At 59.8% G+C, this 57,671-nt stretch carries 45 protein-coding genes, 3 tRNA genes, 2 pseudogenes and 1 other annotated feature (2 of these 51 cut by a window edge); of the genes and pseudogenes, 27 read left to right on the forward strand and 23 right to left on the reverse strand.

What is annotated here, in order from left to right:
* Both acnD and prpF read left to right on the forward strand, forming a co-directional pair.
* On the forward strand, positions 1–750 hold the 3' end of the coding sequence (gene acnD, locus M2366_RS02990) for a Fe/S-dependent 2-methylisocitrate dehydratase AcnD (RefSeq protein WP_259268920.1). The gene continues 1,881 nt to the left of window position 1, outside the view; 750 of the gene's 2,631 nt are visible here — the last part of the coding sequence; the start codon falls outside the window, past its left edge; the stop codon is at positions 748–750.
* Between the two features lie 152 nt (positions 751–902).
* Positions 903–2,105 (forward strand): 2-methylaconitate cis-trans isomerase PrpF, encoded by a 1,203-nt coding sequence (gene prpF / locus M2366_RS02995; protein WP_259268921.1) that lies wholly within the window; start codon positions 903–905, stop codon positions 2,103–2,105.
* Positions 2,106–2,245: 140 nt separating this feature from the next.
* Here prpF and M2366_RS03000 read toward each other — a convergent pair whose 3' ends face one another.
* The gene (locus M2366_RS03000; RefSeq protein WP_224432480.1) at positions 2,246–2,488 is read right to left on the reverse strand and encodes a DUF6719 family protein; all 243 of its coding nucleotides are present in this window, start codon (positions 2,486–2,488) and stop codon (positions 2,246–2,248) included.
* A gap of 464 nt (positions 2,489–2,952) precedes the next feature.
* Positions 2,953–3,042, reverse strand: a tRNA-Ser gene (locus tag M2366_RS03005).
* Positions 3,043–3,319: 277 nt separating this feature from the next.
* Between M2366_RS03005 and M2366_RS03010 the strand changes: the two genes are divergently transcribed.
* Both M2366_RS03010 and M2366_RS03015 read left to right on the forward strand, forming a co-directional pair.
* Positions 3,320–4,231, forward strand: a complete 912-nt coding sequence (locus M2366_RS03010) for a L,D-transpeptidase family protein (RefSeq protein WP_259236371.1) — start codon at positions 3,320–3,322, stop codon at positions 4,229–4,231.
* A 20-nt stretch (positions 4,232–4,251) separates the two neighbouring features.
* Complete coding sequence (locus M2366_RS03015; RefSeq protein WP_259236372.1) at positions 4,252–5,259, forward strand: DUF481 domain-containing protein; 1,008 nt, start codon at positions 4,252–4,254, stop codon at positions 5,257–5,259.
* A gap of 250 nt (positions 5,260–5,509) precedes the next feature.
* On the opposite strand, the pseudogene M2366_RS03020 reads toward M2366_RS03015, so the two are convergent.
* Both M2366_RS03020 and M2366_RS03025 read right to left on the reverse strand, forming a co-directional pair.
* A pseudogene (locus M2366_RS03020) lies at positions 5,510–5,884 on the reverse strand (hypothetical protein); the annotation flags it as partial.
* Positions 5,885–6,194: 310 nt separating this feature from the next.
* Positions 6,195–7,175, reverse strand: a complete 981-nt coding sequence (locus M2366_RS03025) for a TDT family transporter (RefSeq protein ID WP_259268923.1) — start codon at positions 7,173–7,175, stop codon at positions 6,195–6,197.
* 103 nt (positions 7,176–7,278) lie between these two features.
* Between M2366_RS03025 and M2366_RS03030 the strand changes: the two genes are divergently transcribed.
* Together M2366_RS03030 and M2366_RS03035 are read left to right on the forward strand one after the other, a co-directional pair.
* Positions 7,279–8,169, forward strand: coding sequence for a LysR substrate-binding domain-containing protein (locus tag M2366_RS03030; RefSeq protein ID WP_259268924.1), 891 nt, complete (start codon positions 7,279–7,281; stop codon positions 8,167–8,169).
* Positions 8,170–8,409: 240 nt separating this feature from the next.
* Positions 8,410–10,434, forward strand: coding sequence for a BCCT family transporter (locus tag M2366_RS03035; RefSeq protein WP_259236375.1), 2,025 nt, complete (start codon positions 8,410–8,412; stop codon positions 10,432–10,434).
* A gap of 661 nt (positions 10,435–11,095) precedes the next feature.
* On the opposite strand, the gene M2366_RS03040 is transcribed toward M2366_RS03035, so the two are convergent.
* Positions 11,096–11,527 carry a hypothetical protein gene (locus M2366_RS03040; RefSeq protein WP_259236376.1) on the reverse strand — a complete coding sequence of 144 codons (432 nt, stop codon included), beginning with the start codon at positions 11,525–11,527 and terminating at the stop codon, positions 11,096–11,098.
* A 97-nt stretch (positions 11,528–11,624) separates the two neighbouring features.
* Positions 11,625–13,190 carry an ATP-binding cassette domain-containing protein gene (locus M2366_RS03045; protein ID WP_259268925.1) on the reverse strand — a complete coding sequence of 522 codons (1,566 nt, stop codon included), beginning with the start codon at positions 13,188–13,190 and terminating at the stop codon, positions 11,625–11,627.
* 617 nt (positions 13,191–13,807) lie between these two features.
* Between M2366_RS03045 and M2366_RS03050 the strand changes: the two genes are divergently transcribed.
* A complete protein-coding gene (locus M2366_RS03050; RefSeq protein WP_259268926.1) occupies positions 13,808–14,275 on the forward strand; it encodes a GNAT family N-acetyltransferase in 468 nt (155 codons plus the stop codon).
* A gap of 167 nt (positions 14,276–14,442) precedes the next feature.
* Here the strand turns inward: M2366_RS03050 and thrC are convergent, their stop codons facing one another.
* From thrC to M2366_RS03070, 4 genes are all read right to left on the reverse strand, one after another.
* Positions 14,443–15,717, reverse strand: coding sequence for a threonine synthase (gene thrC, locus M2366_RS03055; RefSeq protein WP_259268927.1), 1,275 nt, complete (start codon positions 15,715–15,717; stop codon positions 14,443–14,445).
* Positions 15,714–16,682, reverse strand: a complete 969-nt coding sequence (gene thrB / locus M2366_RS03060; RefSeq protein ID WP_111910064.1) for a homoserine kinase — start codon at positions 16,680–16,682, stop codon at positions 15,714–15,716. The genes thrC and thrB overlap by 4 nt, the downstream gene beginning before the upstream one ends.
* A gap of 40 nt (positions 16,683–16,722) precedes the next feature.
* On the reverse strand, positions 16,723–19,182 hold the full coding sequence (thrA, locus tag M2366_RS03065; protein ID WP_259268928.1) for a bifunctional aspartate kinase/homoserine dehydrogenase I: 2,460 nt from the start codon (positions 19,180–19,182) through the stop codon (positions 16,723–16,725).
* A gap of 25 nt (positions 19,183–19,207) precedes the next feature.
* Positions 19,208–19,342: a sequence feature (Thr leader region), on the reverse strand.
* A 67-nt stretch (positions 19,343–19,409) separates the two neighbouring features.
* On the reverse strand, positions 19,410–20,102 hold the full coding sequence (locus tag M2366_RS03070; protein WP_259236381.1) for a tRNA/rRNA methyltransferase: 693 nt from the start codon (positions 20,100–20,102) through the stop codon (positions 19,410–19,412).
* Positions 20,103–20,258: 156 nt separating this feature from the next.
* Between M2366_RS03070 and aceK the strand changes: the two genes are divergently transcribed.
* Complete coding sequence (gene aceK, locus M2366_RS03075; protein ID WP_259268929.1) at positions 20,259–22,034, forward strand: bifunctional isocitrate dehydrogenase kinase/phosphatase; 1,776 nt, start codon at positions 20,259–20,261, stop codon at positions 22,032–22,034.
* 137 nt (positions 22,035–22,171) lie between these two features.
* On the opposite strand, the gene M2366_RS03080 is transcribed toward aceK, so the two are convergent.
* Positions 22,172–22,567 carry an META domain-containing protein gene (locus M2366_RS03080; RefSeq protein ID WP_259268930.1) on the reverse strand — a complete coding sequence of 132 codons (396 nt, stop codon included), beginning with the start codon at positions 22,565–22,567 and terminating at the stop codon, positions 22,172–22,174.
* 156 nt (positions 22,568–22,723) lie between these two features.
* On the opposite strand from M2366_RS03080, the gene M2366_RS03085 reads away from it, so the two are divergent.
* Positions 22,724–23,206, forward strand: a complete 483-nt coding sequence (locus M2366_RS03085) for a hypothetical protein (protein ID WP_259268931.1) — start codon at positions 22,724–22,726, stop codon at positions 23,204–23,206.
* A 3-nt stretch (positions 23,207–23,209) separates the two neighbouring features.
* Here the strand turns inward: M2366_RS03085 and M2366_RS03090 are convergent, their stop codons facing one another.
* Complete coding sequence (locus M2366_RS03090; protein WP_224432462.1) at positions 23,210–23,689, reverse strand: putative 4-hydroxy-4-methyl-2-oxoglutarate aldolase; 480 nt, start codon at positions 23,687–23,689, stop codon at positions 23,210–23,212.
* A gap of 776 nt (positions 23,690–24,465) precedes the next feature.
* On the opposite strand from M2366_RS03090, the gene arcA reads away from it, so the two are divergent.
* Positions 24,466–25,185, forward strand: a complete 720-nt coding sequence (arcA, locus tag M2366_RS03095) for a two-component system response regulator ArcA (protein WP_042040388.1) — start codon at positions 24,466–24,468, stop codon at positions 25,183–25,185.
* A gap of 182 nt (positions 25,186–25,367) precedes the next feature.
* Here arcA and M2366_RS03100 read toward each other — a convergent pair.
* Together M2366_RS03100 and M2366_RS03105 are read right to left on the reverse strand one after the other, a co-directional pair.
* Positions 25,368–25,442 (reverse strand) — tRNA-Gly (locus M2366_RS03100).
* 94 nt (positions 25,443–25,536) lie between these two features.
* Positions 25,537–25,610: transfer RNA gene (locus M2366_RS03105), tRNA-Gly, on the reverse strand.
* Between the two features lie 201 nt (positions 25,611–25,811).
* On the opposite strand from M2366_RS03105, the gene M2366_RS03110 reads away from it, so the two are divergent.
* The 3 genes from M2366_RS03110 (at position 25,812) to rcsF (ending at position 29,800) form a co-directional block, all read left to right on the forward strand.
* Positions 25,812–27,581, forward strand: coding sequence for a heme ABC transporter permease/ATP-binding protein CydD (locus tag M2366_RS03110; RefSeq protein WP_224432461.1), 1,770 nt, complete (start codon positions 25,812–25,814; stop codon positions 27,579–27,581).
* Positions 27,574–29,304, forward strand: coding sequence for a heme ABC transporter ATP-binding protein/permease CydC (locus tag M2366_RS03115; RefSeq protein WP_259268932.1), 1,731 nt, complete (start codon positions 27,574–27,576; stop codon positions 29,302–29,304). Before M2366_RS03110 ends, M2366_RS03115 begins: the two co-directional genes overlap by 8 nt.
* 124 nt (positions 29,305–29,428) lie before the next feature.
* Positions 29,429–29,800, forward strand: a complete 372-nt coding sequence (gene rcsF, locus M2366_RS03120; protein WP_042040384.1) for an Rcs stress response system protein RcsF — start codon at positions 29,429–29,431, stop codon at positions 29,798–29,800.
* Between the two features lie 60 nt (positions 29,801–29,860).
* Here rcsF and M2366_RS03125 read toward each other — a convergent pair whose 3' ends face one another.
* Positions 29,861–30,250, reverse strand: coding sequence for an MAPEG family protein (locus M2366_RS03125; RefSeq protein WP_042040382.1), 390 nt, complete (start codon positions 30,248–30,250; stop codon positions 29,861–29,863).
* A gap of 170 nt (positions 30,251–30,420) precedes the next feature.
* Here M2366_RS03125 and tsaA point away from each other — a divergent pair, with 170 nt between their 5' ends.
* The gene (gene tsaA, locus M2366_RS03130; protein WP_259268933.1) at positions 30,421–31,125 is read left to right on the forward strand and encodes a tRNA (N6-threonylcarbamoyladenosine(37)-N6)-methyltransferase TrmO; all 705 of its coding nucleotides are present in this window, start codon (positions 30,421–30,423) and stop codon (positions 31,123–31,125) included.
* An 83-nt stretch (positions 31,126–31,208) separates the two neighbouring features.
* On the opposite strand, the gene M2366_RS03135 is transcribed toward tsaA, so the two are convergent.
* Positions 31,209–32,330 carry a beta-ketoacyl-ACP synthase III gene (locus M2366_RS03135; RefSeq protein WP_224432458.1) on the reverse strand — a complete coding sequence of 374 codons (1,122 nt, stop codon included), beginning with the start codon at positions 32,328–32,330 and terminating at the stop codon, positions 31,209–31,211.
* 276 nt (positions 32,331–32,606) lie between these two features.
* Between M2366_RS03135 and cysK the strand changes: the two genes are divergently transcribed.
* The 4 genes from cysK to crr all read left to right on the forward strand — a co-directional run bounded on the left by cysK (position 32,607) and on the right by crr (position 36,600).
* Positions 32,607–33,575 carry a cysteine synthase A gene (gene cysK, locus M2366_RS03140; RefSeq protein WP_042040379.1) on the forward strand — a complete coding sequence of 323 codons (969 nt, stop codon included), beginning with the start codon at positions 32,607–32,609 and terminating at the stop codon, positions 33,573–33,575.
* A 441-nt stretch (positions 33,576–34,016) separates the two neighbouring features.
* On the forward strand, positions 34,017–34,274 hold the full coding sequence (locus M2366_RS03145; RefSeq protein ID WP_005303128.1) for an HPr family phosphocarrier protein: 258 nt from the start codon (positions 34,017–34,019) through the stop codon (positions 34,272–34,274).
* 45 nt (positions 34,275–34,319) lie between these two features.
* Positions 34,320–36,047, forward strand: a complete 1,728-nt coding sequence (ptsI, locus tag M2366_RS03150) for a phosphoenolpyruvate-protein phosphotransferase PtsI (protein ID WP_042040377.1) — start codon at positions 34,320–34,322, stop codon at positions 36,045–36,047.
* Positions 36,048–36,090: 43 nt separating this feature from the next.
* Positions 36,091–36,600 (forward strand): PTS glucose transporter subunit IIA, encoded by a 510-nt coding sequence (gene crr / locus M2366_RS03155; RefSeq protein WP_005906805.1) that lies wholly within the window; start codon positions 36,091–36,093, stop codon positions 36,598–36,600.
* Between the two features lie 244 nt (positions 36,601–36,844).
* On the opposite strand, the gene M2366_RS03160 is transcribed toward crr, so the two are convergent.
* The 3 genes from M2366_RS03160 to M2366_RS03170 all read right to left on the reverse strand — a co-directional run bounded on the left by M2366_RS03160 (position 36,845) and on the right by M2366_RS03170 (position 42,369).
* Positions 36,845–40,603: an AAA family ATPase gene (locus M2366_RS03160; protein WP_259268934.1), complete on the reverse strand. Its 3,759-nt coding sequence runs from the start codon at positions 40,601–40,603 to the stop codon at positions 36,845–36,847.
* The gene (locus M2366_RS03165) at positions 40,600–41,826 is read right to left on the reverse strand and encodes an exonuclease SbcCD subunit D C-terminal domain-containing protein (RefSeq protein ID WP_259268935.1); all 1,227 of its coding nucleotides are present in this window, start codon (positions 41,824–41,826) and stop codon (positions 40,600–40,602) included. Before M2366_RS03165 ends, M2366_RS03160 begins: the two co-directional genes overlap by 4 nt.
* Positions 41,827–41,940: 114 nt before the next feature.
* Positions 41,941–42,369 carry an N-acetyltransferase gene (locus M2366_RS03170; RefSeq protein ID WP_042040373.1) on the reverse strand — a complete coding sequence of 143 codons (429 nt, stop codon included), beginning with the start codon at positions 42,367–42,369 and terminating at the stop codon, positions 41,941–41,943.
* A 180-nt stretch (positions 42,370–42,549) separates the two neighbouring features.
* Here M2366_RS03170 and rdgC point away from each other — a divergent pair, with 180 nt between their 5' ends.
* Positions 42,550–43,461, forward strand: coding sequence for a recombination-associated protein RdgC (gene rdgC, locus M2366_RS03175; protein WP_042040372.1), 912 nt, complete (start codon positions 42,550–42,552; stop codon positions 43,459–43,461).
* Between the two features lie 106 nt (positions 43,462–43,567).
* On the opposite strand, the gene M2366_RS03180 is transcribed toward rdgC, so the two are convergent.
* Entirely contained in the window at positions 43,568–43,867 is a 300-nt protein-coding gene (locus tag M2366_RS03180) for a hypothetical protein (protein ID WP_259269112.1), read from the reverse strand.
* Between the two features lie 19 nt (positions 43,868–43,886).
* Positions 43,887–44,153, reverse strand: a pseudogene (locus M2366_RS03185) (GDSL-type esterase/lipase family protein); the annotation flags it as partial.
* 136 nt (positions 44,154–44,289) lie between these two features.
* Between M2366_RS03185 and ggt the strand changes: the two are divergent.
* Positions 44,290–46,071: a gamma-glutamyltransferase gene (gene ggt / locus M2366_RS03190; protein ID WP_259268936.1), complete on the forward strand. Its 1,782-nt coding sequence runs from the start codon at positions 44,290–44,292 to the stop codon at positions 46,069–46,071.
* A 105-nt stretch (positions 46,072–46,176) separates the two neighbouring features.
* Here ggt and M2366_RS03195 read toward each other — a convergent pair whose 3' ends face one another.
* A complete protein-coding gene (locus M2366_RS03195; protein WP_224432452.1) occupies positions 46,177–46,365 on the reverse strand; it encodes a hypothetical protein in 189 nt (62 codons plus the stop codon).
* A gap of 98 nt (positions 46,366–46,463) precedes the next feature.
* A complete protein-coding gene (locus M2366_RS03200) occupies positions 46,464–47,765 on the reverse strand; it encodes a sigma-54 dependent transcriptional regulator (protein ID WP_259236394.1) in 1,302 nt (433 codons plus the stop codon).
* Positions 47,766–48,130: 365 nt separating this feature from the next.
* Between M2366_RS03200 and M2366_RS03205 the strand changes: the two genes are divergently transcribed.
* The 7 genes from M2366_RS03205 to mscK all read left to right on the forward strand — a co-directional run.
* Positions 48,131–48,712, forward strand: coding sequence for a hypothetical protein (locus M2366_RS03205; RefSeq protein ID WP_224432450.1), 582 nt, complete (start codon positions 48,131–48,133; stop codon positions 48,710–48,712).
* A 127-nt stretch (positions 48,713–48,839) separates the two neighbouring features.
* Positions 48,840–49,943: a hypothetical protein gene (locus M2366_RS03210; RefSeq protein ID WP_224432449.1), complete on the forward strand. Its 1,104-nt coding sequence runs from the start codon at positions 48,840–48,842 to the stop codon at positions 49,941–49,943.
* 52 nt (positions 49,944–49,995) lie between these two features.
* Complete coding sequence (locus M2366_RS03215) at positions 49,996–50,673, forward strand: C39 family peptidase (protein ID WP_042040366.1); 678 nt, start codon at positions 49,996–49,998, stop codon at positions 50,671–50,673.
* A gap of 7 nt (positions 50,674–50,680) precedes the next feature.
* Positions 50,681–51,340 carry a hypothetical protein gene (locus tag M2366_RS03220; RefSeq protein WP_259268937.1) on the forward strand — a complete coding sequence of 220 codons (660 nt, stop codon included), beginning with the start codon at positions 50,681–50,683 and terminating at the stop codon, positions 51,338–51,340.
* 80 nt (positions 51,341–51,420) lie between these two features.
* Positions 51,421–52,632 (forward strand): transporter, encoded by a 1,212-nt coding sequence (locus tag M2366_RS03225; RefSeq protein ID WP_224432447.1) that lies wholly within the window; start codon positions 51,421–51,423, stop codon positions 52,630–52,632.
* A gap of 307 nt (positions 52,633–52,939) precedes the next feature.
* Positions 52,940–54,352, forward strand: a complete 1,413-nt coding sequence (pykF, locus tag M2366_RS03230; RefSeq protein WP_259268938.1) for a pyruvate kinase PykF — start codon at positions 52,940–52,942, stop codon at positions 54,350–54,352.
* Positions 54,353–54,498: 146 nt separating this feature from the next.
* Positions 54,499–57,671 carry the 5' portion of a mechanosensitive channel MscK gene (gene mscK, locus M2366_RS03235; RefSeq protein ID WP_259268939.1) on the forward strand. Its footprint extends 127 nt past the window's final position, so the window shows 3,173 of its 3,300 coding nt (coding positions 1–3,173); its start codon is at positions 54,499–54,501; its stop codon lies beyond the right edge, outside the window.

Genomic DNA, 57,671 nt, shown 5'->3' on the forward strand with positions numbered 1-57,671 from the left:
CTGGCGGGGGAACGAACCCTCAAGGGCATGAGGCCGCTGGCGGTACTGCCGGACAACATCACCACGGATCACCTCTCCCCCTCCAACGCCATCATGCGCAGCAGCGCGGCCGGTGAATACCTGGCGAAGATGGGCCTGCCGGAGGAGGACTTCAACTCCTACGCCACCCACCGTGGCGATCACCTGACCGCCCAGCGCGCCACCTTCGCCAACCCCCAGCTGGTGAACGAGATGGCGGTGGTGAACGGCGCAGTGAAGAAGGGCTCACTCGCCAGGGTCGAGCCGGAGGGCCGGGTCATGCGGATGTGGGAAGCCATCGAAACCTACATGGCCCGCAAACAGCCGCTGATCATAGTGGCGGGTGCCGACTACGGCCAGGGCTCGTCCCGTGACTGGGCGGCCAAGGGGGTACGGCTGGCGGGGGTCGAGGTGATAGCGGCGGAAGGCTTCGAGCGCATTCACCGCACCAACCTGATCGGCATGGGGGTGCTGCCGCTGGAGTTCAAGCCGGGCACCACCCGCCTCACTCTTGGGCTGGATGGCACCGAAACCTATGACGTCAAGGGCGCGCGCACCCCGCGCACCGATCTCGTGCTGGTCATTCACAGGCGCAACGGCGAGACGCTCGAGGTGCCCATGACCTGCCGTCTCGACACCGCCGAGGAGGTCTCGGTCTACGAGGCCGGCGGCGTGCTGCAACGCTTCGCCCAGGACTTCCTGGAAGCGACCACCCACAAGGCCGCCAGCTGATATATGGTATTCCTCCCCTTCACCGGGAGAGGCATGATGTGCTCCCTCTCCCTTTGGGAGAGGGTTGGGGTGAGGGGATCTCCCCTCATCCGCCCTTAGGGCACCTTCTCCCCGAGGAAGAAGGATCCGTCACCCTTTTCAGGACAAGATTCATGGCCCCACTCTCTTCGACTCACACACCTCAAGTCAGGATCCCGGCCACCTATATGCGCGGCGGCACCAGCAAGGGCGTCTTCTTTCGCTTAGGTGATCTGCCAGAACGCTGCCAGGTGCCGGGCCCGGCCCGGGATGCGCTCTTCATGCGCGTCATCGGCAGCCCTGATCCCTACTCGGCCCACATGGACGGCATGGGGGGCGCCACCTCCTCCACCTCCAAGTGCGTGATCCTCTCCAAAAGCCAGCAGCCCGATCACGACGTGGACTACCTCTACGGCCAGGTTGCCATCGACAAGCCCTTCGTCGACTGGAGTGGCAACTGTGGCAACCTCTCCACCGCCGCCGGCGCCTTCGCCATCCACGCCGGGCTGGTGGATCCGGCCCGCATTCCCCAAGACGGCACCTGCGTGGTGCGGATCTGGCAGGCCAATATCCAGAAGACCATCATGGCCCATGTGCAGGTGACCAACGGCCAGGTGCAGGAGACTGGTGACTTCGAGCTGGACGGGGTCAGCTTCCCCGCCGCCGAGGTGGTGCTGGAGTTTCTCGATCCGTCCGACGATGGGGAGGAGGGCGGCGCCCTCTTCCCCACCGGCAACCTCATCGACGATCTCGAGGTGCCAGGCATAGGAAACATCAAGGCCACAATGATCAGCGCCGGCATCCCCACCGTGTTCGTCAGCGCCGAGGAGATCGGTTATCAGGGCACCGAGCTGCGCGAGGCGATCAACACAGACCCCGAGGCGCTGGCCCGCTTCGAGGCCATCCGGGTTGCCGGCGCCCTTCGCATGGGCCTGATCAAGACGCCCGCCGAGGCGGCCACCCGCCAGCACACCCCCAAGATCGCCTTCGTCGCGCCGGCCAGGGAGTACCTCACCTCCAGCGGCAAGCAAGTGCAGGCGAACGAGATCGACCTGCTGGTACGGGCCCTCTCCATGGGCAAGCTGCACCACGCCATGATGGGCACCTGCGCCGTGGCCATAGGCACAGCGGCGGCCATTCCCGGCACCCTGGTGAACCTGGCCGCCGGTGGCGGCGAGCGTGAGGCGGTGCGCTTCGGCCACCCGTCAGGCACCCTGCGGGTGGGGGCAGAGGCGCGGCAGGTGAATGGGGAGTGGACGGTCACCAAGGCGGTGATGTCGCGCTCAGCCCGCATCCTGATGGAGGGCTGGGTGCGGGTGCCCGGCGATGCCTTCTAGCGCCCAGCCCCTATAAATACAAAAAGGCCCGGGCAGTTGCCTGGGCCTTTTCATTGGGGATTGATCCCATCAACTTATATGCCGATGGCCGATGACTGCTGACAAGGCTTTCCCCTGTTGAACCATAGCCAGCGTACTGGCTACTGCGGACGCGGCACACACTCGACGTGGCGAGGAAGATTCTTGCTCCCATCGCCGCCGCGAAGCTTTTTGACCTGGCCATCCGGGCACTTGCCATCGTCCACATAGACCAGCTTCCCAGGCGGCACGCCGCCAGGAGGAGGATCCTGTTTCAGATACTCGATGGGGGCTGGGACAAGGGTGGTACAACCCGACATCAGGCTCACCATCAGCAACCCCGCGCTCTGCCATCTCATTACCATCTGTCGCTCCCTCTGTGTGATCCCGGCCCTGCGCCAACTCACGCACAGGCCCCATGCACTCAGGCAGTGTAGCCACCGGAGCCCATAGATCGAAACCCGCTCCCGGCGCCGCTCCGACGATTTCAGACACAGGGAGGCGCATCCTTGGCTCCATCGCCTTGATGAGCAAACTGGGCGTCTTGCTGGATAGATGATCCCGATAAACAGTCGCGATCTTCACACAGGCTCGTCCACTCGAGCTGGCTCGGTCACCTTGAATTGCCACCCATTAGCCAGCCACTTGCATTGTTGATGCGCCGTGTCAGGGCCCTGTATGTCATGGGTTCAGATATGTCCAAATTACCGAGCACCCTCAACAGGAAACACGGGGCGATGAGCGGTCCAGCGCCGTTCATCTGGATGGCATCTGCGCAGAGACAGACAACGAAAAAGCCCAACCTACTGAGTAGGTTGGGCTTGATAGATGGCGGAGAAACAGGGATTCGAACCCTGGGTGGTATTGCTACCACAATTGATTTCGAGTCAATCCCGTTCGGCCACTCCGGCATCTCTCCATAGGGGCTATTCTGACTCAGTCCCACCCAGGAAATCAATCTCAATCTCTTTAAATATCAACTGACTGTATAGAAATCCATCAAGCATCATGGCGGGCCTCATCATGGGTCTCCTCCCCTGTTGCTTCCTTGCTCCGCCTGGCTCCCTGTTCTTTATCCCGGCGGATGAAGATCGGTGCGTCGCTGCCGCCGGGCTGGTATTCCCGGGCCGATTGGTTAACAATTTCGCCTCTTTCGCCCTCCCTGAGGGGATCCGTTTCGACGACCTGGATTGCTCATGTTCAACTTGCGTATTCTGCTACCGCTCCTCACCACTTGCTGGGCGGGCTCAGCACTGGCCACCAGTTATCCGCTGCCTGCGGCCAACAGCCGCCTCATTGGCGCCCCCGAAGACTACATAGTGCAGCAGGGTGAACACCTGGAACTGATCGGGGCTCACACTCAGATTGGCTTCCTGGCACTGCTTGAGGCCAATCCCGGGGTCGATCCCTACCTGCCCAAACCGGGTACCCGTTTGATCCTGCCCACTCAGATACTGCTGCCGGATGTGCCGCGAGAGGGCATCGTCATCAATTTGCCGGAGCTGCGCCTCTATTACTTCCCCAAGGGTGCGGATGACGTGGTGGTACTGCCCATTGGCATAGGTGACATAGGCCGCGAGACCCCGGAGATGACCACCACCGTCATTGCCAAGAACCCCAATCCAACCTGGACGCCGGGGCCCATGGTGCGCAAATCCTGGCTGGAGCAAAAGGGCATCGACTTGCCCGCCGTGGTGCCGCCGGGCCCGGACAATCCGTTGGGCAAGTTCGCCATGCGGCTCGGCTATGGCAAGCAGGACTACCTGATCCACGGCACCAACAAGGATTTCGGCGTCGGGCTGAGGGTCAGTGCCGGCTGTATCCGGCTGCGACCCGCCGACATCGAATCCCTGTTCAAGCAGGTGCCGTTGGGCACCCAGGTCAGGGTCATCAATCAACCGGTCAAGACCGCCATAGAGCCAGATGGCAGCCGCTGGCTGGAGGTGCACTCCCCCCTGTCCCGCACCGAGCAAGAGCTTGAGCAAGGTGCCCCCCTGGTGCTGAGCCCGGCGGTCAAAGGCTTTATCGATGCCCCCGAGGTGGATGCGGGTCAAGCCAGCCTGGCGCTGGAGCGTAAAAGCGGCATGCCCCTGCTCGTCGGCGGTTAAGTGCCAGATAGGACACCATGATGAACCCCTGCTCTTTCCTGCGCGCCTTGCCGCGCCTGCTCTGCCTCTGCGCCCTGCTGGCCGCGGCACCACTCTGGGCCGCCGATATTCTCTGGATGCACAACGGCGATCGGCTGAGCGGCAAGATAGAGGAGATGACCGACAAGATGGTGCGCATCAAACTGCCCTATGGTGAACCGCTGACCATAGCGCGCAGCGCCATCATGCGCTGGCGGCTCGACAAGCCCTACAAACCCAAACCCACCGCCAAAGGGGGCATCGACTTCAACCCCCTCGGCATTGCCGAAAATGCCTGGCATATGACGGGCAACGGCGACGTCAACATCAAGCTCAAGAGCAACACCAGCCAGAGCAATGACGTCAACCTCAAGGGCGCATTCGAGCTCGCCAACATGGATTGGCGTTACACCCTGGAGGGGGAGTACAACTACGAAACCACCGATGGCAAGACCGACAGCCACGACTACCAACTCAAACCCATTGTCGATATCTTCTTCGATCAGAGCTGGTTCTGGCGCAGCTCGGTGGACTACGAGTACGACATGATAGAGACCGACTATCTCTCCCTCGACTTGGGTTCGGGCCCCGGCTACCGCTTCTGGAATGATAAGAAGCGCCGCCTCGAACTCATCACCCAGGGCGGCGTGCGCTACGCCTACTGGCGCGATGGCAACGAGGTCGTAGAGGAGCTGTTCGGTTCCCCCCATGCCTCCTACCCCTTCGCCAGCCTCGGCTGGGACTATCGTCAGCCTGTCTGGGAGGAGCGGATAGAGCTGTTTAGCAAGGGCACCTACATCAAGTACCTGGATCAGGACTCTCCCCTCTTTACCCTCAACCAGAGCGTCAATGGCAGCATCGGCATGCGCTACTACTTCAACGACAACGTCCGCCTCTCCTGGTCGAGCGAGCTGGACTGGGACGATGCCTGGTTCAATACCCCGGATGGGCGCATCACCATAGATGGCAAGGAGTGGCGCCAATACATCAGCCTGGGGGCCAGCTTCTAGGCCCCTGCGGGCGAGCACGCCAGCCCCAACGGAGACAACAATCCCTGAGGCTGCGAATGACGGCGAATAAAGCAGGGGGCCATGGGCCCCCTGAACATCACACATCGGTATTAGCTGGCACCCCAGGGAGCGCCCCGCTTGCACACCCTTAGCCGGTCTTGACGCATTTTTGGATAAAACTGTTCTTGGCCGCCCCCGCCAGCTTCTTGTCGGCCGCCGTTTTCTCGCATTGGCTTGCCTTGTCGGCCGTGGCATCTGTTTTCACGCATTTCTGGATAAAGCTGTTCTTGGCCGCACCGGCCAGTTTCTTGTCGGCCGCCGCTTTCTCACATTGGCTTGCCTTGTCGGCTGTGGCATCGGTTTTCACGCATTTTTGGATAAAGCTGTTCTTGGCCGCACCGGCCAGCTTCTTGTCGGCCGCCGCTTTCTCGCACTGACTCGCCTTGGCGCTATCAGTGGCCGGGGCTGTCTTGACGCACTTGCCGACGAAGCTGGTCTTGGCCGCGCCGCTCAACTTCTTCTCGGCAGCCTGACTCTCGCACAGCTGCTGCGCCGTCATGGTGGCGCTGTGCGCGACCCCCACCCCCATCAAAAACACCGTCACCAGGATGGCAATACCTTTCATATGACAACCTCCTACTGTTGATCCCAATATGGTTTTTACCTCTTCGAGCGGGCCAAACGAGGCACCCTCATCAGGGTGCACTATAGTCGCCCCGCCGCATTACAACCAAAGCCGTCATGGTCAACTGCCTTGCTCAACGAAAGCCGGACACGCCGTGCGACAAGAGGCCGCCTTATCTCGCCAGGGATCGAAAACATACTCACGTGGGGAAAATACCTGGCACCCCATCAAGGGCGCTGACGTCGTGCAGGCCCCAGAATGAAGCAGACCCCGCGGAGCGGGGTCTGTTGCTGGCAGGCGAGCCGGACGCTTAGCGGCGCACGGGGTGACCCAAGCCCCCAGTCTGACCGAGGGGCAGGAAGAACATCAGGTAGCGCAGCGCCACATAACCGACGATCAGGGTCGCCGCACCGAGCTCCAGATAGGCCAGCTGGTTGATCTGCGCCGCATAGTGGGCAGCCTCTGGCCACTGCGACAGCAGGTGACCCACCTTGAACAGGGCGGTGGCGCCTATCACCAGGGGGAAGGTGAAGGCGGCATAGCCCGGCGAGAACGGCAGGCGTAGCAGCTTGATGAAGGCCAGGTAGATGATGCCAGTCATCAGCAGGGCTATCCCCAGCAGCACGGCCACCAGCAGCAGCGAGGGATCCTGGCTCACGGTGAGGTAGCCGGCCAAGGAGAGGCTGGCAGGCGCCGCCAGGATGGCGATGGTGGGCTTGGCGGCATCCGGCACCTCGTGGCTGAAGATGAGGCGATAGAGCATCAGCGGCAGCATCAGGGCGTAGCAGGCCATGCCGAACCAGAGCAGGCCATTGGCCAGGGCGGCGAAGGGGCCACCCGGGTAGGCGACGTCGGCCACGATGATCCCCACCGGTGGCACGAACCAGCTCGGCACCATGTGGTGAATTTCAAACGCCTTGGCCCTGTGCCAGACGAAGGTGGCGAGGAACAGCAGGTGAATGATCACCGCAAACAGCCAGAGCCCCTGGCCCAGGGTCGGGGCCAGCAGCCCCACCGCCTTGGAGACCACCATGGTCCCCATGGCATAGGTGGGCACTACGCTGCCCACCACGGGGTGGGCGAGATCCTGCCACAGCAGACGCGGGTGCAGCAGGAACTTGAAGGTGAGGACGAGGAGCAGCACGGCGGCGATGGCGGCCCCCAGCAGTTGCAGGCGGCCATCGAACTGACCGGCATTTTCCCAACACCAGCCGAGGCTGGCGATCCCGAGTGCCAGCCCGGCCATGGGGGTCGGGGCGGCGGCAAGGGAGCGACGGGTGCGTGCGATCATGACTGGTACCCTCTTGTTGATGACGATGTACATAGGATAAAGAGGGTCTATCGTTTACGATATCTAAATGAATTGAACTAAGCGTTTAGGAAAATTAAACGACATGAAGCTGACCCTGCAACAACTCAAGGTGTTCGCCACCATAGCCCGCCACGGCAACCTGGGGGGCGCGGCCAGCGAGCTCTGCCTCAGCAAGGGGGCCGTCTCCCAGTCGTTGCAGGAGCTGGAGCGCCAGCTCGCCACCCCGCTGTTCGATCGGGTGCATCCGAGACTTCAGCTCAACAACGAGGGGCGCCTGCTGCAACCGGCCGCCGAGGAGCTGCTGACCCGGATGCAGGAGATAGAGCAGCTGTTTGGCCCGGACGCCGAGCCGAGCGGCCAGCTGCGCCTGGGGGCCAGCCAGACCATAGGCAACTACCTGCTGCCCAGCCTGCTGGCGGGGGGCGCCCAGGAGCTGGGATCCGCCCCCAGGGTGACCATCGCCAACACCCACCTGTTGTGCCACTCCCTCGCCCACTTCGAGCTGGATCTGGCCCTCATCGAGGGGGAGAACCATCACCCGGATCTGGTGAGCGAGCCCTGGCTCGAAGACGAGATGCTGATCATAGCCCCGCCCCAGCACCCCCTGGCCGGGCAGCTGGAGCTGCCCCTTCGCCTGCTCGCAGGCGAAACCTGGGTACTGCGCGAGCCCCAGTCAGGGAGCCGCGAGCAGTTCGAGCAGCAGATCCTGCCCAGGCTGCCGCGCTGGCAGGCGGGGCTCGAGCTCAACACCCTGGAGGCGGTGATGCTGGCGGTGGAGAAGGGGCTCGGCATCTCCTTTATCTCCCGCCTCGCTGTCTCCGATCGCCTGCACAGCGGCCGCCTGGTGGCGCTCACCCCGAGCCAGACCTTCCCTCGCCAGCTCTCCCTCGTCTGGCACAAGCAGAAGTTCCACTCCGCGGCCCTGCGCCGCTTCCTCGCCTTCTGCCGCGCCCAGACCCTGCCCGCTCCCTGAGTCGGGCAAACCGGGACGGCAACATCGACCTGCTCGGCGACAGCGCCCAGGCAGAGGTAATCGCGTATATCAGCGCCATAAACAGACAGAATACCTTTGGCCTGCCTGTCAGAAAGCACCCTGTCTAGCCGTCATCTGAAGCGTGGAAAGTGGTAGCTAACGTCTGATTTGAGAAACAACTCCCCCTCTTTTGCGAACATGGCTTTATAGTATCTGAGTCCCTCTACCCAAAGGTCTCCCATGAACGCACCCCGTCCACCCCGTTGTACCCTGTCGTGGCCTATTTTCATCCCCAGCCTGCTGTTTATCGTGGCACTGCTGGCGGTCTGCTCCCTGGCCCCCGAATCTGCCGCCCGCTTCTTCGGTGACGGTCAGCGCTGGATAGCCGAGCACTTCAGCTGGTTCTACGTGCTGGTGGTCGGCATGTTCCTGATCCTGCTGCTGGTGCTGGCCTTCAGCAGCTACGGCAACATCCGGCTCGGGCCTGACGACGCCCGCCCCGAGTTCAGCTTCACCTCCTGGCTCGCCATGCTGTTTGCCGCCGGTATGGGGATAGGGCTCATGTATTTCGGGGTGGGCGAACCCATGACCCACTTCGTCTCCCCACCCCAGGCGACCCCGCTCACGCCGGGCGCCGCCCGCGAGGCCATGGTCACCACCTTCTTCCACTGGGGCTTTCACGCCTGGGCCATCTACGCCATCGTCGGCCTGGTACTGGCCTATTTCGGCTTTCGCTATAATTTGCCGCTGACCATCCGCTCCGGCCTCTACCCCATCTTCAAGGAGAAGATCCACGGGCCGCTCGGCCATACGGTAGACGTCTTCGCCCTGGTGGGCACCATCTTCGGTATCGCCACCACCCTCGGTTACGGGGTACTGCAGCTGTCGGCGGGGATAGCCCGCCTCACCGGGATGGACACCTCGGGGGATCTGTTCCGCTTTGGCCTCATCGGGATCGTCATCGCCCTGGCCGGTCTGTCTGCGGTCACCGGCCTCGACAAGGGGGTCAAGCGCCTCTCCGAGCTGAACCTGTTCCTCGCCATCGTGCTGCTGCTGTTCGTGCTGGTGGCCGGTCCCACCCAGTACCTGTTGGGGGCCCTGTCAGAGAACATAGGCAACTATGTCTCCTCCCTGACCCAGCTCACCTTCCGCACCTTCACCTACAGCGAACCCAACCAGGCGGGCTGGTTCGGCAACTGGACCCTGCTCTACTGGGCCTGGTGGATCTCCTGGTCTCCTTTCGTCGGCCTGTTCATCGCCCGCATCTCCCGCGGGCGTACCCTGCGCGAGTTCATCCTCGGTGTGCTGTTCGTGCCCACCGCCTTCAACCTGCTGTGGATGACGATATTCGGCAACGCAGCCATCTGGGCCAGTCAGCAGGAGGGGGGCCAGGCCCTCATCGACTCGGTCGGCAACGTCGATACCCTGCTGTTCAACTTCTTCGATCTGCTGCCGGGTGCCGACATCACCTCCGCCCTGGCGGTGATCCTGATCAGCGTCTTCTTCGTCACCTCCGCCGACTCGGGGGCCTTCGTCATCGACAACATCGCCACCCAGGGCAAGGAGCGCTCCCCCATCTGGCAACGCCTGTTCTGGGCCCTGCTGCTCGGGGTCACCGCCGGTACCCTGATGGCAACCGGGGGGCTGGCGGCGCTGCAATCCATGACGCTGATCGCCGCCCTGCCGTTTGCCTTCATCATCGTGCTGCTCTGCCTTGGCCTGGTGCGCGGTCTCATCGCGGATAAAGAGCACTCGGCGCGGCGCCTCTCCCCTGCCACCGATTTTTGGAATGGCAAACAGTGGCGCACCCGCATGGATCACCTGCTGCGCCCCTCCAGCGAGAAGGAGGCCCGCAACTTCCTCGGCGAAGTCGCCCTGCCCGCCCTGACCACCCTGTGCAGCGAGTTCAATGCCCGCGGACTCACCAGCCGGGTCGTGCAGGATGATCCGGAGCAGTGCCACCTGCTGGTTCCTCAAGAAGGTAGACGCGACTTCTGTTACGGGGTGCGCATCGAGGCCCGCCCCGCCCCCGCCTTCAACCCCCTGGAAGCGACCCACAACCACGACCCCGAGGCCCGCATCTTCGAGCCCATCACCTTCTTTGCAGATGGCCGTGCCGGTTACGACATTCAGTACCTGACCCGGGACGAGCTGAGCGCCGATGTGTTGCGCCAGTACGAACGCTATCTGATGCTGAGTCAGGACGAAGGACAGGATCTGCTGAGCGCGGCACCGGAGCACAGCCCGCCAGAGTCAGGGGGCTGATGATTCTGGCTCAGTGAAAAAATTGGTTGGAAAGTGTGGCAACGCCTGTCACCTTGAAGGCCTGTTGAACGGGTGACACTGATTTTATTGGCACCACACTTGAGCAATAAACATCCCCCATCAAGGGGGATGTTTATTGCTGGGCTTTCATCACACAGCATGGCGCCTTGCCGATGAACTCCACGCCAAGCCAGTCAATACCGAGCTATTTACGTGAACCAACAGGGTTGCCAGAGCTGAGCGCACCAAACAGGATGACAATATATTCATGGGATATGTTCTCTCTTGGCGATGTATTTTCAACTGCTGATTACTGTCACTGTTCCCCTTGGCCAAATTCAATGAATACGCGACATGGTATCTAACGGGCAGGGGCGCCTATCGTTTCAAACTTGGGTTAAATAAATTCAATGGCGGCCAGCATCCTGGACCAGAGTAGTTACTGTACCATGCGAGATAGGAAATTTCTTTGTCGGCCTGACGGCGTGGTCCTTGTAATTAACCGTCAACAAATATCAGCGGGTGACTCACTATAGAACTCGTCCCTGATGCCAAGATACGCTAATGAAATCCCATCAATGACTTATTCGTGTTTTCCTTATTTATTGTCTGACACCGGCCAAGAGCCAGTGTCAGATAAAGATGAATATTCTGAAAATCGTCATCCATTTTGGTCACGTAAAAATGCAAATACTTTAGAGTCAGGCTCTGCGCTATCTAGGTCAACGAAATAAGCAACGTCTATCCTTGAAGATTTTTGTGTCTCATCACCAGACCATTCCAGCACACCCCATTTCAATGTCGATGAAAAAATCTGATGATCCCACTGATAGGCATAGTGCCTCATCGGCTGACGCCGTTCCTCAATAGCCTGCAATATGTCATTCACTATTAGTGCGGTATTTTTGTAATCAGCAAATAATTTCGCATCCCGGCTCGCTGTAACTGGATCCATAAAGTACGCAACATCATGGCGGGGTGATAATGCGATGGGGCCACCACACTTTTCACCGACTCCCGAACACTTCACCACAATCCACTGAATCGCGGGCTGAGCAATCTTGTGATCAAACTCCAGTGCAACATAAGGCATAGTATTATCTCACTTGAAATTTAGGCTTTTGACGAGGAGTCATTTAACCCCACCATCTAGATTAAATGAGATTCTCCTTGTACACCTACCTCTTTCCCTATCCACCCAACATATATGTCCGCCCAATCCCCACCCCGGCCACAAACTCGGGATCGTGGGAGACAAGCAGCAATGTGCCCGGATAATCGGCCAGCACCTGAGTGAGTAGTTGGCGAGAGGCGTTATCCAGGTGACTGTCCGGCTCATCGAGGAGCAGCAGCTCAGGTTGCTGTGCCAATACCATCAAGAGGCCCAGCTTCAGCCGCTCACCACCGCTCAACTGGTGGGTCGGTTGCAGGGCGCGCTCCCCGCGAAGGGCTATGCCCGCCAGCCGTGTTCTCGCATCGCTTTCGGCCAGCCCAGGCGCCACTGCCAACAGGTTGGCAAGCGGGCTGAGATCCCGCGCAATCAGGCTCAAGCCCTGATCCAGACAAGCCATGGGGCCAGTTAGCCTGAAAGCACCCGACTCGGGCGCCAGCTCCCCGCGCAGCATCTTGAGCAGGCTGGATTTGCCCGCCCCATTGCGGCCGCTGAGCAGACAGCGATCCCCCCGCTGCAGCACCAAGCTGACCCGCTGGCGGTGCCAGCGAGGATGGCTGGCGGCCATGATCACCAGGGGCTGGGCACTGCCCTGTTTGCTGGGATCGCCCCTCCCCTGCCACTGCAACCGCAGGGGCTGTACCGCCGCCAATGCGGCGGCCGCATCCTCCTTAAGCCCCAGTTGCTGCTGATGACCGCGCTCATGGCGATCCAATACCTTGCCGAGGGATTTCCCCGCCTGATCCTTGTTGAAATCCAACAGGATTTTGGCCTGAGAGCCGCGATCCCGGCGGCCCTGACTGGCGCGCTGCGCAGCTTGTTCGCGCGCCCTCTGCAGCGCCAGAGCGGCCGCCTTCTCATTGCGTACCGCCTGCGTCAGGCGCGCACTTCTGGCGGCCTGCTCCTGTGCCTGCTGTTGCAAGAAGGCCTGAAACGAGAGCTGGGCGCTTTGCAGCCCCTGCTCGCTTAACTCAAGCAGTTGCTTGGCCTGATTGAGCAAGCGCCGGTCGTGGCTCACCAGCAGGTAGCCGCCGCTATGGTTGGCCAGTCGCCGCGCCAGCCACGCTATCCCCGCGCCATCGAGGTGATTGTCCGGCTCATCCAGCAACAGGAAGTGTTCGGGCTCGGCAAAGAGTGCCAGCAGCCTTAGTCGGGTGAGCTGGCCGCCGCTCAACTGGTTGAGAGGCTGCTTGGCATCGACCCTGAGCCCCGCCTCGGCCAAGAGGGCGGCGAGATCGTCTCGCAATGTCCAGCGATCGGCCAGCAGGTCGAAGTCCCGGCTGTCGATACTGCCCTGCTCGATGCGCCCAAGTGCCCCCAGAGCCTCCCCCCAACCAATGAAGTCAGCCACAGAGCTATCGCTCGCGGGGACAAACTGGGGTAACCAGGCGACGGGCTGGGCCCACTCTATCTTGCCCGAAGCTGGGGCACGCTGGCCCGCCAGCAGTTCCAGCAGCAGACTCTTGCCTATGCCGTTACGACCTATCAGGGCGCAGGGTGCCCGTGGCAGGGAAAACGTGAGGGGTGCAATGCCTGGCAGATAGGGCAGTTGCAACTGTTTGATATGACATGAGAGTTGGGTCATCTGAACTCCTGAGGCCGATGCTGGAGCAACGAGCCGAGAGTGAAGCCAAATGACAGGGACGCAGCGCCTGCAAACAAGAAATGCAATGAGGGATCAACATCAACCTGTCACGGTAAAGACGCACCCGGCCTCAATGAAGAGGGGCAGAAAACTGGAGGGTGCGGACAGGTTAAATGCGCATCGGAGGAAGTACTCTTGGGATCAGAAGAGCGGTAACGGTAACCAAATGCCCCAACAAGATCAACCCGTGCGCCACGGCGACTCGCCTGGAGAGCGAGCCGGAGCCCCGATCCAAGGGCTATCAGCTGTGGGCTCGAACGAGCCAAGGATCCAGCCAGCTGTGGCGACGAAAAGGTGGGTGTCCAATTTAACCATTAACCGTCAAAAAGGTGGGTGTCCAAATTAACCAATTAACCAATTAACCAATTAACCAATTAACCTTCTCCAAATTAACCTTCGGTTTTGGATAATTTGTTGCGGGGCGTAGAACAAAGTCCCACAAGAAGGAAGTAAGCCTTGGCAAGCATCACCCTGTTTGACACTATGATTTGCCCCATAGGATCAAGATCCTGCTTGGTAATGGATATTATCCCAGTGCAAATAGATGAGATAAGCGCATGATAAAGATTGATCTGTTGCAGAACCACCCAGACGCTATCCCTGAGCTGGCAAATATCTGGTATGAGGTGCTGGGCAAGATGTGGTCGTCCGAAGTGCCCGTTGAACGCGTCATCACAAAACTGGCCGAACATCTCAATGATCGGGCATTACCTATTACCTTTGTGGCCTTTGATGGTGAAAGAGCGGTTGGCATGTCCTCGTTGCGAGAAAACGATGGTATTCGCCACAAATTGACCCCCTGGTTTGGCTCACTGGTTGTGGCTCCCGAATATCAGAAGCAGGGGATCGGCAAAATGCTGGTTGATGTCGCTCTTCTGAAAGCCAAAGAGCTTGGCTTTGAAAAACTCTACCTGTTTGCGTTTGACCCCACCGTTCCCGACTATTACTCACGGCTGGGATGGCACAAGATCGGCATGGATGAGTTTAAATCGAGCCCTGTTACGGTGATGGAGATAGATGTATAAGCCGCAAATCGTCATGATTGCCGACCATCAGTATAAAAACAGTGCCGCATAGCCCAACCAGCAAAGCAGCCAGCAGTGAAGAGGCAACGCCCCCTTGCCAGATACGGAAAACAAGAATCCCCCAATATTGGGGGATTCTTGTGGCTGCAATTTAGCGTTAATCCAGCTTACTCAACCAAAAATGCCCTTAACCGGGCGAACTCCGCCGGCAGGTTGTGGGACAGCAGCGGCAGGGCGGCGTGCTTGGCAAGCGGGCCGGGCAGCGGCACGTCCAGCCCCAGGATCTCGTCCACCGACTCCTTGAACTTGGCTGGATGGGCGGTGCAGAGGAAGACCCCTACCTCGTCCTCTGCGAGCTGCTCGCCCAGCAGATCCCAGGCAATGGCGCCGTGAGGCTCGCACAGGTAATCGAGCTGGTGCAGTCGCTGCAATGCATCGCGAGTCTCGGCATCGCTGCGCATGCCGGACCCCAGTGTTTCCAGCGCCCAACCGTTGCGACGGCACAACTCTTCCACTCGCGGCCAGTTGTTGGGGCGGCTCACGTCCATGGCGTTGGAGAGGGTCGCTACCGTCTGGTGCGGCTCCCAGCTGCCGGTTTTCAAGTAGCGCGGCACTGTGTCGTTGGCGTTGGTGGCGGCGATAAAGCGCTTCACCGGCAGCCCCAGCGCCTTGGCGATAAGGCCAGCGGTGAGGTTGCCGAAGTTGCCAGACGGCACGCTGATGACCGCCTTGGCGCGGTCAGCTTTGGGCAGCTGGGCCAGCGCCTCGAAGTAGTAGCAGACCTGGGCCAGCAAGCGGCTGATGTTGATGGAGTTGGCGGAGTTCAGGCCAATCGCCTGTTTCAACGCCTCGTCGTCGAAGGCATCCTTCACCAGCGCCTGACAGGCATCGAAGTCGCCGTCGATGGCGATGGTGCGGATGTTGCCGCCGAGGGTGCAGAAGAGCGCCTCCTGCAGCGGGCTGATCTTGCCCTTGGGATAGAGAATGACCACTTCGATCCCCTCCAGGCCATAGAAGGCGTGGGCCACGGCGGCGCCGGTGTCGCCGGAGGTGGCGGTCAAGATGGTGATCTTGTCGTTGGTGCGGAAGGTCGCCAGACACTGGGCCATAAAGCGGCCGCCGAAGTCCTTGAACGCCAGGGTCGGGCCGTGGAACAGCTCGAGAGCATAGGTGCCGTCTTTGAGCTTCACCAGCGGCGCCGGGAAGGTGAAGGCTGCGTCGATCAGCTCGCTGACCTTGGCAGCGGGCACTTCGTCACCCAGCAGGTGGCTGATGATGCGAGCGGAGCGCTCGGCCAGCGGCAAGTCCAGCAGGGCATCGACATCGGCCAGGGGCGCGATGGTTTCGGGGAAGAAGAGCCCCTGCTCGCGGCCCAGACCCTGGCGCACCGCCTGGGCGAAGCTCACCTGTTCACTCTTGTCCTTGATATTGTAAAGATTCATAGCTCGCTTCCTGTTACCCGTGCCCCGGCCATGTCCAGTTTGCAGACCCGGGCAAATCCATCTTCGTTCTGCACAAAATGTGCGTCCATCCAATCCTTCATGCGCTCGGCTTGGGCCAGATCCTTCATCACCACGAAGACACTGGGGCCTGAGCCGGAGATGCCGGTGGCCAGCGCCCCGTTCTGGGCCGCCTGAGCCCGCACCTCGTTAAAGCCTTCAATGAGCGCCGCGCGGTAAGGTTCGGCAATCACATCTTTGAGCACGCTGGCTGCCAATCCCTCCTGACCTGTGTAGCTGGCGTGCACGAAGGCGGCCAGCCGACGGCCATAGGTGAGGCAGTCCTGGCGGCGATACTGGGCCGGCAGTATGGCGCGGGCGGCGGCGGTGGAGACCACAGTGCCCGGGTAGCAGACCACCCAGTACCACTGCTCGAACACCGGAATGCCCTGGCTGATGACGCCGTGCTCTTCGAGCACCAGCTGCATGCCGCCGAGATAGCAGGGGGCGACGTTGTCGTAGTGGACCGAGCCGGAAATCTTGCCTTCCATCTCCCCCATCAGCAGCAGCATATCGTGCTCATCAAGCGGCTCACCGTGGAAGGCGTTGAGCCCTTCCAGTGCCGCCACCACGCTGCAGGCGCTGGAGCCCAGGCCCGAGCCGACCGGCAGGTTCTTCTCCAGCACCATCGCCAGCGGCTTGAGGGTCAGGCCGCGCTTCTCCAGGGCCTCCCCATAGGCAAGCCAGCAGTCATAGAGGATGTTCTTCTTGGGATCATCCGGCAGTTTGTGGGCGTAGCGGCCCACGGAGGAGAGGGCGAACGCCACATCGGCAGCCTTTACCTGGACGCGATCCCCGAGCAGGGAGCCATCCACGGGGGCGAGCGCCGCCCCCAGTACATCGAATCCCACGCTCAGGTTGGCGCTGGAGGCCGGGGCATAGGCGACCACGCTGCCGCCCTGCACCATGGCATCTTGTTCAAAATCGGGGTTCATCGCTGAACTCATGTTACAGCTCCTGCTTCCAGTTCTGGGTGCGCAGCACATCGGCGAAGACGCCAGCGGCGGTCACTTCGGTCCCTGCGCCATAGCCGCGCAGCACCAGGGGGATGGGCTGGTAATAGGTGGAGAAGAAGGCGAGCGCGTTCTCTCCGTCTTTCACCTTGAACAGGGGCTCGTCGGCACCGACCGCCTTGATGGCGACCTTGCACTTGCCTCCTTCGATGGAGCCCACGTAGCGCAGCACCTTGCCCTCGCTCTGAGCCAGGGCGAACTGATCGCGGAACCAGCCATCGGCCTCGGGCAGACGAGCCATAAAGGACTCCACATCGCCGCTCACATCGAAGCCTGGGGGCAGCGCCTGCTCCACTTCCACATCGGAAAGCTCCAGCGCCATGCCGGCTTCGCGGGCCAGGATCAGCAGCTTGCGGGCCACGTCCATGCCGTTGAGGTCATCGCGAGGATCCGGCTCGGTGAAGCCGTTGCCACGGGCAATCTTGGTGGCATCGGAGAAAGCCATCCCCTCGTCCAGCTTGCCGAAGATAAAGGAGAGCGACCCGGACAGGACGCCGTCGAAGGCGCGCAGCTTGTCACCGGCCTTGATGAGGTTCTGCAAATTCTCGATAACCGGCAGGCCAGCGCCCACGTTGGTCTCGTAGAGGAACTTGCGGCGGGTCTGGCGGGCGGTGCGGCGCAGCGCCTTATAGTAATCCAGCGACCCTGTGTTGGCCTTCTTGTTCGGGGTGACCACGTGGAAACCGGCGGCCAGGAAGTCCGCGTACTGGACGGCGACCGCCTCGCTCGAGGTGCAATCGACGATCACCGGGTTGATGAGGTGGCTCTCTTCCACCAGCTTCTTCACCGCTTCCAGGCTGAAGCTGTCACGGGCTTCCACCAGCTGCTCACGCCAGTTGGCGAGGCTCAGCCCATCCTTGTTGACCGCCATCTGGCGGCTGTTGGCGATGCCGACCACCCGCAGGCCGGTGCCCTGCTCGGCGAGCACCGGCTGCTGGCGGGCAATCTGATCCACCAGGGCCGCACCGACGCCGCCCACACCGACCACGAAGAGATCGATGAACTGCTGGCTGCCGAAGAAATTCTGGTGGCACGCCTTGATGGCTTCCGCCACCTTGCGATCCCGCACCACCGCAGAGATGGAGCGCTCGCTCGAGCCCTGGGCTATGGCGACTATGTTGATGGAGGCCTGGGCCAGGGAGGTGAAGAAGCGCGCCGCCATCCCCTTGCTGGTGCGCATGCCGTCCCCGATCAGGGAGATGATGGCGAGATCGCTCATGATCTCCAGCGGGTCCAGCAGCTGGTTCTTGAATTCCAGCTCGAACTCGCGCTCCAGCACCTTGCGGGTCTTGTCGCTGTCATAGCTGTGGATACAGAAGCTGACGCTGTATTCGGAGGATGACTGGGTGATCAGCACTATGCTGACCCCGGCGCGGGAGACGGCGGAGAAGATGCGACCCGCCATGCCCACCATGCCCTTCATGCCGGGGCCGGAGACGTTGAACATGCACATGCCGGAGAGATCCGAGATGGCCTTCACTTTCAGGTCATCATCCCCCTGATCGACCCCGATCAGGGTGCCAGGCCCCTGGGGGTTGAAGCTGTTCTTGATGAGGCAGGGAATGTGGAACTGGGCCACGGGGGCAATAGTTTTCGGGTGCAGCACCTTGGCACCGAAATAGGAGAGCTCCATCGCCTCTTTATAGGAGAGGGTTTTGAGCAGGTAGGCATCCGGCACCAGGCGCGGGTCGCAGTTGTAGCAACCTTCCACGTCTGTCCAGATCTCGCAGCACTCGGCGTCCACGCAGGCGGCCAGGACGGCGGCGGAGTAATCAGAGCCGTTACGGCCCAGCAGCACTGTTTCGCCCTTGTCGCTGCCACCGGTGAAGCCCGGCATCAGGTAGAGACAATCGGTGCGCAGCCCCTTGGCGGCGAAACGCAGGCGGGAAGCTTCAATGTCGACATGGGCCTCAAGATGGCCGCCATCGGTCACCAGCATCTGCTCGGGCACTATCACGTCCAGCTCGAGCCCACGCACCCGCAACAGCTCGTGCATGAAGGCGATGGAGAGATTCTCCCCCCGGCTCAGGATGTGGGCCTGGACATTGTCCGGGCACTGACCCAGCAGGCGGATGCCCTGCATCAGGCGCTCGACCTGATCCAGTTCGGCCGTGAGCCGGGCCTGCAATGCTTTCTCATCGAGGGCCGGATAGGCCGCCTTGAGACCCGCCAACAGACGGGAGAAGATGCCGTTTATCTCAAACAGGGTGGGACTGGCATCCATGCCACGGCTGGTCTGTTCGACCAGCGCCACCAGGTGATTGGTCACCTTGGCTGGCGCTGACAACACCAGGGCCACCTGGGACTGACCATGGGTGTTGACCGCAATATCGGCAACCCGTAAAAAACGCTCTGCATCGGCCAGTGACGACCCGCCAAACTTCAACACTCTCATCGCTTTCTCTCCCTGTAAACTGCGCAACAAAAAGGCCCGTACTGGGTGGGTACGGGCCTTTTTCTGATTTCTGTGCTTGTTCGTCAGCGCATCAACCGGCCCCAGTGCCACCTGTGGTGGTACCGGTAATAATGGTGGTGGTGATGACGTTGATGATTAACTGCATGACGAACACTCTGCTACGAGACTGGCCTCTAGCAATACCCTGCACGGCGGACGCTGTCAACTCAAAGCAACTTGCCAAGCCGCCTCATCAGGTCTTTACAGAGCAGATGCAGCATATTCAGATCCCGCTGTGGCAGCATAGGCACTCGGTCCATTACCCACTGATGCAGTTTTTCATCCTGCGAAACACCGACTTCGGCAAGAATTTCTGCTGTTTTACTTTTTAGCACTCGAACTTGCCCACTGTTGTCCGAATTTTCGTCTACTGCGGTCGACTCATCGAGCAGCGGACTCAGTTCATAGGCATACAGCATGATCGCCTGCCCCAGATTCAAGGAGGGGTAACTCACCTTGAGGGGCAGGTAACTGAGCAGGTCGGCATGGGCCAGTTGCTCGTTGGAGAGACCCGACTCCTCGCAGCCAAACAGGATGGCCACCTTGTTCAGGGAGGGTTTGGCGCGGATCTGATCACGAATTTCCCCCGGGGTGAGGTAGTGCTGATAACGGCCACGCTGGCGGGCCGTGGTGGCGATCACCAGATCCATGTCGGCCAAGGCGTCTGGCAAGGTATCAAACGCCTCGGCATTGGCCAGTATCTCCTGCGCCCCATGGGCCACCCAGCTCGCCTCATCCTCTTGGTGAACCCGGCTCGCCACGACCCGCATGGCGTCAAAACCCATGGTCTTCATGGCGCGGGCGGCGGCCCCGACATTCTGTGGGCGGGCTGGCGCCATCAGGACAAAATAGAGCTTCATGGATTATTCCTCGCGGGCAGGGCTGCAAAGGGGCGAAATCTACCGCTTATCCCCGCAAAATGCCACTTGAACAGATGTTTGAATGTTGCCATAGTGGCCAGAAATATCGGCGAAATAATGGCCAGAAGAGGCCAGGCAACCACAAGGAAGGTGGCGATGGACAAGGCACTGGGACAGGCAGTCGCAGAGACTATTTTGCAGCGGTTCGAGTCATTTTATAGCCGCTTTCTCGACATCACCCAAGGCAGCAAGAGCCGCTTCGAGCATGGCGACTGGCTCGGGGTGCAGCTCGCCGGGCGTGAGCGGATCCGCCTCTACGACCACCATGTGGGCGCGACCACGGCGCTCATCCGTACCATGATGGGGGAGCAGGTTGCGACCCAGGACCTGCTCAAGCGCGTCAAGAGCGCCTTTAGCGATCTGCTGCCGGGTTGTGCCAACTTCGAGGTGGCCGAATCTTTCTTCAACTCCGTCTACCGGCGCATCTTCCGCCATCGCAACATCCGCGACGAGAACCTCTATATCCACCCATTTCGCAGCCGGGGTGAACACCCTGACTTGTCGACCCAACTGCGTATCTATCCCGGCAGCCTGGCAGAGCTGCCCCACTCCTTGCGTCAACTGTTTGCCGACTACCCCTTCACCTTGCCCTATGAGGACAAGGAGCGCGACATTGCGCACATTTGCCGCCACTTGGCCCAGAGCGGCCCGGCGGTACTGCGCACCGCGCCCTTCACCCTGGAACTGCTGCGCGAGGTGTTCTATCGCAACAAGGGCGCCTACCTGGTGGGACTTGTTCGCTGCCAGGACCGGGTCTATCCCTTCATCCTGCCGCTGCTGAGCACGGGGCAGCACATCTATGTGGATACCATCATCTTCGAGCCCGAGCTTGCCTCCATCGTGTTTGGCTTCGCCCGCGCCTATTTCATGGTCTATGCCCCCGAGCCTGCGCTCATTGTTGCCTTCTTGCGGCAGATACTGCCCCACAAACCCGACTACGAGCTCTACAACGCTATCGGTTGCCAGAAGCACGGCAAGACGGAGTTCTACCGTCACTATCGCCAGCACATGGCCATGAGCCGGGATCAGTTCGTCATCGCCCCCGGCATCAAGGGCATGGTGATGAGCGTGTTCACCCTCCCCTCCTATGACGTGGTGTTCAAAGTAATAAAGGATGAGTTCACCCCCCCCAAAGACGTGAGCCATGAACAGGTGAAGGCAAAATACCGGCTGGTCAAACAGCACGACCGGGTGGGCCGCATGGCCGATACCCAGGAGTTCACCAACTTCGAGTTTCCCCTGGACCGCATCTCTCCCGAGCTGCTGGACGAGCTGCAACGGGTCGCCCCCTCGGCGCTGACCCTGACCTCGGACAAGCTGGTGATAAAACACCTCTATACCGAGCGCAAGATGATCCCGCTCAACCTCTATCTGGATAACGCCGACGAGCAGCAGACCCGACTCGCGCTGGAAGAGTACGGTAACGCCATCAAGCAACTGGCGGCGGCCAACATCTTCCCCGGTGACATGCTGTTCAAGAACTTCGGGGTGACTCGCCACGGCCGGGTGGTGTTCTACGACTATGACGAGATCTGCTACATGACGGAGTGCAACTTTCGCCAGATCCCGCCGCCACGCTACCCGGAAGATGAGTTGAGTGCCGAGCCCTGGTATTCGGTCGCCCCGAACGACATCTTCCCCGAAGAGTTCGCCACCTTCTTGCTGCAAAAGCGCCAGGTGCGGGAGATCATGATGCAAGTGCACAGTGAACTGTTCGATGCAGGCTACTGGCAAGGGCTGCAGGCCAATATCCAGGGGGGCAGCTTCGAGGATGTCTATCCCTATAGACGCAAGAAGCGCTTTCGCTATCAACAGGGAGAAAGAGACGCACAAGCCAACCCGCCATCTCCTGACGGGAGCAGCGTGCCATAAGTTCGAAGCGCATCCGGCGGGAAAACGAGAGGGGCGCCGCGGCGCCCCTCTCTATTGGGTCAGTTCTCTCTCAGACAGGTTGCCTCGCAGGTGCAGCCGTGTGCCGGATGCGACAACCCTTGACCCGCAACGGGTGCTTACTCGGCCAACTTGGCGTCGAACGTAAGCAGGGTTGCCTGACGGGCATCTTTCAATACCAGCTGGTTGCCGCTCACCTGATAGCTGGCGACCTGGGTCAGCTTCTGGAGGTAATCACCCTCCTTGGCCATCAGATCGCCCATGCACGCCATGCGGGTTGAACCGAGGCCAGCCAGGGTCAGCGTCTGATCATCGAGCTTGGTAATGCCCCCAAAGTAGCGGTTGCAGCCGCCTTTGCCAGCCACCTTGCCCTCGGCGATCTGCAGGGTGAAGGCATCGGCGCTCGCCCCTTGCAGTTGCCAGGTATTGGCCTCCAGTTGAGTCATGTTGGAGCCGGATGTCATGGCACAGCCTCCCAGGGCCAGGGCGGCCAACAGCATCAGATTCTTGTTCATGGGATCCCCTCTCGGTCATATGCAGTAAAATGAACCGCTCTGTTTACCACGATGAGCCCGCGAAGCAAAGCCTCGGAAATTTAAATGAGTCCCTTTACAGCATGCAAGCATGTGCCATGCTTGTGATCCTGTTCGGGACCCATGGAGGGGAAATGAATGGCTAACTCACTCATCTGTCTGCTGTTATCTGCCTGTAGCCTCAACTGTATCGCCGCCGACTGGGACTTTCTTGAACAGGATCCCGGCGAGGGAGAGCTCTATCTGAGAAGCTATTCAGGGGTGTTGCAGGACAAACGGGGAGATAGCCGAGCCGACCCTTTCGACACCTGGCTCATCAACACCGGCTATCAGTACAACATCATGGATGATGTTGCCCTCTTCATGGAGGGGGGCCCCGCAGGCTCCGGCCGATCCGCACAGGCAGGCTTCAATCTGGCCTCAGGGCTGCGCTACCAGCTCACCCCGGCGCTCAACATTGGCAGCCAGTTAAGCCAGCTAGAGATTGGCAATACCACGACTCAAGTCGAACTCAATAGCCGGCTGCTGTTGGCCCCTCAATTGGCGCTGACCGCTAACCTTGGCATCAGCCCGCTCACCGCCGAACAGTCTCTGAACATAGGCATGGGTTTTCACTTCTGACGCTCAGATCAGCCGACTGGCACTGATCACGACGCCATTGAGATCTGCGTAGACGAAATCCCCCGGCGCTATGGTCACCCCGGCAAAGCTCAACACAACGCCCTCCTCCCCAACCCCCAACTTTTGCGTCTTGACGGGACAGGCCGCCAGCGCCTTGACACCAAGGGCCAAGGTATTGAGCGTCCCCACATCACGCACAGCTCCATTGATGATGAAACCAGCCCATCCTGATCCGACCGCCTGGATGGCCAACTGATCCCCGAGCAAGGCTCGACGCACAGAACCCCCACCATCGACCACCATGACTCGGCCATGACCGGGACGTGCCACCAGATCTCGCACCAGGCTATTGTCTTCAAAACAGGAGAGGGTCACCGCCTCCCCATAGAAAATGGTATTGGCGCCAAAGTGTTGAAACAGCGGGTCGGCAACCTGCAAACTGTCGCCGTGCAGGTCGCAGAGATCCGGCAAAAGATCCAGCATGATTCACTCCTCTCCTTGGATATGATGACGCTCATTCTTTCATCAAGATAACGAGCTGACAATCCAAAATGAGTCCATCCCCTCGACCGACCCCAAGGCACAGTCCGCAAGCACTGACTCCGCGGCTTTACCCCTGGTCTATAGCCGCATCGTTGGCTACACAGTCAAGGGGTCAGGGCGGGCTAGCTTGAACCGATGCCAGCCCGCACTGCGCGATGAAAAATTTGATCATTTTGGCAAGACAGAGGGAGTGTTCGGTCAGCGCACGTTGAGCACGGCGCAGTGAGCGGGATGATTGGCGATTAACCTGGCGTAACTGGACTACGCGGGCGGGACAAGGAGGGTTATCGCACGAAATTTTGTAGTTTTCCCACAAAACCATGTCAATCACATGTTACATTTAATTACATTAATAAGTGGCTAAAAAGGGGGCTGACCCCACTATTATGCTGCCAGTTCAGGGTTTGACCTACATCAAACCAGAGTTAAAAAGTTGCTATCTGACAGCAAAGACTGTTGTTATGCGCCTGTTAACTGATAAAATGCGGCAACTTTCGTAATGGACTACCTTTCCGGCTCCTCTCTCCCGCCAGGGTCGAGAGCCTTCATATGGCGCAGGGATGTTGGCCAGCATTGATACCAAATTCGCGATGACTCGATCCTGAGTTCATACCCTGGATGATGTAATAAATTTTCAGGATACGTCCTTGATGGGTCGGGTAACGCCAAAAGTGTTAAAATTTAGCTAATTAACTGATAAGAATCTGGGAAAACTCATGCAAACACCACACATTCTGATCGTCGAAGACGAGCTGGTTACCCGCAATACCCTCAAGAGCATCTTCGAAGCCGAAGGCTATGTCGTGCTGGAAGCGAACAATGGTGACGAGATGCACCAGGCGCTGACCAACCACACCATCAATCTGGTGATCATGGATATCAACCTGCCGGGCAAAAATGGCCTGCTGCTGGCTCGCGAACTCCGTGAAGATGACAACATAGCTCTGATGTTCCTGACCGGTCGCGATAATGAAGTCGACAAGATCCTGGGGCTTGAAATCGGCGCCGACGATTACATCACCAAGCCGTTCAATCCTCGTGAGCTGACCATACGCGCTCGCAACCTGCTGAGCCGCACCATGAATGTGCTGCCCGGTGGCGAGGAGAAGAAGCAAGTCGAACGTTACCTGTTCAACGGCTGGGCCCTGGACATCAACAGCCGCGCTCTGGTCAGCCCGACCGGCGACATGTTCAAGCTGCCTCGCTCAGAGTTTCGCGCCATGCTGCATTTCTGTGAGAACCCGGGCCAGATCCAGACCCGTGCCGAGTTGCTCAAGAAGATGACTGGCCGTGAGCTGAAACCCCATGATCGCACCGTGGACGTGACCATTCGCCGCATTCGCAAGCATTTCGAGAGCGTGGGCGACACCCCCGAGATCATCGCCACCATCCATGGCGAAGGTTACCGCTTCTGCGGCGAGCTCGAGCAGGAATAAGCGAACTCGACCTCACAGCACAAATAAGGGCGCCATCAGGCGCCTTTTTGCTGGCCGCACCAGAGAAGCAGTGGCCACACCTGACCTGATGAGCGCTTGGGGATGAAGGCGCGGCAACGGTTGATGGAAGAGCCACATAAGCAAAAAGCCCACTCGCGAGAGTGGGCTTTTTGCTGTGAAGCTGGAGCGGGCAGCGGGAATCGAACCCGCATCATCAGCTTGGAAGGCTGAGGTAATAGCCATTATACGATGCCCGCTTGGCATCAGAAATTACAGTGGGAGGACAACCAAACCCACCTGTTCAAGCAATTTGTTGCCTTGAGACAAATCAAGCAGCTTGCCATCGGAATATGGAGCGGGTGATGGGAATCGAACCCACGTATGCAGCTTGGGAAGCTACCGTTCTACCATTGAACTACACCCGCGTCAGGGGCTCTACTATATGCATTTTGCCGCCAAGCGCAATGGCACCCTTTCGATTTTTTACCGCAAATCAAACTGTTCGACCAACTAATGAACAGGGCGCCGCATTTTCAACCGCCCCGCGTGATGCCATGGCATTTACAAGGTTGCCATTGCCTGGGGGCGAGGATAGTCTTGCGCCACTCGAAATGAGGAAGCTGGTGATGGACAAGAATACCCAAAAACATCTTTATGGCTGGTTGCGCATGCAGTCGAGTCACGGCCGACGCTGGATCGGTCTCTCCATAGCATTCGGCCTGGGTCAGGGAGTCCTGATGGTCGCCCAAGCCTGGCTGCTGGCCACCCTGCTGCACGGCTTCATCATAGAGGGCATCCTGCCCGAGCAGCAGATCCCCCTGTTTATCACCCTGCTCGCCGTCACCCTCGGCAAGGCGCTGCTCGCCTATGGCCGCGAAGTGACCAGCTTCAAGGCCGGTGCCGCCGTGCGCCAGACCATACGCAACCTGGTGCTGACCCGTCTCAGTCGCCTCGGCCCTGCTTATATACAACGTCGTCCGGCCGGGAGCTGGGCCAGCCTGCTGCTCGAACAGATCGAAAATATGCAGGAGTTCTTCTCCCGCTATTTGCCGCAGATGGCCATCGCCGTCTTCATTCCCATCGTGATATTGGTCGCTGTCTTCCCGGTCAACTGGGCGGCAGGCATCATACTGCTCGGTACGGCGCCGCTCATCCCCCTGTTCATGATCCTGGTCGGGGTCGGCGCCGCCGATGCCAACCGCCGCAACTTCCACTCCCTGGCTCGCCTCTCGGGTCACTTCCTCGACCGGCTCAAGGGACTGCGCACCCTGCAACTGTTCATGCGAACTCAGGCCGAGGGCAAGGAGATAGAAGAGGCGTCGGAAGACTTTCGGGTCAGGACCATGGAGGTGCTGCGGCTGGCCTTCCTCAGCACGGCGGTGCTGGAGTTCTTCGCCGCCCTCTCGGTCGCCCTGGTCGCCGTCTATTTTGGTTTCTCTTATATCGATCACCTCAACTTCGGCAACTACGGCGCCAAGGTAACGCTGTTTACCGGCCTGTTCGTGCTCTTCCTGGCCCCCGAGTTCTATGCGCCCCTGCGCGAGCTCGGCGCGCACTATCACGCCAAGGCCCAGGCCATCGGCGCCGCCGAACAGCTGCTGGAGTTTCTGGAAGCCGAGGTGGCTGAACCTGCCAGCGGCAGCCAGCCGTTCACGGCCAACCACCCCATTCGGGTCGAGGCCCGTGCCTTGGAGGTATTGAGCGCCGAAGGCAAGGTGCTGGTCGGCCCCATCGACTTCACTCTGGAACCCGGCTCACGCACCGCCCTGGTGGGGATCAGTGGTGCGGGCAAGAGTTCCCTGGTCAATGCCCTGCTCGGCTTTGCCCCCTATCGCGGGGAGCTGAAAGTCGATGGCCTGGAGCTGGCCAGTCTCGACATGAGTCAGTGGCGACAACGCCTCGGCTGGCTCTCTCAAAACCCGCAGCTGTTTCATGCCTCCTTGCGCGACAACTTGCTGCTCGCCAAACCGGATGCCAGCGATGCCGAGCTGAGCGAGGCACTCAAGGGCGCCCAGGCGTGGGAGTTTGCCATGGAAAAAGGGATGGATTATCCCCTTGGCGATCAGGCGGGCGGCCTCTCCGTCGGTCAGGCGCAACGTCTGGCCCTGGCCCGCACCCTGCTCAAGTCGACCCAATTGATGGTGCTGGATGAACCCACCGCTAGTCTGGACAGGCTCTCGGAGCGCGCCATCATGGGAAGCCTGGAAAAAGCCACGGCGGGCCAGACTCTGCTGATGATCACCCACCGGCTCGATCAACTGAGTGAGATGGATCAGATCCTGGTGCTGGCCAAGGGTCAGCTGGTCGAACAGGGCCATTACCGGCAGCTGAGCGAGGGCCAGGGACCCTTCGCCAGCCTCTTGTCCCAACGTGCGGGGGATTCTCTCGATGACTGATTTATTGCCCTTTCTGCGGCTCTACCGCCAACATTGGCTGAGCCTGAGTGTCGGCCTGCTGCTGGCCTTGGTGACCCTGGCCGCCGGCATAGGCCTGCTGTCGCTCTCCGGCTGGTTCCTCTCCGCCGCGGCCGTGGCGGGCATGGCTGCCGCCAGCCGTGACACCTTCAACTACATGACTCCGGCTGGCGGGGTGCGTTTCTTCTCCATCGTCCGCACCGCGGGTCGCTGGGGTGAGCGAGTCGTGAGTCACGATGCCACCTTCCGGGTACTGACCCGGCTGCGGGTCTGGTTCTGGCAGAAACTCTCCCCCCTCTCCACCGGGGCCCTGGCAGGCTTTCGCCAGGCGGATCTGCTCAATCGCCTGGTGGCTGACATCGACGCCATGGACCACGTCTATCTGCGCCTGATCACCCCGATTGGCGCGGCGCTGCTCAGCACAGCCGGCCTGGTGTTCTTCCTCTCCTTCTTCGACGGCCGGCTCGCCCTGACTCTGGGCGCCATCTTGCTGTTTGGCATGATAGCCCTGCCCCTGGTGTTCTTCTTCGCCGGTCGCAAGCCCGGTCAGGCGCTCATCCTCGGCAAGGCCCAACTGCGTACCCGCCTGGTGGATTATCTGGATGGTCAGGCCGAGCTGCAGATGTTTGCCGCCGCCCCCCGCGCCCTCACCGAGCTGCAACAGGCCGAGCAGGATCTGATCCTTGCCCAGGCGCGCATGGCCAGGGTGAGCGGTCTGGCCAATGCAAGTGTTCAGCTACTGAGCGGCTGGACCCTGACCCTGATGCTCTGGCTCGCCAGCCACGGGGTGGGCGGCGCGACGCCGGATCCCATCACGGCGCTGATGGTGTTTGCCACCTTGGCAAGCTTCGAGGCCTTGCTGCCCCTGGCCGGCGCCTTCCAGCATCTCTCCACCAGCCTGGCCTCGGCCCGCCGCCTCAACGAGATATTGCAAGATGCCCAGCCGCCGGAATGGGGCACCTTGAACGAACCTGCCCAGGGTGGCGCCTTGCAGATAAACGATCTCTCCTTCGGCTATCCGGGTAGTACCCAAGCCGTACTGCGCGGTTGCACCCTGCAGCTGCAGGCCGGTGAGAAGCTGGCGCTGCTGGGCCAGACGGGCTGCGGAAAATCGACCCTGATGGGCTTGCTGACCCGGGAGTGGAACCCGCAATCTGGCGAGATCTTGCTGGGCGGCAAGCCGCTGACCGATTACAGCGAAGGGGCTCTGCGCGCTTCGCTCTCTGTGGTCAGCCAGCGGGTGCACCTGTTTGCCGCCACCTTGCGCGACAACCTCAAGCTCGCGGCGCCTGCCGCCAGTGACGGGCGTCTGGCCGAGGTACTGCAACAGGTCGGGCTTGGCGCCTTGCTAGAAGATGAGACGGGGCTGGATGCCTGGCTCGGCGACGGTGGCCGCCCCCTGTCTGGTGGGGAACGGCGCCGCATCGGCATTGCCCGTGCCCTCTTGCATGATGCCCCGCTCTGGCTGCTGGATGAGCCGACCGAGGGACTCGACAGCCAGACCGAGCGCGACATCATGGCGCTGCTGATGCGCTTGGGTGCCGATCGCGCCATGCTGCTCATCTCCCACCGATTGATTGGCCTGGAGCAGATGGACAGGATAGCGCTGATGGAGGAGGGTCAGATCCGTCTGTGTGCCCCTCATCAAGCACTGCTGGCCGATGATTACTATCAGAGCCTGCATCGACGCCTGGCGCCGGTCTGACTCTTTGAGGAGCACAGCGGGTGACTGGCGTCGTCATCCTGGTCACACACCGAGAAATAGGGGCTGGTCGCCGGTGGCGACTGGCCCCTATAATGTTTGCCTCACTGGTCAACAAGATGCCGACATGAAACCCCTGATCCTGATGATGCCCCTGCTCGCCTCCGGCTGCGCCAACTACGCCTTCAATAGCAACCTGGACAAGGAGAACTTTGACGAGTACTTCAAACCGGGCAGTGTCACCATTTATGAGCAGGCCGATCTTGCCGAGCTGAACTATCTCTACCTTGGCACCGTCGAGGGCGAATCCTGCCAAACCGATGCCAACCAGCCCGTCCCCAACGCCGGGGAAGCGCGCACTCTGGCCCGGCGCCGGGCTGCGGACATGGGTGGCAATGGCATCGCCATCGACAAGTGTGCCGAGTACAGCGACATCCCCGGTTGCCTCAAGCAAGTCATCTGCTACGGCCAGGCCCTCAAGGTGGCCGAACAGAAATGACACCTCACCCCGGCCTCGCCGGGGTGATTGTATTCCCCCTCCCCCTTATCGAGACCGCGATCACAGCAGGTCTATCAGGGTCAGCGCCAAGATACCCAGTGCCGCACCCAGCAGGGCGATGAAGGTCATCACCATGCCACTGCTCCTGAACTTGAAATTCTCTTTTGGCGAACTGATGCCATAGGCATGCAAAGCGCGACCCAGCAACAGCGACAGACAGAGGCCATGGATCAGGGGAATGGGGCCACCGAGGCCATCGAAGCAGAAGATGAGCAGCAGACAGAGCGGCACATACTCGGCGAAGTTGCCATGGGCGCGAATGGCACGGGTAAGCAGCGGCTCCTGATGATCTCCCACCGCCACCTGGAAGCGGTGACGCAGCCGCACCACCCTCAGGCTCAGATAGATGAACAGGCAAGCCAGCAAAGCGGCGTAAGGGGCAATGATCATGGGCACTCCTCGAAGCAGGATCTGGGGATCAGCAGTGCCAGCACTATAGCCGGGTCCGGTGCTTGCGCCAATGGCGCCCAGCGCCGGGCCAGGCTTCCTGCCGCATCCATGCCTTTATCGGCGGATTATGCTAGATTGCCCCGGTTTTCCACCATGCAGGGGCGCGCCGCGTGAAATTTGAGATAGATACCCTGGGGGTGATCCACTCCCCCTACAAGGAGAAGTTCGCCATCCCTCGCCAGCCCGGTCTGGTCAAATCGGCCCGCGCCCGGCTCGAGCTGCTGCCCCCCTACGATCAGCCCGATGTGCTGCGCGGCATAGAGCAGTTCTCCCACCTCTGGCTCAGCTTCGTGTTCCACCAGACCATGGTCCAGGGCTGGCACCCGACGGTGCGCCCGCCTCGCCTTGGCGGGAACGAGCGCGTCGGCGTCTTCGCCACCCGCTCCACCTTCCGCCCCAATCCGCTGGGTCTCTCCGTGGTGGAACTGCTTGGCGTCGGCCGCGCACGCGGCAAACTCTGGCTCGAACTCGGCGCCATCGACTTGCTCGACGGCACCCCCATCGTCGATATCAAACCCTACATTCCCTATGCCGACAGCCTGCCCGATGCCCGGGGAGGCTTTGCCCCTGACGCGCCCCAAGGGCTGCTATCAGTGCACTTTGCCGAGCAGGCCCGGGCGGCGCTGTCCGCCTTGCAGCAAGTGCATCCCGAGCTTGAGACCCTGATCGCCGAAGTGCTGGCACAGGATCCCCGCCCCACCTACAAGCGAGGCAAAGCCGATGAGAAACTGTACGGGGTGCGCCTGTTCGACCTCGAGGTGCGTTTTCGTATCACAGAGCCAGAGTGCGAGGTCCTCTCCATCGAGGCAATCTGACTCTCCCAGGATCTCTGCCTGATAAAAAGGGGCCCATCGAGGGCCCCTTTTGCTGCGCTGAAACAGTCGACACAGGCGCCGGATCATCCCCGCTCGAGCAGCAGGCTGCCGATGGAGTAACCGGCGCCAAATGAACAGAGTACCCCGCGGGCGCCGCTGGGCAGATCCTGGTTATGAAGATGAAACGCGATGACAGAGCCCGCCGAACTGGTGTTGGCGTAGCGGTCCAGGATGACGGGAGCCTCCTCCTGACTGGCGTCGTGGCCCAGCAATTTACGGCCAATGAACTGGTTCATGGTGAGATTGGCCTGATGCAACCAGAGGCGGGAAAGCTCCCCGGTCTGCCAGCCCTGAGCCGCCAACTGTCCCTCAATCTGGTCGCAGACCAGGGGTAACACCTCCTTGAACACCTTGCGCCCCTGCTGGCGAAACAGCTTGTCGTCGCCATAACGGGTGCGGGGGCTGAGCCGGTTCAAGAAGCCGAAGTTGTTGCGGATATTATTTGAATACTGGGTGGTCAGCTTGCTGCCCACCAGCCGCCAGGGTTGCGCCACCTGGCAATCGGTCTCCCGCTCCAGCAAGACGGCGGTACAGGCATCGCCGAAGATGAAATGGCTGTCACGGTCGCGAAAATTGAGGTGACCCGAGCAGATCTCCGGATTGACCACCAGGGCCAGCCTGGCCGTCCCTGCCGCCAGCAGATCCGCCGCCGTCTTGATGCCGAAGGTGGCGGAGGAGCAGGCCACATTCATGTCAAATGCCATGCCGCTTGCCCCAAGATAGTGCTGCAGTTCGATAGCCAGTGCCGGATAGGGCCGCGGCATGTTCGACGCAGCCACTATCACCAGGTCTATCTCTTCGGGTTTGCGACCGGCGGCGATCAGCGCCTGCTCGGCGGCGGCAACCGCCATCTCGACCATGATGGAGGGCTGCTCATCGGGGCGCTCGGCCAAGAGCGGCTGCATGATGTCGGGATCCAGCACTCCTTCCCGGCTCACCAGGAAGCGGCTCTTGATGCCGGAGGCCTTCTCGATGAAATCGCTGCTGGAGTGCTGTTTGGCATCGAGCTGGCCCGCATCTATGGCGGAGGCATTCTCTTCGTTGTAGAGATCCACATACTGGTTGAAGGCCTGGACCAGCTCCTCGTTGCTGACGGCGTGGGGCGGGGTATAGAGGCCGCTGCCACTGATCACTATCTGGGTCATCTTTGCTCCTGTGCCGGGTGCAGTCCCGGCTTATCGGGTAGGGTCGAGGTGAGGCAGAGCCGGGCCGACGGAAGAACAGGCGCCAGCGCGCGACACTCTGCTATCGTTCAGGGTTTCGTTATAACTGACCATCGGATGATGGTCGGCGATTAATTCAGATAAGAGGGTATAAGCTCTATATCTTGTAATAACATATTGTTATAACAAAACGTCACTTCTCATTCAGGAATCTCAGAGTAATCTTGTTTCATCGCCGTAACAAACAGGGATAGCACCATGAGTAAGATTTTTGAGGACAACAGCCAGACCATAGGTCAGACCCCGCTGGTTCGTCTCAACCGTGTTACCAAAGGCCGAGTGCTGGCCAAGATCGAGAGCCGTAACCCCAGCTTCAGCGTCAAGTGCCGCATCGGCGCCAACCTTATCTGGGATGCAGAGAAGCGCGGTGTGCTGACCAAGGGCAAAGAGATCATCGAGCCCACCAGCGGTAATACCGGCATTGCTCTGGCCTTCGTGGCTGCGGCCCGTGGCTATCCCATCACCCTCACCATGCCGGCCACCATGAGCCTTGAGCGCCGCAAGCTGCTCAAGGCGCTCGGTGCCAATCTGGTGCTGACCGAGGGGCCGCTTGGCATGAAGGGCGCCATCGCCAAGGCCAATGAGATCCTCGAATCCGAACCAGGCAAGTTTGTACTGCTGCAGCAATTTGAAAACCCGGCCAACCCCGAGATCCACGAGCAGACCACTGGCCCCGAGATCTGGGAAGCCACCGATGGCGACATCGATGTGTTCGTGGCCGGGGTCGGTACCGGCGGCACCATCACCGGGGTCTCCCGCTACATCAAGCAGACCAAGGGCAAGGCCATCATTTCGGTCGCGGTCGAGCCAAGCGAATCTCCCGTCATCAGCCAGAAACTGGCTGGAGAAGAGATCAAGCCTGGTCCCCACAAGATCCAGGGCATAGGCGCCGGCTTCATCCCGGGCAACCTGGACCTGGCCCTGCTGGACAGAGTCGAGCAAGTCAGCAGCGATGATGCCATCGAGATGGCTCGCCGCCTGATGGAAGAGGAAGGCATTCTGGCGGGGATCAGCTCAGGCGCCGCCGTCGTGGCCGCCGCCCGTCTGGCAGAACTGCCCGAATTTGCAGGCAAGACCATAGTGGTCGTGTTGCCGAGTGCTGCCGAGCGCTATCTCTCCAGCGCCCTGTTTGCGGGTGTGTTCAGTGAGCAAGAGCTGCAACAGTAAATGATGTTGTTTTCCATAAAAATGGCGCCCACAGTGGGCGCCATTTTTGTTTGCGCTAAACTTATCGCCAAACAGCGCCACTCGACCCCCTTATTTTTTGGGGTAAAATAACAAATAAGCGCGCCACAAAAAAAGCAGACATTCTGTGATAAATCTCATATCCTGTGCGGCGTCACGCACTTTTTGCGGGTCAGGTTTCACAAAGTAACAAAGTGTTATTTTTCGTTATAAAATAACGACAAGCTAGGTATAGCGCGGCTTGCAGCACAGCGTTCCAGGAAATCCGACCAAGACTACAAATACTGAACAGAAAATTGACCTGGATTAAGCTATTGCAGGTCTGATTTCGTTACTTTACAACATATGCATACTTAAACGGTCTGACAGAGCAGCCTCAAAGCGGCCTTCAGACTATAAAATATCAATAATATGGGGTGAACCATGTACGAGAAGTCTGTAGTTATCACTGCTGAAAACGGCCTGCACACCCGTCCGGCAGCGCAATTCGTGAAAGAAGCCAAAGAATTCCAAAGCGAGATCACTGTGGTCTCCGGTGGCAAGTCCGCCAGCGCCAAGAGCCTGTTCAAGTTGCAGACTCTGGGTCTGACCAAGGGTACCAACGTCACCATCCAGGCCGATGGCCCGGACGCTCAGAAAGCCGTTGAGAAGCTGGTCGCCCTGATGGACGAGCTGGAGTAATCCGGCTCACACTCCTCCCCCACAGTCGTTTTAATAGGAAGGATTATGATATCTGGCATTCCTGCGTCCCCCGGCATCGCATTCGGCAAGGCGCTTCTTCTCAAAGAAGATGAAATCGTTATCAATCAGAGCAAGATTTCTGCCGAACAGATAGATACCGAAATCAACCGCTTCCTCGAGGCTCGCACCAAGTCAGCTACCCAGCTGGAAGCCATCAAAGAGATGGCAGGTCGCACCTTCGGTGAGGAAAAAGAGGCCATCTTCGAAGGCCACATCATGCTGCTCGAAGATGAGGAGCTGGAAGGGGATATCAGATCCTTCATCAAGGACAACAAGGCCCATGCTGACAAGGCCATCTTTGAGGTCATCGAGCAATATGCGAAGATGATGGCCGACCTGGATGACCCCTATCTGCGTGAGCGCGCCACCGATTTCCGTGACATCGGCACCCGTCTGGTGAAGAACGCACTGGGCATCGCCGTGGTCAACCTGAGCACCATAGACGAAGAGGTGATCCTGGTCGCCAACGACCTGACCCCGTCTGAAACTGCCCAGATCAATTTGAAATATGTGCTGGGTTTTGTCACCGACATCGGTGGCCGTACCTCTCACACCTCCATCATGGCCCGCTCCCTTGAGCTGCCGGCCATCGTGGGCACCAATGACATCACCCGTCGCGTCAACAATGGCGACATGCTGGTGCTGGATGCCATCAATAACCAGGTCATCATCAATCCGAGCCCGGAGCAGCTGAGCGACGCCAAGAAATTCCAGGCCCAGTTCCAGGCCGAGAAAGATGAGCTGGCCAAGCTCAAAGACTTGCCCGCCATCACCCTTGATGGTCATCAGGTCGAAGTCTGCGCCAACATAGGTACCGTCAAGGATACCGAGGGTGCCATCCGCAATGGCGCCGAGGGCGTCGGTCTGTACCGCACCGAGTTCCTGTTCATGGATCGCGATGCGCTGCCGACCGAAGACGAGCAGTTCAAGGCCTACAAAGAAGTGGCAGAGGCCATGCCGGATCAGCCGATCATCGTCCGTACCATGGACATTGGTGGCGACAAAGAACTGCCCTACATGAATTTCCCGAAAGAGATGAACCCCTTCCTGGGCTGGCGTGCCATCCGCATTTTCTTTGATCGCGAAGAGATCATGCACGCTCAGCTGAAGGCCATCTTGCGTGCCTCTGCCTTCGGCAAACTGCGCATCATGTTCCCGATGATCATCTCGGTTGAAGAGTTCCGCAGCCTCAAAGCCACCGTGGAACAGCTCAAAGCCGAACTGCGTGCCGACGGTAAAGCCTTTGATGAATCCATCGAAGTGGGTATCATGATTGAGACCCCAGCCGCCGCCGTGATGGCTCATCATCTGGCCAAGGAAGTGGACTTCTTCAGTATCGGCACCAACGACTTGACCCAGTACACCCTGGCCGTCGACCGTGGTAACGAAATGATTTCCGCCATGTACAACCCGCTGTCACCTTCCGTCCTGACGCTGATCAAGATGGTGATCGATGCATCCCACGCCGAAGGCAAGTGGACTGGCATGTGTGGTGAACTGGCTGGTGACGAACGCGCCACCCTGCTGCTGCTGGGTATGGGTCTGGATGAATTCTCCATGAGCGCCATCTCTGTACCGCGCATCAAGAAGCTCATTCGCAACACTAACTTCGAAGATGTGAAGGCCATGGCAGATCAAGCATTAAGCTATGCCACCGCCGCCGAAATCGAAGCCTGTGTAGATAACTTTATAAAGCAGAAAGCAGTCTGCTAAGATCGGCTGCAAACAGCGATAATCATCTTTAGGAGCTTTTACTATGGGTCTGTTCGATAAACTGAAGAAGCTAGTTTCCGATGACAGCTCTGACACCGGCGGCATCGAAATCTTTGCCCCCCTGTCTGGCGAGATCGTCCCCATCGAAGACGTGCCTGACGTAGTATTCGCCGAGAAGATCGTTGGTGACGGCATCGCCATCAAGCCAGCCGGTAACAAGATGGTTGCCCCCTGCGACGGCACCATCGGCAAGATCTTCGAGACCAACCATGCGTTCTCGCTGGAGTCTGACACTGGTATCGAGCTGTTCGTTCACTTCGGTATCGATACCGTTGAACTGAAAGGCGAAGGCTTCACTCGTATCGCCCAGGAAGGCCAAAAGGTCAAACGCGGCGACACCATCATCGAGTTCGATCTGGCCCTGCTGGAAGAGAAAGCCAAGTCTACTCTGACGCCGGTTGTCATCTCCAACATGGATGAGATCAAAGAGCTGATCAAGATGACAGGTGCCGTGACCGTCGGTGAGACCCCGGTGATCCGCATCAAGAAATAAGTCTGGCCCAGGCCTGACGATGAAAACCGACGCCCAGGCGTCGGTTTTTTTATATCTGTTCGCCAAACCCGCAACCAGGCGAGCACCCGACATGGCTCCCCACCTTCCCCCAGACAGCACGGATGCCAGCCTGTGGGAGCCGCTCCGCCGGTTTGGCATCCCTGATGGCAAACCGGCATATTGCTCCACAGCTCCACTTCCACTACGCCATGTTGATCCAGCAATCGTCGCGGCTGGCAACCATTCAGGGCAAGACTACCCGGCTCTCTCCCCCACCCAGGGCCTCGATGCGGATCTGTACCCCGATGCGCTCAACCAGAGTCTGGACATGAGAGATGACACCGATCTGGCGCCCCGCCGCCTGCAGGGAATCCAGGCTGGCCAGGGCCAAGTCCAGGCTGTCCGGATCCAGGGTACCGAACCCCTCGTCGATAAACAGCGACTCTATCTGGGTCTGCTTGGAGGAGAGGCTGGAGAGCGCCAGGGCCAGGGCCAGGGAGACCAGGAAGCTCTCGCCACCTGAGAGGGAGTCGACCGAACGCACCTCATCTCCCATGTCGAGGTCGACCACCTGCAGCGCCAGATCGGTACCCGGTACCCGCTCCAGCCGATAACGTGGTGACAAGTCGCCCAGCTGAGCGTTGGCCTCGAGCAGCAAGCGCTCCAGGGTCAGACTCTGGGCGAAGGTACGGAACTTGGCACCATTGGCCTGGCCGATGAGATCCGACAGCTGCTGCCAATGATCCGCCACCCCCTGCTGCTGCTGTAACGCCGCCTGCAGCTCACCCGCCTTCTGGCGAGCCACCTCGGCCTGGGCAAGTTGACTGCGGCACTCAAACAGCTGCTCATCGAGCTCGCGGCAGCGGGTCTCACATTCGGCAAGCCGCTGGCTAAGGGCTTCGGCACTCAGCGCCGCCAATTCCCCATGATGCACGCGATAGCGCGCCAGCTTCGCCTCTTCCTGAGCCTGTGCCCGCTGGCGTTCGCCGAGCCGGGTACGTGCCTCGGCCAGGGCATCGTCCAGGCGCTGCAAGGCGATACGGCGAGCCTTTAGCTCATCCGGCGTGATGGCCAACAGCTGGCGCAGATCATCTTCCGGGATGCCCAACGCGCTGGCCCGAGCCGACCAGCGCCCCTGCACCTCACGCTGCCGCTGGCGACTCAGCTGCCTGTCCTGCTCGAGATGGGTCAACCGGGTCTTGAGCTCGGTCTGACGCTCCCTTGAGGCATGCAGGGCAGCCATCGCCTCCTCGAGCTGAGTGACCCCCTGTTGCAATCGCTGCTGCCACTCACTTTCCACCACGGCGATGGCGCGACCATCGAGGCACGCCTCGCGGCTGGCCAGCAACACCTGGCGTTGTTGATCGCCCTCTTTATAGTCAAGCGTCAGCTTGTGCAGCAGATCGTTCTGACTCTGCACCCGCACCGCCTGTGCACTGAGGATGGGGGTCAGGCTGGCAAGCTCATTGCCCAGTTGTTCCCACTCGCTCTGGCCCTGCAAATAGGCCTCGCAAGTCTGTTGCCACTCCTGCCAACGCGCCGCCTCCGCCCATTGGCGCCAGGGCTCGGCGCCCATCTGCTGATCGAGCCGCGCCTCCCCCTGCACCAGTCGCTGTGCCAGGGCGCTCTCCTGTTCGGCCAGCGCCTTCAGCTCGCCCTCCAGCGCTATCTTCTGGCGCTCGGCTTCGTGCAACTGCTGTTCACACTGCTGTTGACGAACATTGAGTCTGGTCAGCTGATCCCGCAGCTCCGCCAGTCGCTGCTGCTCCCGCTGGGCCTGTTGCAACTGCGCCAGGCCAGTCGCCAGGCTCAGCGCCAGAGCCTTCTCCTGGGTCAGCAGTTGCGTCTGCCACTCGCCCCATTCGGTTGGACTGGGGTTAGTCGGCAGGTCGTGCCCCAGCAGCTTGCGCCCTCCCAGCTCTCCCCAGCGTTGATTGAGCTGTGCGGCTCTCGCGGCCAGCTCGGGATGACGCTGTTGGTGGGCGGCCAGCTGACGGGTCAGTTCGGCGCGCTCGATCTCCCCTTGCAGATGCTGACGGTTGAGCCGCTCACATTCGAGATCCAGCTGGTGAACCCGTTCGCTCTGCTGGGCCAGGATACCCGCGGCCTGAGGCTGACTCTGGCGGTAAGGGTGAGTCTCTGAGCCACAGAGCGGGCACGGAATACCATCTTGAAGCACATGGCGATGCTGATCGAAACTGACCACGGCACGGGCCCGCTCCAGGGCATGGCGCGCCTCATCACGCTGGATGACGAGCCGTGCCAGCTCGGGTTCCCGCTCCCCATGTTGCGCGGCCAGCCGTGCCAGTTGCTGCTCGAGCAGGCTCGTCTCTTGCTGCAGCCGTGCCTGCTGTTCGCTGTAGTGGCGGCCCTCTTGCGTCAGCGCCAACAATGCGCGCACTTGCCCCAACTGCTCGGTCCGGGATTGGCGCAACTCCTGCGCCCCGGCAACCTGAGCGTCCCACTCCTGAGCCTGCAACTCATCGTGCTGCCGTTGCAAGGCCGCGCACTCCTGTTGCCCGCGATCGCGCTCCTGCTGTCCCTGCTCCAGGCGGGCATTGAGATCGAGCAGCGTCTCGCTTCCCTGGGCACGACGCTGGATCACGCGCTGCAACTGCCCCCGGCTCTCGGCCCAGTCTTGCATGGCAGCCAGCAAGGGCTGCCACTGACGGGCCAAGGGGGCCATCCCCTTGCGTTCCTCGAGCCAGCTCGCTCGCTGCTGACGGCGCGTCTCGAGGGATTGCTTCTGCTCGTTTTGTTGCTGCCACTCCTGCTGCAGCTTGAGTTGCTGCTCGCGCGCCGGCTTGCCCTGCTGCTGGATCTCCTGCAACTGGCTGGTCTTCTCCCGGATACGGGTATCAAGATCTTGCGCCCGCTTGAGTTCGGGCTGCAACGCCCCCCACTCCCGCTCGGCGGCCGCTCTTTGCGTAATAAGCTGCTGTTCGAGCTGGGTGGCTTGCTGCTGCGCCTGCTCGGCCCGTTCGAGCTCGGGCCTCAGTTGGTCGATGAGCCGCTCCTGCTGCTGCGCCTCCAGATCGAGGCGAGCCAGCTCGTCGTGATCGGCGCGGGCCACCTGAGCCTGTTCGGCGCGGCCAAACGCCTCCCGCTCGGGCGCCGCCTGGGCATGAGCCACCTCGGCATCCGCCAGTGAGGCCTCCCCCTCCAGACAGGCTTGGCGCAGGGTGGCGATACGATCGTTGAGATCGCGAAAATCCTGCAACAGCTGACGCTCTTGCTGGGCGAGCGTGAGGCTGGCGGAGAGACTCTGCTGCTGCGCGGCCCACTGCACGCGCGTTGCCTCGTCCATCAGCGCTATGTCGCCGAGCCGCTCCCTCAGCGTCGCCAGCGTCTGCTGCTCGGCCCGGGCCCGCTCATAGGTCTGTACCGAGATGGCTGAGTAGAGTTCGGTGCCGGTCATGCGCTCGAGCAAGGCGGAGCGCTCGTTGGCATCGGACTTGAGGAAGGCGGCAAACTCCCCCTGGGGCAGGATGACGGCGCGGCGGAACTGCTCCCAGGAGAGCCCAACCAACTCGTCGATCCGCTCTTGCAGCTCCCGCTTGCTGCCGGAAAACACCTGGCCCGACGCCACGTCGGTCAGGCTGCGTTCCTGGGTCTGAAATCGCCCTTCGGAGCGATTGCGCGCCCGGCGCACCGCCCAGCGGGCCAGATAGACGCGGCCGTCGCAGCCGCGAAAGCGCACTTCGGCAAAACCGCTGGCGTGGCCGCGACTGAGGATGTTTCTAACATCATTCGCTGTTAATTTTTCTTTTTCGTCTTCATCCGCTCGACCAATTTTTTCGACATTCTGACGCATGCCTATCAAACGCGGCATCCTGTCATAGAGCGCCAGACAGATGGCATCGAGCAGGGTGCTCTTGCCCGCCCCGGTATTGCCGGTGATGGCAAACAGACCGGCAGCGCCCAGGGCATCCTTGTCAAAATCGATGTGAAAAGCCTGAGTCAGACTGGCCAGGTTCTCCCCGGCGAGGGATAAAATTTTCATGACTTGGCCTCTCTGACCTGGGTCAGGATCTCGTCAAAGGAGGCGAGCAGTGCCTCGCTCGGTTCCCCTTCGAACTGCCGTTGATAACAGAGGGTGAACACCTCCTGGGGGGCAATATCGTCCAGACGCCGACGCTGGCCGCCATCGGCCAGCCCCTGTCCTGAACCCTGATAGCGGGTGCTGATCCGGGCCAGTCGCACCGGCTTGCCTGCTAGGGCCGCGAGGATCCGCTCACGAATGCGCGCCTCGGGCTTGGGCAGCAACAGCCTCACCTCCAGGAATGGTTGCGCCTGCGCAGGGACATCGGCCAGGTCCAGCGCCGCGATCGCCTCCAGAGCGACATGCAATTCGCTCTCGGGCAGCCGTATCATCTCGACGCTGCGTGGCACCAAGATGGGCTCGACTGCCACCAGTTTGCCGCCCTCCAGCGTGACTTCCAGCACCTGATGACGATAGTTGGCCTCATTGAGAGAGAGGGGCAGCGGCGAGCCGCTGTAATGCACGCCGGGGGCCAGACGCTGGGCCAGATGCAAGTGACCGAGCGCCGTGTAATCGGCACCGGCAAAGATGTCGGCAGGCAGGGCATGCTGGTTGCCACCCAGCACCCGCCGCTCGGACAGTTCGGAGAGCTGACCCGCCGCCAGATAGGCATGGCCCATGGCGACCAGGGCCTGCTCGGGCTCGCAGCGGGCCCGCCCCTCGGCCAGCAGCTCATCATAGATCTGGCGCACCCCTTCGATCAGCCTGTCCTGCCCCTCCCCCAGGGCCTCGGGTCTGAGGTCGCTGCTGCGCAAGAAGGGCACGGCGGCGCACCAGGCGGCCACCTTGCCCTCCCTGTCATGCAGTGGTACCAGCAGGCGGTCAGTTTCCAGTTGCCCCCCCTCATCCCGACTGATGCTGCCCACCAGATGCAAGTTGAAGGCCCGCAGCAACTCATGGGGGGCATCCAGCTTGGAGGGGGAGTCATGGTTGCCACCGACCAGCACCAGGTTGAGCCTGGGCATATCGGCGCGCAATCTTGCCAGAAAGCCATACAGCTGCTGCCAGGCACTGGCGGGGGGATTGGCGGTATCGAACAGATCCCCGGCCACCAGCAGGACATCTATCTGCCGCGTCTTGATGGTATCGGCCAACCAGTCGAGGAAGGCATCATGCTCGAAACGGCGCTCATGGCCATGGAGCTGATGGCCCAGATGCCAATCGGCGGTATGCAGGATTTTCATGGCGTTGCGGCTCAATTAAGCGAAGGCGTCAGGCGCCCATATTGACGTCATGGTGCCTTAGCCCATGCCTGTTCGGCAAGGGTGGGACTCAAGGGTGCCATAAAGAAAAACGGCTCAAGCCCCGAACCAGTGCATCCGGTATTGGCCATGACCGGTCAGGGGATCCGGCTCCTCGCCATCGATAACGAAGCCATGCTGGCGGTAGAAGCGCACCGCAGGATCGTTCTCGGTGAAGACCCTGGCATGCAGGCTGGTGACCTGGGTCTTGGCATTTTGCAGCAAGGCATGGCCTATGCCCCGCCCCTGGCTATCCGGGCGCACAAACAGAGCGGCCAGATAATCGTCGACCAGGGCGATGAATCCCTGCAGCTCGCCATCGTCTTCATAGACCCACACCTCGGCCCGGGTCAGGTAACGGCTGCGCAGCAGCTCCTGAGCCTGCCACCAGACGGAGGCATCGACAAAATCGTGGGACTGCAGGGAAGCCAGCAACCAGATGTCCATAATGGCATCCATATCCTGCGCCCGACTCGCTCTGAGCATCTCTTCATCCTTATCCGTCAGCCAACTCTGGCAGTCTAGGAGACCTCGACTGCCCCTTGCTCGGCCAGCACCCTGGCCTGTGAGCGCCGTCCGATTTTTCTCACCGGAGTGATTGGTCGATCACAAAGCGCCGCTTTGCAGTACAATGCCCGCCGGACAATCTTTACGACCGAGGACGCCATGTGGTTTAAAAACCTGCAGATTTATCGCTTTACCCGCCCCTTCGAGCTGAGTGTCGACGAGCTGGAGACCCAGCTTGAGGCCTGCGCCTTTACCCCCTGTGGCAGCCAGGACATCTCCCGGTTCGGTTGGGTCAAGCCCCTCGGCAAGTTCGGCGCCACCCTGACCCACTCGGCCGCTGGCCACATCCTCCTTTGCGCCCGCAAAGAAGAGAAGATGCTGCCCGGCAACGTGGTCAAGGAGATGCTGGCCGAGAAGGTGGAAGCGATCGAATTCGAGCAGGGCCGCGCCCTGAAGAAGAAAGAGAAGGAGGCGCTGAAAGAGGAGATAATGCATACCCTGCTGCCGCGCGCCTTCAGCCGCACCAGCCAGACCTTCGCCTGGATAAACCCGGCCGACAACCTGATGGTGGTCGATGCAGGCTCCGCCAAGAAGGCTGACGATCTGCTGGCCCTGCTGCGCAAGAGCATCGGCACCCTGCCGGTGGTGCCGGTAGCCCTCAAGAATCCGCCCGAAATCACCATGACCGAGTGGCTCAGCGAGGGGAACCTGCCCGCCCCCTTCACCCTGGAAGATGAAGCAGAGCTGCGCAGCGCCATGGAACATGGTGGCATCATCCGCTGCAAGCAGCAGGATCTGATGACTGACGAGATCAAGAATCACCTCGCCAACGACAAGCTGGTGACCAAGCTGGCCCTGAACTGGGGGGAGACCCTGAGCTTCGTGCTAGGGGACGATCTCTCCATCAAGCGCCTCAAGTTCAGCGAGGAGCTGCGCGAGCAGAACGACGATGTGACCAGCGAGGATCCGGCCGCTCGTCTGGATGCCGACTTCGCCCTGGTGACCGCCGAGCTGGCCCAGTTCATCCCGGCGCTGTTCGCGGTGCTAGGTGGTGAAGAGCAGTCCATCTGAGCGCACTTGCCAGTATCTGTCGCAAACCCTCGACCAGATGATGAAAAACCGCCCTCGGGCGGTTTTTTTGTCCATGAAATCGGCAGCCCCTGGCAACCCAGTCCATTCAGAGGGCGCCGCGATCCTGCAACAAGCCATGGATCCGTTCGGCCAGCACCCTGTATCCCTCGCCATTGAGGTGCACCGTATCGGACTTGAGACCCGGGCTGCGCAGCAGTTCACCTATGCTGCTGTCGTCCAGCACCAGCTGATAATGTTCCGCCAGCTCGCCATAGAGGGGAGCGCCGTCGCTCAACAACGACTTGCGCGGCACCGCCACCAGCAGCAGCTGGGCACCGCTGCCCTGCACCGCCTCTATCATGGCGGCGAGATTGGCCTTGAGCGCGGGTTCGCCACTGTTTCGCAACCCCCTCCAGCAGGATCACCAGGCCCGGCCTGTGCTTGACCAACAGGGCCGGTAACCGCGCTCGGCCCGCTTGGCTCAGCTCCCCCGACACCCCGGCATTGACGACGGGGCGGCCACTGAGACTCGCCAGCACACTGGGGTAGCTCTGCGAGGGACTCGCACCCCGCCCCTCGGTCAGACTGTCCCCAAAGGCCAGTATGGTTTCCCCGGCCGCCAGGGGTCTGAACTGGGGCTCACCACAACCGGCCAACAGCAGGCAGAGCAGCCCTATCACGCCTCTTCTCATCCTCTCCTCCCTGACCACCGCCACCCTGGTTCATTGATAGATTTGTAACCACTTGAGTATAAAGACAAACTTTCCATAGAGCCTCGATTGTGCCACATTCTTTATCCCTGTAGGAAAAACAGACAAGGAGAGTGTCATGTTCCTCAAACCCCTCAGCCTGCTGGTCACCCTCGGCCTGCTCGCCGGTTGCGCCTCTCAGGAAGCCTTCCATTATTCAGTGCCTCCCCAGACCCTGCTCGCCCCCGAGGCTGCCAGTGGCTGGACCGACAAACAGGGCTGGCAAGGCAAATCCTTCATGGTCGCCGCCGCCAACCCGCTGGCGGTGGATGCCGGTTATCAGGTGATCAAGGCCGGTGGTTCGGCGGTGGATGCCGCCATCGCCGTACAGTTGGTGCTGACCCTGGTCGAGCCGCAATCCTCCGGCATAGGGGGTGGCTCCCTCATGCTGGTCTGGGACGGCCAACGAGTCAGCGCCGTGGATGGCCGGGAGACGGCGCCAGCGGCCGCCACCGACCAGCTGTTTATGAAGGATGGCAAGCCGATGGCCTTCTATGAGGGGGTCGTCGGTGGACGCTCGGTCGGGGTACCCGGCACGGTACGCGCGCTGGCCCTGGCCCATCAGCAGTATGGCAAGCTGCCCTGGGCCAGCCTGTTCGAGCCAGCCATCACCCTCGCAGAGCAAGGGTTTGCCATCAGTCCACGACTCGGCACCCTGCTGGCCAAGGAGCCCTATCTTGCCAGGGACAAGGAGGCCCGCGCCTACTTCTATCAGGCCGATGGCACACCCAAGCCTGTGGGGACCCGGCTCACCAACCCGGCCCTGGCCAAGGTATTGCGCACCCTGGCCAGTGAGGGGCCCGACGCCTTCTATCGCGGTCCGCTCGCCGACGCCATGGTCGCCAAGGTGCATCAGCACCCGGATAACCCGGGGGTGCTGGCGGCAAGCGATCTCGCCAGCTACCAGGCCAAGCTCAGGGAGGGTCTCTGCTTCGATTATCGCCAGAGTGAAGTCTGTGGCTTCCCGACCCCCTCCTCCGGCACCCTGGCGCTGGGACAGATCTTCGGCATGCTGGAGAGCCGTGACATGGCAGCCCTCAAACCCGTGCAGGGCGCCGATGGCCAACTGAGCGTCAGTCCGCAAGCCATTCACCTCTATAGCGAAGCGGCGCGCCTCGCCTTCGCCGATCGCAACCAATATGTGGCAGACATGGATTTTGTCAGCGTGCCGGTGGCTGGCATGCTGGACAAGGGCTACCTGGCGCAACGTGGAGCACTTATCAGCGACAAGTCTATGGGCATGGCCAAACCCGGCACACCGCCCATGGCCATTGCCCGTGGCCTGGATGCGACCCCGGAGTTGCCCTCCACCAGCCACATCTCCATCGTCGATGAACAAGGCATGGCCGTCTCCATGACCAGTTCCATCGAAGACGGCTTTGGCTCAAGGTTGATGGTGAATGGTTATCTGCTCAACAACGAGCTGACTGATTTCTCCTTCACCTCGGTGGACGCCGCCGGACTGCCGGTCGCCAACCGGGTCGAGCCAGGCAAGCGGCCACGATCCTCCATGTCGCCCTTGCTGGTCTTTGATAAAAAGAGCAAACAACTGGAGATGAGCCTGGGTTCCCCGGGTGGCTCGGCCATCATCAACTATGTGGGCAAGACGCTGCTCGGCACTCAGGACTGGGGGCTCAACTTGCAGCAGGCCATCAATCTGCCCAACTTCGGCAGCCGCAATGGCCCCACCGAGCTGGAGCAGGGACGTACCCCTCAGTTTGTGGTCGATGCACTGCGGGCCCGGGGTCATGAGGTGGTGCTGAACGAGCAAACCTCCGGATTGCAGGGGGTTGAGCGCAATGCCCAGGGTTGGTTTGGCGCCGCCGATCCGCGTAGGGAAGGGATAGCCAAGGGTGAGTGACGCAGGATCATGACCCCATCCATGCATCATGCGGGCTAGCAAGGTGCCCATACCAACGAGGCCACCCAAAGGGTGGCCTCGCTGTTTATCGGGAAATCAAAGACCTCAGGGGTTGCTGGCGGTCAATGCGGCCGGGGCGGTTGTCTGGGCCAGCAGCCAGTGCTGGCGCTCGATACGCTCCAGGGCAGCGGGCTGCACATCCCCTTGGGGGACGGGCGCCACGGACCAATTGGGCAGCGGCCACCAGGGCAGGGTCAACAACAAGACAAACAGGCTAGCAAGATACCAGGCCATGGGAGGCTCCTGTATGACGCTTATTCTGATTGGGGCGCCTGTTGCAGCACACCCCCAAGGTTACCTCATGATGATGCCTCTTCCCTGTGACGGCAGTGTTACAACAGGTCGTGCTTATCCAGCAGGCGATAGAGGGTTGCCCGAGAGATGGCAAGCTGGCGGGCAACCTCCTCAAGGCGATCGGGAAAACGGGCGAGCGTTTGCTGCAAAACCTGGCGCTCGGCCGCCTCACGCACCGCCTTGAGTGATCCATCAAACAGCAAAGACTCAGAATTTGACAACTCCAGATCCTGCGCCTCTATCAAGGGGCCTGTACACATGACAGCGGCACGCTGCACCCTGTTGTGCAACTCACGCACGTTGCCGGGCCAGCCATAAGCCTGCATGGCTTGACGCGCCTGATGGGAAAATGTCAGCGACCTAGTTCCCTTCATTTCGGCCAATACCTCGTTGGCGAGCAGCTGCACATCATCTCGCCGATCCCGCAACGCTGGGGTTCTCAGGCGCACGACATTCAGCCGATAGTAGAGGTCCTCACGAAAACGCCCCTGCGCAACCGCCTGCTCTACATCTATATTGGTTGCGGCTATCACCCTGACATCGACACTGCGCGAGGCGTGACTGCCGACCATCTCGATACACTGCTCCTGCAAGAAGCGCAGCAGAGTGACTTGATCCTCCAGGGGCAGCTCGCCAATCTCATCGAGAAACAGGGTGCCACCATCAGCCGCCTCTATCTTGCCAATCTTGTGGGCCTGCGCTCCCGTAAAAGCACCTTTTACATGGCCAAACAGCTCGGACTGGATCAATTGATGAGGCATGGCGCCACAGTTGACCGCCACAAAAGGCCCCTCCTCCCCGAAGGTACCGTAGTGCAACTCGCGCGCCACCAGCTCCTTGCCCGTACCACTTGGCCCTGTCACCAACACGGGTAACCGGCAGTGTTGCAGTCTGGCAATCTGTGCTTTGAGCTGAACAATCGGCTCACTTTTCCCCTGGATGATCCGCATCTTGGCCGGTAATGGTGGACGTTGGCACTCGATGAGCCGTGCCATTCCCAGGGCATGACCCAGGCTGTGGCACAAACGGGCGGCATCAAGAGGAAAAGTATGGAAATCATGGAAACAGGCAGCCAGCAGATTACGCAACTTCTCACAAGCCAATAGCTCCCTATCGACCAGCCCTATCCAGAGGCGATTGGGATGTTGGGTAATGAGCCCGCGCAGAGCTTCATTTTGTAGCGGATCAATAGCCACCAGCACCAAGGGAAAGTCACCATGACGCAACTTCTCTTCCGCTACGCTCAACGAGTGGGCCCGAGATAAACGCCACTCCCCCTGAGCAAGCAACGTCTCCAACACAGCACATGGATTGATAACCAGCAGTGCTTCTTCCGACATGTTGAAACCTCCTGTCGTCCGTGCCGACTGCGACGCTAGCCTGCGACCACCTTGTTATCGGCATGCAGGTAGAAATAAAAACTTGATATCAAACGACACCGTCTCAATGAACTAAGACGGGATAACTATAACCTATCCCGGATATAGATTAATGACACAACAATAATGAGACTCGAGATTTAATGATGAGAAAGAATAAATTCCAAAATAAACAAAAGCTTATTCATTATAAAAAAGACCATATCTCACTGGTGAGATTAAATGACACAGCCAACAATAAATTATCATCTTAAAAACAATAGCTTAAATAATGGCACAAGCATTGCTTTACCTCTTTCGCCCCTCTTGTAGCATGGAGAGAAAGAGTGAAAACATATATTGCATTGGCTGCTTATATTTTATTGCTATTCACAGCCCCAACCAGAGCTGAAAACCAGGTCAATTTAGGCCAGCAGGCTCTGAGTAATATCAGAGGAAGCATGGGGGTGAATATGGTGTCCGGCAACAATAACCAACAAGGGAATCTTGCCGCCATCGCAATCTCGGGTCCTGCCATCATCCAGTTTAGTCAGCAAACCCAGGCTATCTCTGCCCTCAATGGAAACCAGCGCGTTGCCATTTACGACTCCGCACTGAACCAAAGCAAGGGGCTCATTGGCATCAACCAAGGAGCAGGGGAAGCCAATCAACAGGTAAACGCTTTTGCACTATCCCTTGGGGATGACACTGGGGTAGGCACGGTGACCGATATCAATCTCAGTACCAGCGTCGCGACATTGCCCACAGGCAAGGTACCGGCGAATACGACAAGCAGTATTTATCTGGATGGCAACGCCCTCGCAGGAAGCAAGGGAGTCATTCAGGTTAATCAGGTCACGGGACAAGGGAATCAAGCGGTAAACATGGTTTCCCTGCCTTTGACCGGTGCAGTAACGGCATCGCCTTGATGCCGCAGGGACAGGAGGTTAAACCTGACACTTCACCGCCATGCCCGATGCTCAATCTATAGATCGGAACGCGGATACAGGAGTCACAGGTGAGGCCCCCATGGCAAGCTCAATGGAGAGACTCATTATGCGTGGACTTATATACAGCTCATTAGCCGCCGCGGTCGTCATGGCCATGTCGGGTACCGCATTCGCCAATGAAAGAGGCGGTGACAGGGACGAAACGGGCGCCACCCTGACCAAGAAGGTCAAGGTTGAAGTGGATGTTGAATATGAAGGACGGGTCAACGTCGGCGGATCCATCAATGTCAACAAGCTGGGTATGGCCGTGGTGGATAACCAGCAATCCAGCTCTATGATTGGCACCTCCAACTACAGAACCGAAAACAAGAGCCAGATCGATAACGCCTTCAAAGGGGCGGCAGGTAACGTCGGCGCCAACGTGGCCGCCGGTGACTCCAACGTGCAGGGCAACAGCGCCTCCCTTGCAGCCTACGATTCAGCTGACGCCGAGTTCGTCATGGGTCGTGGTTACCCGGGCCAAAGCGGTTCTGCCGGTGGATCATCTGATGCAGAGATCTTCTCCGATCAGAGTGCCGGTCATAACCTGACCACCAACATGGGTCATCAGAACAAATCTGGCATCGGCGATGGCGCCTTCAAAGACGCGGCAGGCAATATCGGGGTGAACGTGGTTTCCGGCTCGGGTAACGTCCAGGCCAATAACATGGCTGCCACTGTCTCCACTGGCAACATGGCCGTGGCCACAGTCGCCAATAGCCAGAACGTATCCCACAACGCCACCTCCAACACCAGCCTGAGTGCAACCAAAACAGTGGCCTACAACCCTGTTTACCTGAAGCTCAACGCTCATGGCAGCTATGAGGGCGATAGCAAGCAGTCCAATGATGTCTATCCGGAAGTATGGATAGATGGGGATCACAACCCCGGGGCACAAAAACAGCTTGGTCATATCGACTTCGATAACGATAACAAGAAAAACCCTGGCAAGTTCGAGTTCGAGGAAGAGGGTGACATCAAGCTGAGCGGTTCTGTGTCTGGCTACATTCCTGTGGTCAACACCTACACCAGTCGTGAGACCTTCAACCACGCCAACATCAATGGTGGGGCCTTCAATGGCGCCGTGGGCAACATTGGGGTGAACGTGGCATCTGGCACCAACAATCTGCAAGCGAACAACCTCTCGCTGGCCGCAGGTTTCGCCAAGTAATCAGTCTGCACAGGGGGCTTCAAGCCCCCTTTTTACACGCGAGGAGGAGACGATGCGCTGGTTACTAATCTTGTGTCTCTGTCAGGGTGCCTGGGCGGCCAATCTGCCCATAGGGGAACATCTCCCGGCCCTTGGCGACTTCAACAAGCCGGTGCAGAGCATCATGGAACGGCGCTTCGCCAATATCGAGCGTCAACATACGGATTTCAGCTGCGGCGCCGCTGCCGTGGCAACCATATTGCGTTACTCCTACGGCCAGGTGACCAATGAACGCTGGGTCATGGATGGCATGATGGCCATGGCCGATCCGGCTTTGGTACAGCGTTATGGATTTTCCATGCTCGACATGAAGCAGTATCTGCAAATGCTCGGCATGCGGGTCAGGGGCTATCGACTTGGTGACGAGAAGCTGCGCCAGGTGAGAGTGCCAACCATAGTGTTACTCAATATTCGTGGCTATCAGCACTTCGCCGTACTGCGCGCCATTGATCGACAAGATCGCGTCTATCTGGCCGATCCCGCCCTGGGAAATCGCATTATCTCGTTTGATGAGTTCAAGAAGAGCTGGAACGGGATCCTGCTGGCGGTGATTGGATCCGGATATCGTCCGGACGCTCCCCTGGCCAATCCATCCCCCCCTCTGTCAGTGCGAGGAAAAGATGGCCTGTTTGCGCCCATCAACGAGACCTCCCTGCTGGAGTTTGGTTTTCAGCACAGGGAGCTAATGTGAGGCAGTTATGAGCAACCTACATTCCGTTTGGCTTGCCTGCTTGTTTGCAGGCATGACCGGCCCTGCGCTGGCAGCCTCGGATCCACTGGCCAACCTGTCGGAGCACTTCGCCCCGGAGCTTGGCGACAGTGAACTCGCCAATCTGCGCGGTCGTTACGCCGGGCCTCAGGGGATCCGCTATTTCGGGATCGAATTTATCTCGACCCTGACCACGGCCCAGGCGCAGCAGACGGCAGCCATGAATCTGACCCTGAGCGTCATCCAGAATCACCCCAACCTCGACATCCGCATCAAAAATGATGCCAAAGCGGCTGTGTCCACGCCTGCCGCCAGCAACATCAATGGCTCGGGTCTGGTTCAAGTGGTGCAGCTTCAAGGCAGTGGTAATAGCTCGGTCAACCAGACCGGCATCACCTTGACAGCGCCACCGGTGACGGGCCAGAGCGTAAACACTGGCAATTATGAAAGTCAGGGATCTCTTGGTACGGCTAGCTACCGGGTCTCGGGCAATTATGCGGGACTGCAACTAAACTCGGCCGATGGACACGTTCAACTGGAACAGAGTCTGCGAGGAGACAACTTCAGCCGGGGCTTATTGCAGCTTAATCGAGTCAGAGGAGATGGTTTACGGGCACTCAATCAGACCCGGATCTGGCTCTCCCGTTAAAGTAAGTAAACCCTTGCTGATTGATCCTGCTCCATTGGATGGCGTTGATACAAAGACAATAAACAACAAGGATGGATCCGATGAAACAGTCTGCCATGGTGTTGATTGCGCTGGCACCGCTCAGCTGCTGGGCGGCCAGTGCGGAAGAAGAGGCACTGCAACAGCAACTCGATCTGCTACGCCAACAACTTATCCAGCAAAATCAGGCGCTTCATCAGCTACAAGCGCGTCTGGAGGCCGTTAAAACCAGCAAGACAGCGGGCACAGCCGCCGCCACGGGGGCCGTGGCTGGTACGGCCGCCACCGCATCAGCCCCCCAAAATGAAGCGACTCGCCGTACCCCGGAGGCGGGGCGCAGCACGGAAGACTTGATGATCGAGCAGCATAATGTGTTCGATCGTGCCTGGGTGCTGGACTTCGGGCTCTCCTATCAACATTACAACCGCAAAGACCTGGCCCTGCGTGGTTTCCTTGCCCTTGATGCCATCTTCCTCGGCGAGATCAATCTCGATCGGGTACGTTCCGATCAATGGGTCGCCGATCTCGTCACTCGTTATACCCTCAACGATCGCTGGCAGCTGGAGCTGGCCGTACCCTACATGCTGCGCAGCACCAACTACCAGACCACGGGCAAGGAGAATTCCAGCCGCGATTTCGAAGAGCAGAGTGTCACGGACGGCGGCTTGGGCGATCTGAGCATGGCTGTCTACTATCGGGTGCTGGCGGAGGATGAAAATTGGCCGGATCTGGTCTGGAACATACGGGCCAAGGCACCGACCGGCCGAGATCCCTATGGCATAGGAGTGGATACATCGGAATCTGGCAACCTGATCACCCCCAAAGAGCTCGCCACCGGCAACGGCCTATGGCAACTATCTACCGGCTTCTCCGTGGTCAGAACCCTGGATCCTGCCATCTTGTTTGCCAACCTGAACTATGGCCATAGCCTCAAAGGCGACTTTGACGATGTCTCCTATCTGCCTGGCGATCAGCCCGGCAGCATACAGATTGGTGACTGGTACGAATATGGTCTGGGGGTTGCCTTTGCCCTTAACGAGCGTTTCAGCCTCTCATTCAACATCAACCAACGCATCACCCTGGAATCCGAGCAAGGCGCCGAAGGCTTCCCCATGGAGAAAGTCACAGGCTCGGATGCCAATGCCGCCAGCTTTGGCATGGGGGCGACCTGGGCCATGACAGACAAACTATCCATGGCCGTCAACTGGTCGGCAGGGCTGACTACTGATGCTCCTGATTACAACATAGGGATACGTTTCCCCTATCGTTTCTAGCACCAACATCGAGGTTATCGCCCCCACCCAGGCCGGGGAAAGTACGCTTTCTCCGGCCAGCGAAGAGGTCGGGCCAGCTAGTCATTTAACTACATACTCCCCATCAGCCAGATCCGTGACGCATCTGTCATGTATGGGCTAGCCCCCAAAAACGCCATTATTTTAGGCCCTAAAATCTCATGGCTACGAAAACGTTATCGCGCAAAATGAGGCATTTTTGGCTCAAAACGTTGTTTCTGGATCATAAAAAGTATCCAGAAACTGGTGTATATTACTCGGCGGAAACTCCTTAACCATGAAGACTGACATGAAAAAGACCAAAATCGTCTGCACCATAGGTCCCAAGACCGAATCCAAAGAAATGCTGGCCAAGATGCTGGATGCCGGCATGAACGTCATGCGCCTGAACTTCTCTCACGGTGACTACGCCGAACACGGCGGCCGCATCAACAACTTGCGCGAAGTCATGGCAGAAACCGGCCAGCAAGCCGCTATCCTGCTCGACACCAAGGGTCCGGAAATCCGTACCATGAAGCTGGAAGGTGGCAACGATGTCTCTCTGGTCGCCGGCCAGACCTTCACCTTCACCATCGATCAGACCGTAGTTGGCAATCAGGACAAGGTCGCCGTGACCTATGCCGGTTTTGCCAACGACCTGCGCGTCGGCAACCGTATCCTGGTTGACGATGGCTTGATCGGCATGGATGTTATCGAAATCACCGAGCGTGAAGTCATCTGCAAGGTGCTCAACAACGGCGATCTGGGTGAGAACAAAGGTGTCAACCTGCCGGGTGTCTCCATCAAGCTGCCGGCCCTGGCCGAGAAAGACAAGCGCGACCTCATCTTCGGCTGTGAGCAAGGCGTTGATTTCGTTGCTGCATCTTTCATCCGCAAGCAAGAAGACGTGCTGGAAATCCGTGAGCACCTGAAAGCCCACGGTGGCGAGAACATCCAGATCATCTCCAAGATCGAAAACCAGGAAGGCCTGGACAACTTCGACGAGATCCTGGCTGTCTCCGACGGCATCATGGTCGCCCGTGGTGACATGGGTGTCGAAATTCCGGTTGAAGAAGTGATCTTCGCCCAGAAGATGATCATCACCAAGTGCAACAAGGCTCGCAAAGTCGTTATCACCGCGACCCAGATGCTCGACTCCATGATAAAGAACCCGCGTCCGACCCGCGCCGAAGCCGGTGACGTGGCGAACGCCATCCTGGACGGTACCGATGCCGTCATGCTGTCCGGTGAGTCTGCCAAGGGCAAGTACCCGCTGGAAGCCGTGACCATCATGGCCACCATCTGCGAACGTACCGACGCCGTGATGCCATCCAACCTGTCTGCTGCCAATGACAGCAACAAGCTGCGCATCACCGAAGCCGTCTGCAAAGGCGCTGTCGAGACCTCCCAGAAGCTGGATGCCCCGCTGATCGTGGTCGCGACCGAAGGCGGCAAGTCTGCCAAGGCCATTCGCAAGTACTTCCCGACAGCCTGGATCCTGGCCATCACCACCAACAAGAAAACCGCTGCCCAGCTGGTGCTGACCAAAGGCGTGGTGGCTCATGTGGTTGACAGCATCGCCTCTACTGACGATTTCTATCGCATCGGCAAAGACGCTGCGCTGCAAAGCGGCATGGGTCTGAAGGGTGATGTGGTCGTCATGGTCTCCGGTGCCCTGGTACCGAGCGGTACCACCAACACTGCCTCCGTTCACGTACTCTAATCCGTGCTGAACCGATGAAACGGCGCCTGCGGGCGCCGTTTTTTTTTATCATCCCCTCTGCTTGATGACCGAGGCGAGTGCTAGAATCTCGCGCAATTTATCAGTGATCGGATCCATCCCGTCATATGGTCACCAACGGAACCCCTATGCTTTCACTCATGTTCAAACGAGTCGCCACCCTGCTGTATCTGCTCTCCATCCTCGCAGTGGGCCAGGCCCTGGCTCAGGATCTTCCCCAGCAGGGAACGATCCAGCGCCAGCTCGAGACCCTCTCCAAATCGGACAACCTGACAGTCAGCCAACAGGCTGACAAGACGTTTCTCAGTGAAACCCTCGCCCTGCTCGACAGCATCGACAAGGAGAATGCCAAGGCCAAGATACAGAGCCAACGTCTCAGGACGCTCCCCTCGGATCTCAAGGAGATCTCGGCAAAGATCGATGAACTAAACAAGAGCAAGAGCCCGGAGCAGATCGCACAAGAATATGCGACCATGAGCCTGGAGGCACTCGAGAGCCGCCAGCCAGAAGTGATGACCAGCATGCAGGATGCCCAGGAATCCCTCGGCACCATTGCCAGCCAGATAACCAACCTGCAAACCCTGCCAGAACGTGCCCAGAGCACCATGAGCAAGGCGTATCAACGTAGCCAGGAGATCCGTTCCCGCCTCAATGCCGGGGATGCCGTGAGCAGTGCCGAACGGGGCAAGCTCAACGCGGAGCAAGCACTGCTCGACCTGCAACTCGCCTACCTGCAAAAGGAGCTGGATAACAGAACCAGCATGCAGGATCTCGCGGTCAAGCAACGGGATTATCAAAACGCTCGCCTGGCACTGGAAGAGCAGAAACTGCAGTCCTTGCAAAATGAAGTCAGTAGCAAGCGCCTCGGCAACACTGAAAAAACCGCAGAGCAGACTGGCGAGCTGGTCGCCAGTCTGAACAACCCGCTGATCCAGAAAGAGCAGGAGGCCAATCACCAGCTCAGCAAGCAGTTGATCTCCGCCACCAATAATCTCAACACCCTGATGCAGAAAAACCTGCAGGCCAAGAGCTGGCTCGAACGGGGCACTCAGACCGAGCGCAACCTCAATGAACAGGTTGAGATGCTCAAGGGTAACCTGCTGCTCTCCCGCATCCTGTATCAGCTCTATCAGCAACTGGAGGCGGCCCCCACCAGTGCGGTCAGCAACCTGGAGGAGCAGATAGCCGATCTGCACCTTGCCCAATTCGAACTGAGCCAGCAGCGGGATCAGCTGTTCCAGAAGAACCAGTTCCTCGACAAGCTGATCGAGACCAGTGGCCTGGCCGTCAGTGCCGAAGACAGGGAGAACCTCTCCCTCCTGCTCGACACCCGCATCTCGCTGCTCGACCAGCTCAATCGCCAGCTCGATGCGCAGTTGACCAACGCCATCAGCCTGCAGCTGACCCAGCAGCAGATCAAACGGATCTATAACTCCATCGAATTGACCCTGCAGCAACACATCTTCTGGGTGAGCAGCAACAAGCCAATCGACAGCAAATGGCTCCTCTCCTGGCCGAGCCAGGTGGCCAAGCAGATCAGCGACTGGACCCTGACCCCCAAGGCCTGGCTGGATGTGCTGGTTGCCGTCAGCCTGCTGGCCCTGCCGCTGCTGGTCATCGGCTGGCTGCTGCTCTGGAAGCGTCAGGCCATCAAGACCCGCCTGCAGAACATCAACAAGGACCTTGGTCGTTTCCGTCAGGACAGCCAGTTGCACACTCCCAAGGCGCTGCTGATGATGACCCTGCTCTCCCTGCCGGGCGCCCTCTTCATCTGCGCCGCCGGGCTGCTGCTCGCTTACAATGGTCTGCTCAGCATCAACCTGACCATGCAGATCACCCTCAATCTGGCGTTGGGTTATCTGGTATTTAGCGTCTATCTCGGGGTCATGCGCCCGGGGGGCATCGCCGAGAGTCACTTCCGACTGCCCAGGGAAGAGCTGGCGAGCAAGCGCAAGCATTTTCGCTATCTCTGGTTCACCCTGATGCCACTCATCATGTTGTCGACCAAGGCCGTGATCGAGCCCTCAACCCTGGGCAATGACGCCCTGGGCCAGGCGCTGACCCTGATCCTGCTGGGCGCCACCGCCTGGATGCTCTATCCCCTGTTCAGGGCCAGGATCAAGAGCGGTGTCAGCATGTTGCAGTCGATGCTCTCCTTCCTGCTGCTGCTCACCCCCATAGTGCTGATAGGCCTGGTGCTGTTTGGTTACTACTACACGGCGCTCAAGCTGACCGGCCGGCTCATCGAGTCGTTCTATCTCTTGCTGATATGGAGCCTGGTCTATCGTACCGCCCTGCGCGGTCTGGAACTGGCAGCCCGCCGTCTCGCCTGGCGCCGTGCCGTGGCCAAGCGTGAGCACAGGGCGCAAGAAGATGCGGAAGGGGGCGACGCTATCGAAGAGCAGCCCATGGCACTGGAAGAGGTGAGCCAGCAATCCCTGCGCCTGACCCGCATCGTGCTGCTTGGCATCTTCGGGGTCGCCTTCTACTGGCTCTGGTCCGATCTTATCGCGGTATTTACTTACCTCGATAGCGTGGTGCTCTGGCACAAGAGTGAGGGAACTGGCGCCAATGCCGTGCTATATCCCGTCAGCCTGAGCGATGTCCTCACCGGCCTCTTCTTGCTGGGGGTCGCATGGTCCCTGGCCCGCAACCTGCCCGGTCTGCTGGAGGTGCTGGTACTCTCCAAACTCAAGTTGGCCCAGGGCTCGGCCTACGCCATCACCACCATGCTCAACTACGTGCTGATTGGGGTGGGCACCCTCACCTCACTGGCCATGTTCGGCATGCAGTGGGAGAAGTTGCAGTGGCTGGCCGCGGGGCTCTCGGTCGGTATCGGCTTTGGTATGCAGCAGATAGTCTCCAACTTTATCTCCGGCATCATCATACTGTTCGAGCGCCCGGTGCGGATCGGCGATACGGTCACCATTGGCACCATATCCGGCACGGTCAACAAGATCCGGATCCGCTCAACCACCCTCACCGACTTTGACCGCAAAGAGGTGATCATCCCGAACCAGCAGCTGATGATAGAGCGGCTGATCAACTGGTCCCTGTCCGATACCGTCACCCGGGTCATCGCCCGGGTCGGGGTCGCCTATGGCTCGGATCTGGAGCTGACCCGTACCTTGCTGAAGCAGGCTGCCCATGAGAACAGTCGGGTGCTCAAGGATCCCGAACCCCTGGTCTACTTCCTTACCTTCGGCGCCAGCACCCTGGATCATGAGCTGCGTTTCTTCGTGAGTGAACTCGGCGATCGCAACCCCGCCATCGATGAGCTCAACCGCACCATAGACCGCCT

Origin of the sequence: Aeromonas sp. BIGb0405, from assembly GCF_024807335.1 — a bacterium.
Taxonomy (GTDB): domain Bacteria; phylum Pseudomonadota; class Gammaproteobacteria; order Enterobacterales; family Aeromonadaceae; genus Aeromonas; species Aeromonas rivuli.

Coding starts and splice junctions, on each gene's coding strand:
- prpF (WP_259268921.1), top strand. CDS start 903: ATGGCCCCACTCTCTTCGACTCACACACCTCAAGTCAGGATCCCGGCC.
- M2366_RS03000 (WP_224432480.1), bottom strand. CDS start 2,488: ATGGTAATGAGATGGCAGAGCGCGGGGTTGCTGATGGTGAGCCTGATG.
- M2366_RS03010 (WP_259236371.1), top strand. CDS start 3,320: ATGTTCAACTTGCGTATTCTGCTACCGCTCCTCACCACTTGCTGGGCG.
- M2366_RS03015 (WP_259236372.1), top strand. CDS start 4,252: ATGAACCCCTGCTCTTTCCTGCGCGCCTTGCCGCGCCTGCTCTGCCTC.
- M2366_RS03025 (WP_259268923.1), bottom strand. CDS start 7,175: ATGATCGCACGCACCCGTCGCTCCCTTGCCGCCGCCCCGACCCCCATG.
- M2366_RS03030 (WP_259268924.1), top strand. CDS start 7,279: ATGAAGCTGACCCTGCAACAACTCAAGGTGTTCGCCACCATAGCCCGC.
- M2366_RS03035 (WP_259236375.1), top strand. CDS start 8,410: ATGAACGCACCCCGTCCACCCCGTTGTACCCTGTCGTGGCCTATTTTC.
- M2366_RS03040 (WP_259236376.1), bottom strand. CDS start 11,527: ATGCCTTATGTTGCACTGGAGTTTGATCACAAGATTGCTCAGCCCGCG.
- M2366_RS03045 (WP_259268925.1), bottom strand. CDS start 13,190: ATGACCCAACTCTCATGTCATATCAAACAGTTGCAACTGCCCTATCTG.
- M2366_RS03050 (WP_259268926.1), top strand. CDS start 13,808: ATGATAAAGATTGATCTGTTGCAGAACCACCCAGACGCTATCCCTGAG.
- thrC (WP_259268927.1), bottom strand. CDS start 15,717: ATGAATCTTTACAATATCAAGGACAAGAGTGAACAGGTGAGCTTCGCC.
- thrB (WP_111910064.1), bottom strand. CDS start 16,682: ATGGTGCAGGGCGGCAGCGTGGTCGCCTATGCCCCGGCCTCCAGCGCC.
- thrA (WP_259268928.1), bottom strand. CDS start 19,182: ATGAGAGTGTTGAAGTTTGGCGGGTCGTCACTGGCCGATGCAGAGCGT.
- M2366_RS03070 (WP_259236381.1), bottom strand. CDS start 20,102: ATGAAGCTCTATTTTGTCCTGATGGCGCCAGCCCGCCCACAGAATGTC.
- aceK (WP_259268929.1), top strand. CDS start 20,259: ATGGACAAGGCACTGGGACAGGCAGTCGCAGAGACTATTTTGCAGCGG.
- M2366_RS03080 (WP_259268930.1), bottom strand. CDS start 22,567: ATGAACAAGAATCTGATGCTGTTGGCCGCCCTGGCCCTGGGAGGCTGT.
- M2366_RS03085 (WP_259268931.1), top strand. CDS start 22,724: ATGGCTAACTCACTCATCTGTCTGCTGTTATCTGCCTGTAGCCTCAAC.
- M2366_RS03090 (WP_224432462.1), bottom strand. CDS start 23,689: ATGCTGGATCTTTTGCCGGATCTCTGCGACCTGCACGGCGACAGTTTG.
- arcA (WP_042040388.1), top strand. CDS start 24,466: ATGCAAACACCACACATTCTGATCGTCGAAGACGAGCTGGTTACCCGC.
- M2366_RS03110 (WP_224432461.1), top strand. CDS start 25,812: ATGGACAAGAATACCCAAAAACATCTTTATGGCTGGTTGCGCATGCAG.
- M2366_RS03115 (WP_259268932.1), top strand. CDS start 27,574: ATGACTGATTTATTGCCCTTTCTGCGGCTCTACCGCCAACATTGGCTG.
- rcsF (WP_042040384.1), top strand. CDS start 29,429: ATGAAACCCCTGATCCTGATGATGCCCCTGCTCGCCTCCGGCTGCGCC.
- M2366_RS03125 (WP_042040382.1), bottom strand. CDS start 30,250: ATGATCATTGCCCCTTACGCCGCTTTGCTGGCTTGCCTGTTCATCTAT.
- M2366_RS03135 (WP_224432458.1), bottom strand. CDS start 32,330: ATGACCCAGATAGTGATCAGTGGCAGCGGCCTCTATACCCCGCCCCAC.
- cysK (WP_042040379.1), top strand. CDS start 32,607: ATGAGTAAGATTTTTGAGGACAACAGCCAGACCATAGGTCAGACCCCG.
- M2366_RS03145 (WP_005303128.1), top strand. CDS start 34,017: ATGTACGAGAAGTCTGTAGTTATCACTGCTGAAAACGGCCTGCACACC.
- ptsI (WP_042040377.1), top strand. CDS start 34,320: ATGATATCTGGCATTCCTGCGTCCCCCGGCATCGCATTCGGCAAGGCG.
- crr (WP_005906805.1), top strand. CDS start 36,091: ATGGGTCTGTTCGATAAACTGAAGAAGCTAGTTTCCGATGACAGCTCT.
- M2366_RS03160 (WP_259268934.1), bottom strand. CDS start 40,603: ATGAAAATTTTATCCCTCGCCGGGGAGAACCTGGCCAGTCTGACTCAG.
- M2366_RS03165 (WP_259268935.1), bottom strand. CDS start 41,826: ATGAAAATCCTGCATACCGCCGATTGGCATCTGGGCCATCAGCTCCAT.
- M2366_RS03170 (WP_042040373.1), bottom strand. CDS start 42,369: ATGCTCAGAGCGAGTCGGGCGCAGGATATGGATGCCATTATGGACATC.
- rdgC (WP_042040372.1), top strand. CDS start 42,550: ATGTGGTTTAAAAACCTGCAGATTTATCGCTTTACCCGCCCCTTCGAG.
- ggt (WP_259268936.1), top strand. CDS start 44,290: ATGTTCCTCAAACCCCTCAGCCTGCTGGTCACCCTCGGCCTGCTCGCC.
- M2366_RS03195 (WP_224432452.1), bottom strand. CDS start 46,365: ATGGCCTGGTATCTTGCTAGCCTGTTTGTCTTGTTGTTGACCCTGCCC.
- M2366_RS03200 (WP_259236394.1), bottom strand. CDS start 47,765: ATGTCGGAAGAAGCACTGCTGGTTATCAATCCATGTGCTGTGTTGGAG.
- M2366_RS03210 (WP_224432449.1), top strand. CDS start 48,840: ATGCGTGGACTTATATACAGCTCATTAGCCGCCGCGGTCGTCATGGCC.
- M2366_RS03215 (WP_042040366.1), top strand. CDS start 49,996: ATGCGCTGGTTACTAATCTTGTGTCTCTGTCAGGGTGCCTGGGCGGCC.
- M2366_RS03220 (WP_259268937.1), top strand. CDS start 50,681: ATGAGCAACCTACATTCCGTTTGGCTTGCCTGCTTGTTTGCAGGCATG.
- M2366_RS03225 (WP_224432447.1), top strand. CDS start 51,421: ATGAAACAGTCTGCCATGGTGTTGATTGCGCTGGCACCGCTCAGCTGC.
- pykF (WP_259268938.1), top strand. CDS start 52,940: ATGAAAAAGACCAAAATCGTCTGCACCATAGGTCCCAAGACCGAATCC.